The organism is Nocardioides sp. WJ219 (assembly GCF_058559815.1).
In genome coordinates this window covers 170,381-226,598 of record NZ_JBZUJV010000010.1, presented here as the reverse complement: position 1 = coordinate 226,598, position 56,218 = coordinate 170,381, and the positions used below count along the sequence as shown (strand labels likewise).

Annotated in this window: 52 protein-coding genes and 1 riboswitch (1 of these 53 only partly in view); of the genes, 24 read left to right on the top strand and 28 right to left on the bottom strand. The window is 73.1% G+C overall.

All coding sequences use genetic code 11. The features are described from left to right. Positions 1-186: 186 nt before the first annotated feature. Both panB and AC4MBH_RS20525 read right to left on the bottom strand, forming a co-directional pair. Complete coding sequence (gene panB / locus AC4MBH_RS20530; protein ID WP_491797259.1) at positions 187-1,041, bottom strand: 3-methyl-2-oxobutanoate hydroxymethyltransferase; 855 nt, start codon at positions 1,039-1,041, stop codon at positions 187-189. A gap of 63 nt (positions 1,042-1,104) precedes the next feature. Beyond that, positions 1,105-2,265 (bottom strand): MFS transporter, encoded by a 1,161-nt coding sequence (locus AC4MBH_RS20525; protein ID WP_491797258.1) that lies wholly within the window; start codon positions 2,263-2,265, stop codon positions 1,105-1,107. A 64-nt stretch (positions 2,266-2,329) separates the two neighbouring features. Here AC4MBH_RS20525 and AC4MBH_RS20520 point away from each other — a divergent pair, with 64 nt between their 5' ends. Further along, positions 2,330-3,034, top strand: coding sequence for an ArsR/SmtB family transcription factor (locus tag AC4MBH_RS20520; protein ID WP_491797257.1), 705 nt, complete (start codon positions 2,330-2,332; stop codon positions 3,032-3,034). Positions 3,035-3,040: 6 nt separating this feature from the next. Here the strand turns inward: AC4MBH_RS20520 and AC4MBH_RS20515 are convergent, their stop codons facing one another. Further along, positions 3,041-3,454, bottom strand: a complete 414-nt coding sequence (locus tag AC4MBH_RS20515) for a VOC family protein (RefSeq protein WP_491797256.1) — start codon at positions 3,452-3,454, stop codon at positions 3,041-3,043. A 41-nt stretch (positions 3,455-3,495) separates the two neighbouring features. Further along, on the bottom strand, positions 3,496-3,981 hold the full coding sequence (locus AC4MBH_RS20510; protein WP_491797255.1) for a VOC family protein: 486 nt from the start codon (positions 3,979-3,981) through the stop codon (positions 3,496-3,498). A gap of 97 nt (positions 3,982-4,078) precedes the next feature. On the opposite strand from AC4MBH_RS20510, the gene AC4MBH_RS20505 reads away from it, so the two are divergent. From AC4MBH_RS20505 to AC4MBH_RS20490, 4 genes are all read left to right on the top strand, one after another. Further along, positions 4,079-4,567, top strand: coding sequence for a SigE family RNA polymerase sigma factor (locus tag AC4MBH_RS20505; protein WP_491797254.1), 489 nt, complete (start codon positions 4,079-4,081; stop codon positions 4,565-4,567). Next, a complete protein-coding gene (locus AC4MBH_RS20500; protein ID WP_491797253.1) occupies positions 4,564-6,747 on the top strand; it encodes a hypothetical protein in 2,184 nt (727 codons plus the stop codon). The genes AC4MBH_RS20505 and AC4MBH_RS20500 overlap by 4 nt, the downstream gene beginning before the upstream one ends. A gap of 9 nt (positions 6,748-6,756) precedes the next feature. After that, the gene (locus tag AC4MBH_RS20495; protein ID WP_491797252.1) at positions 6,757-8,811 is read left to right on the top strand and encodes an NAD(+) synthase; all 2,055 of its coding nucleotides are present in this window, start codon (positions 6,757-6,759) and stop codon (positions 8,809-8,811) included. Positions 8,812-8,919: 108 nt separating this feature from the next. Continuing rightward, positions 8,920-9,300, top strand: coding sequence for a hypothetical protein (locus tag AC4MBH_RS20490; protein ID WP_491797251.1), 381 nt, complete (start codon positions 8,920-8,922; stop codon positions 9,298-9,300). Between the two features lie 3 nt (positions 9,301-9,303). Here the strand turns inward: AC4MBH_RS20490 and AC4MBH_RS20485 are convergent, their stop codons facing one another. Beyond that, complete coding sequence (locus AC4MBH_RS20485; protein WP_491797250.1) at positions 9,304-10,614, bottom strand: sensor histidine kinase; 1,311 nt, start codon at positions 10,612-10,614, stop codon at positions 9,304-9,306. Next, positions 10,614-11,312, bottom strand: coding sequence for a response regulator transcription factor (locus AC4MBH_RS20480; RefSeq protein ID WP_491797249.1), 699 nt, complete (start codon positions 11,310-11,312; stop codon positions 10,614-10,616). Before AC4MBH_RS20480 ends, AC4MBH_RS20485 begins: the two co-directional genes overlap by 1 nt. Positions 11,313-11,342: 30 nt before the next feature. Here AC4MBH_RS20480 and AC4MBH_RS20475 point away from each other — a divergent pair, with 30 nt between their 5' ends. From AC4MBH_RS20475 to AC4MBH_RS20455, 5 genes are all read left to right on the top strand, one after another. Further along, positions 11,343-11,792 (top strand): hypothetical protein, encoded by a 450-nt coding sequence (locus AC4MBH_RS20475; protein ID WP_491797248.1) that lies wholly within the window; start codon positions 11,343-11,345, stop codon positions 11,790-11,792. Positions 11,793-12,046: 254 nt separating this feature from the next. Next, a complete protein-coding gene (locus AC4MBH_RS20470; RefSeq protein WP_491797247.1) occupies positions 12,047-13,387 on the top strand; it encodes a glutamine synthetase family protein in 1,341 nt (446 codons plus the stop codon). 8 nt (positions 13,388-13,395) lie between these two features. Then, the gene (locus AC4MBH_RS20465; RefSeq protein WP_491797246.1) at positions 13,396-14,118 is read left to right on the top strand and encodes a type 1 glutamine amidotransferase; all 723 of its coding nucleotides are present in this window, start codon (positions 13,396-13,398) and stop codon (positions 14,116-14,118) included. After that, a complete protein-coding gene (locus AC4MBH_RS20460) occupies positions 14,115-17,102 on the top strand; it encodes a bifunctional [glutamine synthetase] adenylyltransferase/[glutamine synthetase]-adenylyl-L-tyrosine phosphorylase (RefSeq protein ID WP_491797245.1) in 2,988 nt (995 codons plus the stop codon). The genes AC4MBH_RS20465 and AC4MBH_RS20460 overlap by 4 nt, the downstream gene beginning before the upstream one ends. 282 nt (positions 17,103-17,384) lie before the next feature. Further along, on the top strand, positions 17,385-17,747 hold the full coding sequence (locus AC4MBH_RS20455; protein ID WP_491797244.1) for an Hpt domain-containing protein: 363 nt from the start codon (positions 17,385-17,387) through the stop codon (positions 17,745-17,747). Positions 17,748-17,762: 15 nt separating this feature from the next. On the opposite strand, the gene AC4MBH_RS20450 is transcribed toward AC4MBH_RS20455, so the two are convergent. Together AC4MBH_RS20450 and AC4MBH_RS20445 are read right to left on the bottom strand one after the other, a co-directional pair. Then, positions 17,763-18,518 carry a response regulator transcription factor gene (locus AC4MBH_RS20450; protein ID WP_491797243.1) on the bottom strand — a complete coding sequence of 252 codons (756 nt, stop codon included), beginning with the start codon at positions 18,516-18,518 and terminating at the stop codon, positions 17,763-17,765. Positions 18,519-18,582: 64 nt separating this feature from the next. Then, positions 18,583-19,272, bottom strand: coding sequence for an inositol monophosphatase family protein (locus AC4MBH_RS20445; protein WP_491797242.1), 690 nt, complete (start codon positions 19,270-19,272; stop codon positions 18,583-18,585). A gap of 192 nt (positions 19,273-19,464) precedes the next feature. On the opposite strand from AC4MBH_RS20445, the gene AC4MBH_RS20440 reads away from it, so the two are divergent. Then, positions 19,465-19,869, top strand: a complete 405-nt coding sequence (locus AC4MBH_RS20440; protein ID WP_491797241.1) for a hypothetical protein — start codon at positions 19,465-19,467, stop codon at positions 19,867-19,869. Between the two features lie 922 nt (positions 19,870-20,791). Beyond that, complete coding sequence (locus tag AC4MBH_RS20435) at positions 20,792-21,856, top strand: LLM class flavin-dependent oxidoreductase (RefSeq protein WP_491797240.1); 1,065 nt, start codon at positions 20,792-20,794, stop codon at positions 21,854-21,856. Positions 21,857-21,869: 13 nt separating this feature from the next. Here the strand turns inward: AC4MBH_RS20435 and AC4MBH_RS20430 are convergent, their stop codons facing one another. The 5 genes from AC4MBH_RS20430 to AC4MBH_RS20410 all read right to left on the bottom strand — a co-directional run bounded on the left by AC4MBH_RS20430 (position 21,870) and on the right by AC4MBH_RS20410 (position 26,387). Then, positions 21,870-22,850, bottom strand: coding sequence for a 5'-3' exonuclease (locus AC4MBH_RS20430; protein WP_491797239.1), 981 nt, complete (start codon positions 22,848-22,850; stop codon positions 21,870-21,872). Positions 22,851-22,899: 49 nt separating this feature from the next. Further along, on the bottom strand, positions 22,900-24,174 hold the full coding sequence (locus AC4MBH_RS20425) for a PKD domain-containing protein (RefSeq protein ID WP_491797238.1): 1,275 nt from the start codon (positions 24,172-24,174) through the stop codon (positions 22,900-22,902). A 120-nt stretch (positions 24,175-24,294) separates the two neighbouring features. After that, positions 24,295-24,534, bottom strand: coding sequence for a DUF6458 family protein (locus tag AC4MBH_RS20420; protein ID WP_491797237.1), 240 nt, complete (start codon positions 24,532-24,534; stop codon positions 24,295-24,297). A gap of 112 nt (positions 24,535-24,646) precedes the next feature. Continuing rightward, positions 24,647-25,657, bottom strand: a complete 1,011-nt coding sequence (locus AC4MBH_RS20415) for a 1-aminocyclopropane-1-carboxylate deaminase (protein WP_491797236.1) — start codon at positions 25,655-25,657, stop codon at positions 24,647-24,649. Positions 25,658-25,712: 55 nt separating this feature from the next. After that, positions 25,713-26,387, bottom strand: a complete 675-nt coding sequence (locus AC4MBH_RS20410; protein ID WP_491797235.1) for a GntR family transcriptional regulator — start codon at positions 26,385-26,387, stop codon at positions 25,713-25,715. Positions 26,388-26,525: 138 nt separating this feature from the next. Between AC4MBH_RS20410 and AC4MBH_RS20405 the strand changes: the two genes are divergently transcribed. The 5 genes from AC4MBH_RS20405 (at position 26,526) to AC4MBH_RS20385 (ending at position 30,260) form a co-directional block, all read left to right on the top strand. After that, positions 26,526-27,254 carry an alpha/beta fold hydrolase gene (locus AC4MBH_RS20405; RefSeq protein ID WP_491797234.1) on the top strand — a complete coding sequence of 243 codons (729 nt, stop codon included), beginning with the start codon at positions 26,526-26,528 and terminating at the stop codon, positions 27,252-27,254. A gap of 206 nt (positions 27,255-27,460) precedes the next feature. Further along, positions 27,461-28,198, top strand: coding sequence for an SDR family oxidoreductase (locus AC4MBH_RS20400; RefSeq protein ID WP_491797233.1), 738 nt, complete (start codon positions 27,461-27,463; stop codon positions 28,196-28,198). A gap of 48 nt (positions 28,199-28,246) precedes the next feature. Further along, positions 28,247-29,179, top strand: a complete 933-nt coding sequence (locus AC4MBH_RS20395; RefSeq protein WP_491797232.1) for an SDR family NAD(P)-dependent oxidoreductase — start codon at positions 28,247-28,249, stop codon at positions 29,177-29,179. Between the two features lie 76 nt (positions 29,180-29,255). Continuing rightward, on the top strand, positions 29,256-29,864 hold the full coding sequence (locus tag AC4MBH_RS20390; RefSeq protein ID WP_491797231.1) for a TetR/AcrR family transcriptional regulator: 609 nt from the start codon (positions 29,256-29,258) through the stop codon (positions 29,862-29,864). A gap of 51 nt (positions 29,865-29,915) precedes the next feature. Continuing rightward, positions 29,916-30,260, top strand: coding sequence for a cupin domain-containing protein (locus tag AC4MBH_RS20385; RefSeq protein WP_491797230.1), 345 nt, complete (start codon positions 29,916-29,918; stop codon positions 30,258-30,260). Positions 30,261-30,322: 62 nt separating this feature from the next. Here the strand turns inward: AC4MBH_RS20385 and AC4MBH_RS20380 are convergent, their stop codons facing one another. Together AC4MBH_RS20380 and AC4MBH_RS20375 are read right to left on the bottom strand one after the other, a co-directional pair. Continuing rightward, positions 30,323-30,925 (bottom strand): DUF6461 domain-containing protein, encoded by a 603-nt coding sequence (locus AC4MBH_RS20380; protein ID WP_491797229.1) that lies wholly within the window; start codon positions 30,923-30,925, stop codon positions 30,323-30,325. A 37-nt stretch (positions 30,926-30,962) separates the two neighbouring features. Next, positions 30,963-32,753, bottom strand: a complete 1,791-nt coding sequence (locus tag AC4MBH_RS20375; RefSeq protein ID WP_491797228.1) for an LVIVD repeat-containing protein — start codon at positions 32,751-32,753, stop codon at positions 30,963-30,965. Between the two features lie 149 nt (positions 32,754-32,902). Here AC4MBH_RS20375 and AC4MBH_RS20370 point away from each other — a divergent pair, with 149 nt between their 5' ends. Further along, positions 32,903-33,607, top strand: coding sequence for a DUF305 domain-containing protein (locus tag AC4MBH_RS20370; RefSeq protein WP_491797227.1), 705 nt, complete (start codon positions 32,903-32,905; stop codon positions 33,605-33,607). 155 nt (positions 33,608-33,762) lie between these two features. Here the strand turns inward: AC4MBH_RS20370 and AC4MBH_RS20365 are convergent, their stop codons facing one another. Both AC4MBH_RS20365 and AC4MBH_RS20360 read right to left on the bottom strand, forming a co-directional pair. Then, positions 33,763-34,308, bottom strand: a complete 546-nt coding sequence (locus tag AC4MBH_RS20365; protein WP_491797226.1) for a hypothetical protein — start codon at positions 34,306-34,308, stop codon at positions 33,763-33,765. A gap of 390 nt (positions 34,309-34,698) precedes the next feature. Continuing rightward, on the bottom strand, positions 34,699-35,856 hold the full coding sequence (locus AC4MBH_RS20360) for a ThuA domain-containing protein (RefSeq protein ID WP_491797225.1): 1,158 nt from the start codon (positions 35,854-35,856) through the stop codon (positions 34,699-34,701). A 163-nt stretch (positions 35,857-36,019) separates the two neighbouring features. Between AC4MBH_RS20360 and AC4MBH_RS20355 the strand changes: the two genes are divergently transcribed. Continuing rightward, positions 36,020-37,279, top strand: coding sequence for an ROK family protein (locus AC4MBH_RS20355; protein WP_491797224.1), 1,260 nt, complete (start codon positions 36,020-36,022; stop codon positions 37,277-37,279). A 382-nt stretch (positions 37,280-37,661) separates the two neighbouring features. On the opposite strand, the gene AC4MBH_RS20350 is transcribed toward AC4MBH_RS20355, so the two are convergent. Next, positions 37,662-39,875 (bottom strand): glycine-rich protein, encoded by a 2,214-nt coding sequence (locus AC4MBH_RS20350; RefSeq protein WP_491797223.1) that lies wholly within the window; start codon positions 39,873-39,875, stop codon positions 37,662-37,664. A 497-nt stretch (positions 39,876-40,372) separates the two neighbouring features. Beyond that, on the bottom strand, positions 40,373-41,791 hold the full coding sequence (gene glnA, locus AC4MBH_RS20345; RefSeq protein ID WP_491797222.1) for a type I glutamate--ammonia ligase: 1,419 nt from the start codon (positions 41,789-41,791) through the stop codon (positions 40,373-40,375). A 190-nt stretch (positions 41,792-41,981) separates the two neighbouring features. Here glnA and AC4MBH_RS20340 point away from each other — a divergent pair, with 190 nt between their 5' ends. After that, positions 41,982-42,413 (top strand): RDD family protein, encoded by a 432-nt coding sequence (locus AC4MBH_RS20340; RefSeq protein WP_491797221.1) that lies wholly within the window; start codon positions 41,982-41,984, stop codon positions 42,411-42,413. Between the two features lie 13 nt (positions 42,414-42,426). Here AC4MBH_RS20340 and AC4MBH_RS20335 read toward each other — a convergent pair whose 3' ends face one another. The 7 genes from AC4MBH_RS20335 to AC4MBH_RS20305 form a co-directional block, all read right to left on the bottom strand. After that, the gene (locus AC4MBH_RS20335; protein ID WP_491797220.1) at positions 42,427-43,188 is read right to left on the bottom strand and encodes a DUF4191 domain-containing protein; all 762 of its coding nucleotides are present in this window, start codon (positions 43,186-43,188) and stop codon (positions 42,427-42,429) included. Positions 43,189-43,236: 48 nt separating this feature from the next. After that, positions 43,237-44,187: a lipoyl synthase gene (gene lipA / locus AC4MBH_RS20330; RefSeq protein ID WP_491797219.1), complete on the bottom strand. Its 951-nt coding sequence runs from the start codon at positions 44,185-44,187 to the stop codon at positions 43,237-43,239. A gap of 20 nt (positions 44,188-44,207) precedes the next feature. Next, on the bottom strand, positions 44,208-45,203 hold the full coding sequence (locus AC4MBH_RS20325; RefSeq protein WP_491797218.1) for a hypothetical protein: 996 nt from the start codon (positions 45,201-45,203) through the stop codon (positions 44,208-44,210). Beyond that, positions 45,200-46,150 carry an ABC transporter ATP-binding protein gene (locus AC4MBH_RS20320; RefSeq protein WP_491797217.1) on the bottom strand — a complete coding sequence of 317 codons (951 nt, stop codon included), beginning with the start codon at positions 46,148-46,150 and terminating at the stop codon, positions 45,200-45,202. The genes AC4MBH_RS20325 and AC4MBH_RS20320 overlap by 4 nt, the downstream gene beginning before the upstream one ends. Positions 46,151-46,226: 76 nt before the next feature. After that, positions 46,227-46,964 (bottom strand): lipoyl(octanoyl) transferase LipB, encoded by a 738-nt coding sequence (gene lipB, locus AC4MBH_RS20315; RefSeq protein ID WP_491797216.1) that lies wholly within the window; start codon positions 46,962-46,964, stop codon positions 46,227-46,229. 10 nt (positions 46,965-46,974) lie between these two features. Next, the gene (locus AC4MBH_RS20310; RefSeq protein WP_491797215.1) at positions 46,975-47,871 is read right to left on the bottom strand and encodes an alpha/beta hydrolase; all 897 of its coding nucleotides are present in this window, start codon (positions 47,869-47,871) and stop codon (positions 46,975-46,977) included. Between the two features lie 30 nt (positions 47,872-47,901). Further along, complete coding sequence (locus AC4MBH_RS20305) at positions 47,902-48,759, bottom strand: alpha/beta hydrolase (RefSeq protein WP_491797214.1); 858 nt, start codon at positions 48,757-48,759, stop codon at positions 47,902-47,904. Between the two features lie 75 nt (positions 48,760-48,834). Here AC4MBH_RS20305 and AC4MBH_RS20300 point away from each other — a divergent pair, with 75 nt between their 5' ends. Further along, complete coding sequence (locus tag AC4MBH_RS20300) at positions 48,835-49,383, top strand: hypothetical protein (protein WP_491797213.1); 549 nt, start codon at positions 48,835-48,837, stop codon at positions 49,381-49,383. On the opposite strand, the gene AC4MBH_RS20295 is transcribed toward AC4MBH_RS20300, so the two are convergent. After that, positions 49,355-50,263, bottom strand: coding sequence for a TIGR01777 family oxidoreductase (locus AC4MBH_RS20295; protein WP_491797212.1), 909 nt, complete (start codon positions 50,261-50,263; stop codon positions 49,355-49,357). The two genes, AC4MBH_RS20300 and AC4MBH_RS20295, sit on opposite strands and share 29 nt — an antisense overlap. A 64-nt stretch (positions 50,264-50,327) precedes the next feature. After that, positions 50,328-50,548: riboswitch (cobalamin riboswitch) on the top strand. Positions 50,549-50,674: 126 nt separating this feature from the next. On the opposite strand from AC4MBH_RS20295, the gene AC4MBH_RS20290 reads away from it, so the two are divergent. The 3 genes from AC4MBH_RS20290 to AC4MBH_RS20280 all read left to right on the top strand — a co-directional run bounded on the left by AC4MBH_RS20290 (position 50,675) and on the right by AC4MBH_RS20280 (position 54,623). Next, positions 50,675-53,062 (top strand): ribonucleoside-diphosphate reductase subunit alpha, encoded by a 2,388-nt coding sequence (locus AC4MBH_RS20290; protein WP_491797211.1) that lies wholly within the window; start codon positions 50,675-50,677, stop codon positions 53,060-53,062. Next, complete coding sequence (locus AC4MBH_RS20285; protein ID WP_491797210.1) at positions 53,059-54,102, top strand: ribonucleotide-diphosphate reductase subunit beta; 1,044 nt, start codon at positions 53,059-53,061, stop codon at positions 54,100-54,102. Before AC4MBH_RS20290 ends, AC4MBH_RS20285 begins: the two co-directional genes overlap by 4 nt. A gap of 65 nt (positions 54,103-54,167) precedes the next feature. After that, the gene (locus AC4MBH_RS20280; RefSeq protein ID WP_491797209.1) at positions 54,168-54,623 is read left to right on the top strand and encodes a tellurite resistance TerB family protein; all 456 of its coding nucleotides are present in this window, start codon (positions 54,168-54,170) and stop codon (positions 54,621-54,623) included. Positions 54,624-55,023: 400 nt separating this feature from the next. Here AC4MBH_RS20280 and sucB read toward each other — a convergent pair whose 3' ends face one another. After that, positions 55,024-56,218, bottom strand: the 3' portion of a protein-coding gene (gene sucB / locus AC4MBH_RS20275) for a 2-oxoglutarate dehydrogenase, E2 component, dihydrolipoamide succinyltransferase (protein ID WP_491797208.1). Its footprint extends 761 nt past the window's final position; the window shows 1,195 of its 1,956 coding nt (coding positions 762-1,956); its start codon lies beyond the right edge, outside the window; its stop codon occupies positions 55,024-55,026.

Below are 56,218 nucleotides of genomic sequence, written 5' to 3'. Positions count from 1 at the left end.
GAAGTCTGAACTTCCCGGGCAATGCATTGCCCGGGAACTTCAGGTGTTGCCTGGGAGGTAGTGCGCTTGGGCTTGGTGTGACTTCTGGGACTGGTGGGACGACGAGGTGCGGGACTTCCCCGGTTCACCGGTGAAATCTCACCGCCGCCGCCGCCGACTCCCGCCGCCGACGCCGCCGACGCCGCCTCAGAACGTGTGCTCGCTCCCCGGGAACGTCCCGCCCTTGACGTCGGCGTCGTAGGCGCGGGCGGCGTCGAGGAGGACGCCGTGCAGGTCGGCGTACTGCTTGACGAAGCGCGCCATCTTGCCCTGGCGCAGGCCGAAGGCGTCCTGCCACACCAGCACCTGGCCGTCGCAGTCGGGGCCGGCGCCGATGCCGATGGTGGGGATCGCCAGCTCCTTGGTCACCTGGGCCGCGACGTCGCCGGGGACCATCTCCATCACGACACCGAACGCGCCGGCGTCCTCCATGGCGTGGGCGTCGGCCAGGATGCGCTCGGCGGCGTCGCCGCGGCCCTGGACCCGGTAGCCGCCGAGGGCGTGCTCGCTCTGCGGCGTGAAGCCGATGTGCGCCATCACCGGGATGCCGTTGGTCGCGAGCTTGTCGACCTGCGGGGCGACCTCGGCGCCGCCCTCGAGCTTGACGGCGTGCGCGCCGCCCTCCTTCATGAACCGCACCGCGGTGTGGAAGGCCTGCTCGGGGGAGGCCTGGTAGCTGCCGAACGGGAGGTCGGCGAGCACCAGTCCACGGCGGGCGGAGCGGGCGACGGCGCGCACCAGCGGGATCAGCTCGTCGACGGTGACCGGGATGGTGGTCTCGTAGCCGAGCACGTTGTTGGCCGCGGAGTCGCCGATGAACAGCACGTCGATGCCGGCCTCGTCGAAGACCTGGGCGGTGTACATGTCGTAGACCGTCAGCATCGAGATCTTCTCGCCATGCTCCTTCATCTCCCGCAGGTGGTGGGTGCGGACCCGACGGGTCGGGACGGCGGGCTGGGCGGGGCTGCCGCCGTACGGCGCGGTCTCTTCGGGCGTGCTCATCGTCGCGTCTCCGATCGTGTCGTCTCGCGGCTCCCCACTGGAGTCCACGGACCTCCGTCCAGGCTAGGCCCGGTCCGGCGCGCCCGCAGTGTGCGCTCCGTCACCGGCCCACGACACCGTCACCAGGCACAGCACGGCGGCGACGAGGGCGACGAGCAGCGCCGCGATGCCACCCCCGATCGCGCCGAGCAGGTACGGCGCGGCGAACCCGACGTAGGTGAGCGCCATGAACACCGCGACCGTCGCGCCGCGCTCGTCGGGGTGCGCGAGCCGCTCGGTCTCGCGCAGGCCGGAGACCAGCACGCAGCCGTAGCCGGCGCCGAGGAGCGGGGCCGCGGCCATCAGGAACCAGCGCACGTCGGTGGCGAGCGCGAGGACGCCAACTGCGCACCCGGCCACGGCGAGGACGAGCCCGACCTGGCCGGCCAGCAGCGGACGACGCTCGTCGAGCCGCCGCGCCGCGCCCTGCACCACCACCCCGCAGCCGAGGGTGACACCGGACAGCACGCCCACGAACGCCAGCGCGCCGTCCTGCGGGCCGGCGATCTCGCCGGGCAGGTAGGCGATCGAGATCGCGGCGCAGCCGAACACCCACGGCGCCGACGGGGCGACGACGAGCAGGAACCGGCGACCCCGGGTGACGGCCGGGAGGCGCAGCAGCGCCCGCGGCGTGAGGCCCGCGCGGCGGGGCCCGGGCACCCGCGCGAGCAGCGCCAGGGCGACGACGCCGAGCACGACGTGCGGGAGGTACGGCGTCTCGAGCGGACGCGGGACCCACTCGGCGACCAGCCCGGTGACGAGCGGGCCGGCACCGAACCCGGCCGAGAGGGCGACGGCTGCCCGCCGTGGTCCGGCGCCGGACTCCGAGAGCTCCACGACCCAGGCGGTGGCCGCGCTGAAGACCACGCCCGAGCACGCCCCGGCCAGCAACCGTCCGAGCGCGAGACCGGTGACCGACTCGTGCTCGACGACCAGCAGCACGGTGGCCAGCGGCGACAGCGCGACGAACGGCAGCACCACGGCGCGGCGCCCCCACCGGTCGGACGCGGCGCCCCCGACCAGCAGCGCCGGCACCAGCCCCGCGGCGTACACGCCGAACAGGAAGGCACGGGTCTGGACGGACATGTCGAGCTCGTCGCGGTAGGCGATGAGCAGCGGGGTGAACTGGTTGGCGCCCCAGCCGACCGCGAACATCGCCAGGGCGACCCGGTGCCACGACTTCATGGCTCGACCGTAGAGCCCCGACGCTTCAACCGGCGTTGAAAGGTCCGGCGACTAGCCTGCCGGGATGGACCTGGCCCAGATCGGCGCGCTGGTGGGCGATCGCGTGCGCGCGGCCCTCCTGCTGTGCCTCCTGGACGGCGGCGCCACCCGTGCCTCCGAGCTCGCCGCCGCGGTGGGCGCGTCGCCGTCCTTGACGAGCGCACACCTGAGGAGGCTGCTCGACGGCGGTCTCGTCGAGGTCGACGCGGTGGGCCGCACCCGCCACTACCGGCTCGCGTCGGTCGAGGTGGCCGAGATGATCGAGGCGATGCTGCTGCTCACCCCGGCGCCGGCGGTCACGTCCCTGCGCGGGGCGAGCAGCAAGCGGCGCCTGCGCCGGGCGCGGCTCTGCTACGACCACCTCGCGGGAGTCCTGGGCACCGGCGTCACCGACGCGCTCGTCGTACGGCGGGCGCTGGACGCGGCGGGCGACGCGCTCACCCTCGGGCCGGACGCCCAGGCGGTGCTGGCCGAGGTCGACGTCGACCTGGCCCCGGTGCGTGCCGCGGCCAGGCCGACCGTGCGGCAGTGCACCGACTGGACCGAGCGCCGGCCCCACCTCGCCGGAGGGCTCGGGGCCGCGGTGGCGGCCCGGCTGCTCGAGCGGCGGTGGGTCGTACGACGGCCGGGCTCGCGCGGCCTCGACCTCACCGTCGACGGGGCGAGCGGCCTCGAGGGGTGGCTCGGGGTGCGCATCGACGAGGCCGAGGCGTGGCGCGAGGGGGCGTGACCGGCGTCAGGCCGTGGTGCCGATGTTGAACATCCAGGAGACGCCGAACTTGTCGGTGACCTGGCCGTAGTGGTCACCCCACGGCGCTTCCTCGAGCGGGACGTCGACGGTGCCGCCCTGCGACAGCGCCTCGTACCAGCCGCGCATCGTGTCGAGCTCGTCGCCGTTGAGGCAGAGCACGCCGTTGTCGATCTCCATCGGCATCGTGCTGGGCACGTCGGCGCCCATCAGGACGAGGGTGTCGTTGACGGTGAGCTGGGAGTGCATGACCTGGCCCTGCTCGTCGTCGGGCACCCCCATGCCGCCGAACTCGGCGAAGGTGTTGACGTCGAGCTGCCCGCCGAGCACGGACTGGTAGTGGGCCATGGCCTCCCCGGCCTGGCCGCGGAAGTTGACGTAGGGGTTGAGGCGCGTGGACATGTGGTGCTCCGTTCGGTGGTGGGGTGTGGGGTCGATCCGGGTCAGCGGGCGGGGGCGGCGGCGTCTGCCGCGGCCTCGAGGTCGGCGACGACGATGCGGGTCATCCCGAGCATCGCCCGGGTGGCGGCGTCGGCGCGCGCGGGGTCGGGGTCGGAGACCAGCTCGTAGAGGCGGGTGGGCACGACCTGCCAGGACAGCCCGAACCGGTCCTTGATCCAGCCGCACACCGACTCCTCGCCACCGTCGGACAGCGAGTGCCAGTAGTAGTCGACCTCGGACTGGTCGCGGCAGTCGATGCTGAACGAGATCGCCTCGGTGAACCGGAAGGCCGGCCCACCGTTGATGCCGCGGAACGTCGTGCCGTCGATGGTGAACTCCCCGGCCATCACCGTGCCCTTCTCGCCCGGGCCGCCGTCGCCGTGCCGGGTCAGGTGACCGACGGAGGAGTTCGGGAAGATCGAGGTGTAGAAGGCCGCGGCCTCCTCGAGCTCGTCGTCGAACCACAAGCACGGGCTGATGCTGGTCATGGCCGTGCAGACCGCGGACGGGCGGCCGACTCATCGGCGCAACTCGCGCCAACCTGCCGCGAGCGTCCGAGCGTTACCCGGGTGAGAGGGGGTGGCCGTGGACGAGCAGGAGTTCACCGAGTGGGCGACCGGTTGCCAGCGCCAGCTGCTGCGCTCGGCCTCCCTGCTCACCGGCGACCTCCACCGCGCCCAGGACCTGGTGCAGGAGGCGTTGGTCAAGGTGGCCCTGCGCTGGACGCGGCTGCGCACCGGCAACCCCACGGCGTACGCCCGCACCGTGATCGTGCGCGACAACATCTCCTGGTGGCGCCGCCGCCGCGAGACCGCGGTCGCCGAGACCGACGACGTCGCCACCGTCAGCTCCGACCCCGAGGCCGCCCTCGTCGTACGCCGCGCGCTCGCCCGGCTCACGCCCGCGCAGCGCGCGGTGCTGGTGCTGCGCCACTTCGACGACCTGTCCGAGCGGGAGACCGCCGACGTGCTCGGCGTCAGCATCGGCACCGTCAAGAGCCAGAACGCCGCCGCCCTGGCCCGCCTGCGTGGCGGCGCACCGGAGCTGCTCGACCTCATCGGAGGAACACCGTGACTGACGCGCCCGACCTCCACGACCTGTTCGACCGCACCACCGACGGCATCGAGTCGCCGGGCCTGACCGCGGCCGTGCTGGTGACGGCTCGACGCCGACGCGCACGCCGACGCGGTGCGGCCGCCGCGGCCGTCGCCTCGGGGCTCGTGGTCGCGCTCGTCGTCGGCACGCACCACCTCGGCGGCACGGCATCCGGTCCGGGCCCGTCGGCGCCCACGTCGACGCCCTCGGTCCCGGCCCGCGTCGACGAGCAGCCGGCGTGGGATCCGCGTACGGTCGGCGACCTCCCGCCCGCGCCGTCGGCGATCGCCCCGGTGCTGCCCGACGTCATCGACCCGCCCGCCGAGACGCCCGCCCTGGCTGACCGTCCGTGGCCCTCGACGGTCGCGGCAGTCCTGGCGATCGGGCGGAACGGCCTCGTCGAGGTGCTCGGCACCGACGGTTCGTGGCGGCACCTGGCGGTGGCCGGTGACTTCCCGTCGTTCGACCTCAGTCCGGAGGGCACCCGGCTCGTCACCTGGGACGACGGCGCGGCGCGGCCGGCCGCGACAGTGCACGAGCTCACGACCGGCGAGTCGCGAGTGCTGCCCGTGCCCGACGACTTCCGCCCGCTCGACATCGCCAGGTGGCAATTCCGCGACGAGGACGTGGCGCTGCTCACCGGCGCCAGGACGCACGTCGTGGACCTCGCGGGCCGTGCTGAGCCGGCGGCCTACGAAGAGCCGTTCGTCGTCGCCGATCCCGCAGGTGAGGTCGTGGGGATGCCGCTGAGCGGCGAGTCGCTCGTCGACCACGCCGGTGGTCGGCGGCGCGTCGTCGCGACGACGCGCATCGGCACGGTCAGCACCTTCGCCGTTGACAGCACCACCGTGGCCGCGACGGCCGATCGGCCCGGCCCCTCGGTGGTCCTGGCCGATCGGCGGACGCTGACGCCGTCAGCGGTGCTGCCCATCCTCGACAGGCAGGGTGCCTTCGGCAGCGGGAAGGGACTGAGCGTCCTTTCGCTGCTCGACGACGGCACCGTCCTGCTCCGGGTCACCCAGGTCGACTTCGGCGGCAAGGGCTTCGACATCGTGGCGTGGCAGCCCTCGTCCGGCGCGCTGTCGTCGCTCGCCACGCAGCCCGAGTCCAGGATGGTCGCCTTTGCCGAGGGCGTGCTGCGCGAGACGGGTGGCGGAGACGGTGCCGGCGTCGCTGCAGACGACGGCACTGCGCCACCGATCGATCCCGCCGTCGTCCAACCCGTCTGGGACCCCGACGACGTCGACTCGTTGCCCTGGACGGATCTCGGCATCCCACGCGACCTCGCCCCGCTGGCCGGTGACGACTTCGCCACGACGCCCGTCGCGGCCGCCGTCGAGGACGACCAGGGGCTGCACCTGCTGCTCGTCGGTGGTGGGTGGGTGGATGCGGCGTACCCCGCACCGACGCCGGTCGGCGGCTGGGCGGCCACGCTGGCCGACGACGGCTCCCGCGTGGTCCTGAGCGACGGTTCGACGATCTGGTGGAAGGACGACGCGGAGCCGGGCTGGGCCGCCACCGCCAGCCCGACCGCCACGCCGGGCGATCCGGAGGCCGGGACCACGCTCGACGTCCTGACCGACGGCACCGTCCTGGTCTCCAGGTCCGGGGCGTCGTGGCTGGTCGAGCTCGACACCAGGGTCTCGACGCGGTTGCCGTTCGACGACCTCGACCAGGTGACCGCGGCGGGCGACGGTGTCGTGGCGGTGCGCTACGACGACGTCACCCGGCGCCGCGCCGTGGAGGTGCACCGGGACGGGGCGGGCACGACGACGATCGACTCGACGGCCCTGGAGAGCCTGCAACGGCCGGCGGCCGGCTCGACGTCGTTGGCCGCCACCAGGTCCGACCTGGTCGTCGAGGGCGAACGCACGAGCGCCGACGCCGACGGGCTCGTCGCTCTCGAGCTCGACGGGCTGCGCACCCGCGCCTTCCTCCCGGTCGCCGACACCGCCGCGCACTACTCGGACGGGGCACGTCTCACGGCACTCGGCTGGATCGACGAGGACGTGGTGCTCGCGGCCGTCACCCCGCGGACCGACCCGGGCACCACCTGGCTGGTCACCTGGGACGTCGAGACCGGCGCCCTGGCCCGCGCGGCGACGTACGAGAGCCGGCTGGGCGTCGCCGTCGCGATCGGCGCGCTGACCGATCCCTAGACTCCGGGCGTGGACTTCTACTCCGCCTACGCCCACGGCTTCGCCCGGATCGCCGCCTGCACGCTGCCGGTCGCGATCGCCGACCCGGCCGCCAACGCCGAGCGCACGCTGGAGCAGGTGCGGGGCTGCCACGAGGAGGGGGTCGCGGTCGCGCTGTTCCCCGAGCTCGGGCTGACCGGGTACGCCGTCGACGACCTGTTCCTGCAGGACGTGCTGCTCGAGGCGGTCGTCGTCGCGGTCGGGGAGATCGTGGCCGCGAGCGCCGACCTGCGGCCGGTGATCGTGGTGGGGGCGCCGGTGCGGCACGGCAGCCGGGTGCTCAACTGCGCGCTGGTGATCCAGGGCGGGCGGCTGCTGGGTGTCGCGCCGAAGTCGTACCTGCCGACGTACCGCGAGTTCTACGAGCGCCGGTGGTTCGCACCCGGCGACGACACGGCCGGCCAGACGATCGTGGTCGGCGACCACGTGGCGCCGTTCGGGCCCGACCTGATCTTCGCCGCGGCCGACGTGCCCGACCTGCGCTTCCACGTCGAGATCTGCGAGGACATGTGGGTGCCGGTGCCGCCGAGTGCCGAGGCTGCGCTCGCCGGGGCGCACGTGCTGCTCAACCTGTCCGGCAGCCCGATCACCATCGCCCGCGCCGAGGACCGCCGCCTGCTCATCAAGAGCGCGAGCGCGCGGTGCCAGGCGGCCTACGTCTACGCCGCCGCAGGCCAGGGGGAGTCGACGACCGACCTGTCGTGGGACGGCCAGACGATGGTCTACGAGTGCGGCGACCTGCTGGGGGAGAGCGAGCGGTTCCCCGACGGGCCGCGCCGCACGGTGGTCGACGTCGACCTCGACCGCGTGCGCCAGGAGCGGATGCGCGTCGGCACGTTCGACGACAACCGTCGCGGTACGGCGTCGATGGTGTTCCGCACCGTGCCGTTCGACCTCGACCCGCCGACCGGCGACATCGGGCTGCTGCGTCCGCTGCGACGCTTCCCCTTCGTGCCCGACGACCCGGCCCGGTTGGCCCAGGACTGCTACGAGGCCTACAACATCCAGGTCTCCGGGCTCGAGCAGCGGCTGCGGGCGATGGCGGAGGGGTCCGGCGGCACCTGGCAGCCGAAGGTCGTCATCGGTGTCAGCGGCGGCCTCGACTCGACGCAGGCGCTGATCGTCGCGGCCAAGGCGATGGACCGGCTGGGCCGGCCGCGCAGCGACATCCTCGGGTTCACGATGCCGGGCTTCGCGACGGGGGAGCAGACCAAGGGCTACGCCACCCGTCTCGCGGAGAGCCTCGGCGTCACCTTCGAGACGCTCGACATCAAGCCGGCGGCCGGCCAGATGCTCCAGGACCTCGGGCACCCGTACGCCGCGGGCGAGGAGGTCTACGACATCACCTTCGAGAACGTCCAGGCCGGCCTGCGCACCGACTACCTCTTCCGGCTCGCCAACCACCGGGGCGGCATCGTGCTCGGCACCGGTGACCTGTCCGAGCTCGCGCTGGGCTGGTGCACCTACGGCGTCGGCGACCAGATGTCGCACTACAACGTCAACGCCGGGGTGCCCAAGACCCTGGTGCAGCACCTGATCCGGTGGACGATCGAGAGCAGCCAGTTCGGCGAGGACACCGACGCCGTGCTCCGGGAGATCCTCGACCAGGAGATCACCCCCGAGCTCATCCCGCAGCGCGAGGACCAGCTGCCGCAGCGCACCGAGGACTCCGTCGGGCCCTACGCGCTGCAGGACTTCACGCTCTACCACGTGCTGCGCCGTGGTTACCGTCCCAGCAAGATCGCCTTCCTCGCCTGGCACGCCTGGCGCGACGTGGAGGCGGGGGAGTGGCCGGCGCAGCTCCCCGAGGACCGGCGCGGCGAGTTCGACCTCGCCACCGTGCGGCAGTGGCTCGAGGTGTTCTGCCGACGGTTCTTCGCCAGCCAGTTCAAGCGCTCCGCCCTGCCCAACGGCCCCAAGGTCACCCCGGGCGGCACCATGTCGCCCCGCGGCGACTGGCGGATGCCGTCCGACGCGTCGCCCGCGGCCTGGTTGGCCGAGCTCGACAACGTGCCGAGCGAGTAGCCGCCAGGTCTTATCCCGGGCTTAGCCGCGCACTGGCGCGGGGTTAGCGCCACGTCGGCGATCGTCGTCCTCGTCATCACGAGAGACCCGGACCCGAGGAGCACCACCATGAAGAAGAAGATCGTCGCCGCTGCCGCCGTCGGCACCCTGGCCGTCGCCGGCGTCGGAGCCGGCACCTGGATGGCCGTCGCCGACGAGGGTGAGACGAGCGAGCGCGGCGCGTGCGCCGGGACGGCGTACGAGCTGAGCGTCGAGGACGAGGACGGCGGGCTCGAGCTCGGCTTCGAGCTGCAGTCGGCCGCGCCCGGCGAGGTGTGGACGGTCGAGGTGCTGCAGGGCGACGCGGTCGTGCTCGAGGGCGAGCGGACCACCGACGACGACGGCGAGCTCGACCTCGACGCGCCGGTGGACCAGGACGGCGTCCAGGACTACGAGGTCACCGCCACCCCCGCGCAGGGCGAGCCCTGCGTCGCGACGCTCAGCCGCTGAGCCTCAGCCGGCGCCGAGCGCGACCTCGACCCGGGCACCGCCCAGGCCCGCCGACGTCCCGAGCCTGAGCGCGCCGCCCGACTCCGTCGCGGTGCGTTCGGCGATCGAGAGGCCGAGCCCGGTCGAGCCACCGCCGGAGGAGCCGCGCCCCACCACGTCGACGTCGTCGGGCAGGCCGGGGCCGGCGTCCTCGACGACGAGCAGGACGCCGCCGGCGCCGGTGGCCGCGACCGTCACGCAGACGGCGGCGTCGTCGGGCGTGTGGGAGAAGGCGTTGTCGAGCAGCACGTCGACCAGGGCGACCAGGTCGTCGGGACCGGAGCGCACCACGACCGGGCCCTCGACCTCGACGCGCAGCTCGAACGGGCGGCCCTGGTCCTCCGCGAGGGGCGCCCACCAGCGGGCGCGGTCGCCGAGCACCGCGACGGCGTCGGCGACCCCGGTGAGCCCCTCGCGCTCGGACCGCCGCGCCTCGCGCACCACCGCGTCGACGGTGGCCTGCAGGTGGTCGAGCTCCTCGCCGAGCCTTGCCCGGTCGTCGGGGTCGCCGACCGCGTCGACCCGCAGCCGCAACGCCGTGACCGGGGTGCGCAGCCGGTGGGAGAGGTCGGCCATGCCGGCCCGCTCCCGCTCCAGCAGCACCTCGACCCGGTCGACCAGGCGGTGCAGCGCGACGCCGAGCTCGCGGACCTCCGCGGGCCCCTCGGGCGGCGGCTGCTCGGGGTGGCCGTCGACGCGCAGCCGGGCGGCGTACGACGCCAGGTCACGGATGGGCGTGACGAACGACCGGCCGAGCCGGTCGGCCAGCACCAGGGCGCCGACGAGCAGCGCGACGCCGAGCGCGAGCAGGATGGCCCAGCTGCGCACCAGGTCGGGCTCCCAACCGGGCTCCGGCACGAAGACCCGGATCACCGGGCGGTCCTCGGCGGGCGCCGTGCTCTGCCCCAGCGACACGGGGATCAGGATCACCGACCCGCCCCGGACGTCGTCGACCCGCGCGGTGCCGGTGACGCGGGCCTCGGCGATGCGCACCGCCTCCTCCGGGTCGGGGCCCGGCCCGATGGCGCGCCCGTTGGGCATCATGACGGTCGTGGTGGTCGTGCCGTCGTCGTCGTTGACGGCGTCGACGTAGAACGAGATCCGGCCGACGTCCCCGGTGGAGACGACGGTCTCGGTGGCCTGCACCTCCAGGGCCGCCTGCGCGAGCCGGTCCTCCAGGACGTAGCTGCGCAGCAGCACCGCCATCGGCACCAGCATCGCCAGCAGCACCATCGTGGTCGCCGCCGCGACGGTGAGGATCAGGCTCCGGCGCATCAGGCCGTGGCGTCGGGGTCGCTGAGCCGGACGCCGACGCCGCGCACGGTGTGCAGCCAGCGGGGCTGCGACGCCGACTCGCCGAGCTTGCGGCGCAGCCACGAGAGGTGGACGTCGACGGTCTTGTCGGAGCCGCCCCACGGCTGCTGCCAGACCTCCACGAGCAGGTCGCGCTTGGTCACGACCTCGCCGGGGTGCTCGGCCAGGTAGCGCAGCAGGTCGAACTCCTTGGGGCTCAGGTCGAGCGGGACGCCGGCCAGCGTGGCCTGACGGGCGGGGACGTCGATGGTGAGCGCGCCGAGGGTGAGCGAGCGCCGGGTCGACGCGGTCGCGCCGCCGGCGCTGCGGCGCATCACCGCGCGGATCCGGGCCTCGAGCTGCGCGGTCGTGTAGGGCTTGACGACGTAGTCGTCGGCGCCGGCGTCGAGACAGCCCACCAGCGACGGGTCGTCGTCGCGGGCGCTGGCCACGATCACGGGGACGTCGCTGACCGCGCGCAGCATGGTGAGCACCTGCGTGCCGTCGACGTCGGGCAGGCCGAGGTCGAGGATGACCAGGTCGGGCGAGGTGTCGACCGCGAGCTGGAGTCCTTGCATCCCGGTCGAGGCCGAGGCGACGGCGTACCCCCGCTCGTCGAGGGAGCGCATCAGCAGCGGCCGGATCCGCGCGTCGTCCTCGATGATCAGCACCTGCACCACGCCGGAAACCTACTAGGGAAGGATGGTCGCGTGCCCCGACCGTCCCCGCGCACCCTCGGCTACGTCGCCGCGTGGCTGGTCGCGGCCACCGTGGCCGTGGCGGTCGGCCTGGTCGCCGTGACCGGCGTCGGGGCGAGCGTGCGCGACCGCGGCCCGCTGACCGGCGAGGCGCAGGCGCAGCGCGAGGCCCGTGAGGACGGCGACATCACCGCCGCCCCCGACCCCGGCGCGGCCCGGGTCACCGACAGCTTCGACGGCGAGTTCGGCGCCTTCGAGGTCACCTGCCAGGGCGCTTTCGCCTTCGGCGACGCCGCCCTCCCCGCCGAGGGCTGGCGCGCCGTCAGCTACGAGCAGGGCCCCAACGACGACGTCGAGGCCGTCTTCTCCTCCGGCGCCCGGGCCTTCGAGATCGAGGTCTACTGCAACGACGGCCGCCCGACGCTGGCCGACCTGGAGGAGCAGACGCTCCCGGAGGACTGAGGGTCGGTTCTGCCGGCACCCGGGTCGGGTGATCGCTTGTGCGGTGGATCGCGTCAACGTGGTTGATGCGATCTACCGCGGAACCGGGTCCGGGTGGGGGCGGGGCCGAGATTTCACCGGTGGACCGGGGAAGTCTGAACTTCCCGGGCAATGCATCGCCTGGGAAGTTCAGGGTTTGCCTGGGAGGTGGTGCCAGCGCGCGACCGCCTGGACCCCGGTCCCACCAGTCCACCGCCACCCCTAGGCTCACCACCATGGGCAAGCAGGAAGACTTCGTTCTCCGCGCTCTCGAGGAGCGTGACGTCCGGTTCGTCCGGTTGTGGTTCACCGACGTGCTCGGGTTCCTCAAGTCGGTGGCGGTGGCGCCGGCCGAGCTGGAGGGGGCCTTCGACGAGGGCATCGGGTTCGACGGGTCGGCGATCGAGGGGTTCGCGCGGGTCTACGAGGCCGACATGCTGCTGATGCCCGACCCGTCGACCTTCCAGATCCTGCCCTGGCGCGGCGAGGAGGGGCCGGCGACGGCGCGGATGTTCTGCGACGTCGTGATGCCCGACGGGTCGCCGTCGTACTCCGACCCCCGCTACGTGCTCAAGCGCACGCTGGCGCACGCGGCGGAGAAGGGCTTCACCTTCTACACCCACCCCGAGATCGAGTTCTACCTGTTCAAGGACACCCCGCAGGCCGGGGTCGACCCGGTGCCGGTCGACCGCAGCGGGTTCTTCGACCACACCGCGCAGTCGCACGGGTCTGACTTCCGCCGCGAGGCGATCACGATGCTCGAGGCCATGGGCATCTCGGTCGAGTTCAGCCACCACGAGGGCGGGCCGGGCCAGCAGGAGATCGACCTGCGCTACGCCGACGCGCTGTCGACGGCCGACAACATCATGACGTTCCGCACCGTCATCCGGGAGGTGGCGCTGAGCCAGGGGGTCTGGGCGAGCTTCATGCCCAAGCCGTTCACCAGCCACCCCGGCTCCGGCATGCACACCCACGTCAGCCTCTTCGAGAGCGACCAGAACGCCTTCTACGAGGCCGGCGCGGAGTACCAGCTGAGCCAGACCGGTCGTCGCTTCATCGCCGGGGTGCTGCGCCACGCGCCCGAGATCAGCGTGATCACCAACCAGTGGGTCAACTCCTACAAGCGGATGATGACCGGCGGCGAGGCGCCGTCGTACGTCTGCTGGGGCCACAACAACCGCTCGGCGATGGTCCGGGTGCCGATGTACAAGCCCAACAAGGGCGCCTCGACCCGCGTGGAGGTGCGCACCCTCGACCCCGCGTGCAACCCCTACCTCGCCTTCGCGGCGGTGCTCGCGGCCGGGATGAAGGGCATCGAGCAGGCCTACGAGCTGCCGCGCGAGGCCGAGGACGACGTGTGGACGCTGACCGAGCGTGAGCGCACCAGCCTCGGCATCGACCCGCTGCCCAAGAACCTCAACGAGGCGATCCGGATCGCCGAGCAGTCCGAGCTGCTCGCCGAGACGCTGGGGGAGCACGTCTTCGAGTACTTCCTGCGCAACAAGCGCGCCGAGTGGGACGACTACCGCGGCCAGGTGTCGGCCTACGAGCGCGACCAGATGCTGCCCGTGATCTGAGGCCTCCCGTGTCGCAGCCAGACGGCCCGCGCGTGCTCGTGGTCGAGCACCAGGACACCTGCCCCCCGGCGCTGCTCGGGGGGTGGCTGGCCGAGGCCGGCTGCGCGCTCGAGGTGGTCCGGCCCTACGTCGGCGACGACCTGCCGGGCTCGCTGCGCGCCGAGGGGTACGACGCCCTGGTGGTGCTGGGCGGGTCGATGGACGCCTTCGACGCCGGGGTGTCGTGGCTGGCGCCGACGCGGGCCCTGGTGCTCGACGCCGCCGAGCACGACGTCCCCGTGCTCGGGGTGTGCCTGGGCCACCAGCTCGCCGCGCTGGCGCTCGGCGGCACCGTCGAGCGCAACCCGCGCGGCCGGGCCGCCGGCCTGGTCGGGCTCGGCCACACCCCCGACGGCCGGGAGGACCCGCTCGTCGGGGCCCTGACCGGGCCCGGCATCTTCTCCAACCAGGACGTCGTCGCCGCGCTGCCGCCGGGCACGGTCGAGCTCGCGCGTGCCGCCACCGGCGAGCTGCAGGCGGCCCGCTTGGCGCCCCGGGTCTGGGGCCTGCAGTGGCACCCCGAGGCCGACGCCGAGGTGTTCGGCACCTGGGCCCGCATGGACGCGGAGCGCCACCCCGGGGAGGGGCCCGACCTCGAGGCCATGGTCGCCGACGTCGACGCGGCCCGCCCCGCACTCGACGCCGACGGCCGCGCCCTCGCCGCGGCGTTCGCGGGGGAGGCCCGCCGGTGAACCGGGTCGTCACCACCAAGGGCAACCTGGTGCGTCTCGGGTTCCGCGACACCGACCGCGCGCTCGCCGACCTCGCCCTGCTCGCCGACGCCGCCGAGCCGCTGGTCGCGCTGCTCGGCCGCACGGCCGACCCCGACGTCGCCCTGTCGTGCCTGGTGCGCCTGGCCGAGGCGGCCGAGTCCGTCGACCCCGACGAGCGGGTGGCCCTGATGCACGCCGTCGCCGACGACGAGGGCACCGCGATGCGGCTGCTGTGCGTCCTCGGGGCGAGCGAGGCGCTGGCCGACCACCTGGTCCGCCACCCCGAGCACTGGCGCGAGCTGACCGACCCGACGCTCGGCTCGACCCGCCCCGCGGCGTACGCCGTCCGCGCGGGGCTGCTGCGCGCCGTCGGCGCCGACCCCGACGACCCCGCCCCCATCGCGACGCTCGGCGACACCGAGGCGGTCGACGCGCTGCGCGTGGAGTACCGCCGGGTGCTGCTCCGGCTCGCCGCCCGCGACCTCGCCCACGACCTGGGCCTGGACGACGCCGCCGCCGAGCTGTCCGACCTCGCCGCCGGCACCCTCGAGGCCGCCCTCGCGATCGCCCGCCAGCGGCTGGGGGAGGAGGCGACCGACGCCCGGCTCGCCGTGGTCGCGATGGGCAAGTGCGGCGGCCACGAGCTCAACTACGTCTCCGACGTCGACGTGATCTTCGCCCACGAGGCGGCCGACGGCGTCCCCGACGACCGCGCGCTGCGGGTCGCGACCCGGCTGGCCAGCCACCTGATCCGGATCTGCTCGGAGAACACCGGCGAGGGCACGATCTGGGAGGTCGACGCCAACCTGCGCCCCGAGGGCCGCAACGGCCCGCTCACCCGCACCCTCGCCAGCCACGAGGGCTACTACGAGCGCTGGGCCCAGCCGTGGGAGTTCCAGGCGCTGCTCAAGCGGCGTCCCGTCGCCGGCGACCTCGAGCTCGGACGGGCGTTCTGCACGATGGTCGAGCCGATGGTGTGGAGCGTGGCCGACCGCGACGGGTTCGTCGGCCAGGTGCAGGGCATGCGCCGCCGGGTGCTCGAGCACATCCCGGCCAAGGAGGCCGACCGCGAGCTCAAGCTCGGCTCGGGCGGGCTGCGCGACGTCGAGTTCGCCGTCCAGCTGCTGCAGCTGGTGCACGGCCGGGCCGACGAGGGCATCCGGGCGCCGGCCACCCTCAGCGCGCTGGCCGACCTGACCGACCGCGGCTACGTCGGGCGCGAGGACGGGACGGCGCTGCACGAGGCCTACGCGTTCCTGCGCACGCTCGAGCACCGGATCCAGCTGCACAAGCTGCGCCGCACGCACGTCGTCCCCGACGACCCCGACACGCTGCGCCTGCTCGGCCGCAGCCTCGGCCACTACAAGGACCCCGCCGCCACCCTGGTCAAGGTCTGGGACCACCACCGCCGCGAGGTCCGCCGGCTCCACGAGAAGCTCTTCTACCGCCCGCTGCTCACCGCCGTCGCCCGCGTGCACAGCGGCGAGGTGCGGCTCTCCTCCGAGGCCGCGGGGGCCCGCCTTGCCGCCCTGGGGTACGCCGACCCGAAGGCCGCGCTGCGCAACCTCGAGGCGCTGACGGCCGGGGTCTCCCGCACGGCGCTGCTGCAGAAGGCGCTGCTGCCGGCGATGCTCGGCTGGTTCGCCGAGGGCGCCGACCCCGACGCGGGCCTGTTCGGCTTCCGCCGCCTCAGCGAGGCCCTCGGTCGGAGCCCGTGGTACCTCGCCACCCTGCGCGACGAGGGTGAGGTCGCCCAGCGGCTCGCCCACCTGCTGTCCACCTCCCGCTACGTCACCGGGCTGCTCGAGCGCGAGCCGCAGGGGGTGCGGATGCTCGCCGACGACCTGGCCCCGCTGACCGCGGAGGCGATGCTGGAGGAGATGCGGTCGACCTCGGTCCGCCAGGACGACGTCGACAAGGCGGTGCGCGCGGCCCGCGCCGTACGCCGCCGCGAGCTGCTGCGGGTGGCCGCCGGCGACGTCCTGGGGCTCATCGACGTCGCCGACGTCGGTGCGGCGCTCACCCGGATCACCGACGCCACCCTCGAGGCCGCCCTGGAGGCCGCCGGTCGTGAGGTGCTGCGCGCCCGTGGCCTCGACGAGGCGCCGACCCGGATCGCCGTCGTCGCGATGGGTCGCTACGGCGGCTTCGAGCTGTCCTACGGCAGCGACGCCGACGTCCTCTTCGTGCACGTCCCCGTCACGGGCGCCGAGCCGCAGGTGGCGTCGTCGTACGCCACCGCGGTGGCCAACGAGCTGCGTCGCCTGCTCGCCCTCCCGGGCGCCGACCCGGCCCTGACCGTCGACGCCGACCTGCGCCCCGAGGGCCGGCAGGGCGCGCTGGTGCGCACCCTCGACTCCTACGCCGCCTACTACGCCAAGTGGTCCCACGTCTGGGAGGCGCAGGCGCTGCTGCGGGCCGACGCCGTCGTCGGCGACCCGGGGGTGCGCGAGGCGTTCACCGAGCTCATCGACCCGCTGCGCTACCCCGCCGGGGGGCTCTCCGACGACGACGTGCTCGAGGTGCGCCGGATCAAGGCCCGCGTCGACAAGGAGCGGCTGCCGCGCGGCGCCGACCCGACGCTGCACCTCAAGCTGGGCCGCGGCGGGCTCGCCGACATCGAGTGGACCGTGCAGCTGCTCCAGATGCGCCACGCCGGCGAGGTCCCGTCGCTGCGCACCCCGCGCACCCTCCCGGCCCTGGAGGCCGCCCGCGAGGCCGGCATCGTCGCCGACGCCGACGCCGAGCAGCTCGCCCACGCGTGGCGCACCGTCAGCCGCTACCGCAACGCCGTCACCCTGGCCCGCGGCAAGGCCGCCGACGAGCTGCCGCGCGACACCCGCGAGCGCGCCGCGGTCTCGAGCATCCTGGGCTACGAGCCTGGCCACACCGACGAGATGGTCAACGACTACCTCCGGGTCACCCGCCTCGCCCGGGGGGTCGTCGACCGCGTGTTCTGGTGAGTCCGGAGATGCCCGGCCGGGAGCCGATGTGCCACAATGGACCACGCGCGGACCGCGACCGATCCCCCCAGAGGTCGCGGTCCGCGCTCCCAGTTTTCCGGCCTCCGAGCCGGGCCGGTCGGGCCGGCGAGATGGCGGTCACACGACAATCCACCAGGGTGCCCCGCCCCGGCGGAGCCCCGTGGAGTATTGCCGGGGGTTTGCGGGTTCCTTGAGGTTTTCCAGACCGCCCACTGATGCTGGGCAGCGACGATGGTCGGACCAACCGAGGGAGCCCGATCGATGACGGTGTTCGACCCGAGCACGCTGCACCAGCTTGCCGACGACGTCCAGGCCCGGACGTTCGTCCTCGAGCTGGCAGGCACGTTCCGGCGGATGCTCGAGCCGCGCACGATGCGGGTGGTCCACGCGGTCGGCGCCAGCGACGTCGACGAGGCGATGGACGCCGTCCTCAGCCTCAAGGTCTCCGCCACCATGACCGGCGCGCGCGAGCTCGCCGAGCTGGCGTCCTGCCTCGAGACCGACCTGCGCTGCGGTGACCTGCCGGCGTGCCGGTCGCAGGTGACGCACCTGCCGGCGGCGTCCGAGCGCGCCGGCCAGGCGATCGACGACTACCTCGCGCGCGTCGCAGGCCTGCCGGCCTGACCCGACGGGCCGACGTCAGTCGATCGACTCCATGCGGTAGCCGACGCCCCGCACGGTCTTGATGAACTTCGGCTTGCCCTGGCCCTCGCCGAGCTTGCGGCGCAGGTTGCCGATGTGGACCTCGACCAGGTGGGTGTCGCTCGCCCAGTCGGTGCCCCACACCGAGCGCAGCAACGCCTCGCGGGTCCAGACCCGGGCCGGCGTGCGCATCAGCTCGGCGAGCAGGTCGAACTCGGTGCGGGTCAGCGGCAGCTCGTCGGCCACCTTGAACGCACGCCGTCCCTCGACGTCGACGCGGAGCGGCCCGTGCTCGAGGACCTCGTGGTCCGGTACGGCGGGGGCCGGCGCGGGCTCGGTCGCCGGCGCGGGTCCGGCGGTGCCGACCCCGTGGCGCGGCCGCCGGAACAGTGCGTTGACGCGGGCCTTGAGCTCACGGACGCTGAACGGCTTGGACAGGAAGTCGTCGGCGCCGGTCTCCAGGCCGAGCAGCCGGTCGATCTCGTCGTCGCGGGCGGTGATCATCACGACGTAGGCGTCGGTGATCTCGCGGATCCGGCGGCAGGTCTCGATCCCGTCGATGCCCGGCAGCCCCAGGTCGAGCGTGACCAGGTCGGGGTCGAAGTCGCGGACCTGCTCGACCCCCTCCAACCCGGTCTCGGCCGAGCGGACCACGAAGCCCTGGGTGGTCAGGGTGAACTCGATGAGCGAGCGGATGTCCTCGTCGTCCTCGACGACCACCGCACGACGTTCGCCCTGAGAACCCTGTGACACGGGGGGAAGTCTGCCAGAGTCCCGGCCCGGGTCGGGGACCTCCGCGCCGCGGGGCGCCGGCGACCTACGCGGTACGGCGTCCGCGGGCGCTGGCGACCAGCACCCGCGGCGGGGAGCTCGGCCGGTACGCCGCCCCGCGCAGCGACCCCACCCGGCCGCCGGCCTCGGTGAGCAGCAGGGAGCCGGGGGCGTGGTCCCACGGCTTGGTCTTGGGCCACACGGCGCGGTCGGCGGCACCGCTCGCCAGCCGCGGGTAGTCGATGCCGCAGCAGGTGCCGGTCAGGCGCGGCACCCGCCTGCCGGTGCCCCCCGCACTCAGGCGGACCCCGTCACGCCACGCGCCCGCGCCGCGCTCGGCGACGTACGCCGCACGGTGCTGGGGCTGCCAGATCCAGCTGCGCACCACCTGGCCGCCGCGCAGCTCGGCCACCATCACGGCGTGGTCGGGCGAGCCGTGGACGAAGTTCCGGGTGCCGTCGACGGGGTCGACGGTGAAGACGTGCTCGGCCGCCGTCCAGGCCTGCAGCAGGGACGGGTCGGCGGCGACGGCCTCCTCGCCGAGCACCACGGCGCCGGGATGGGCCCGGAGCAGGGCGGCGGTGATCAGGGCCTCGGCCTCGCGGTCGGCGACGGTGACCAGGTCGAACGGCCGGCCCTTGGTCTCCACCTCGCCGCGCTGCAACGCCCCGAACCGCGGGTCGACCACCTCGGCGGCGACCTCCTGCAACAGCACCAGGACGTCGTCGGTCTCCACGCGGGCAACCTAGCGGGGGACCGGACGGGGGTCACCTGCGCGGGTGGAGATCGGAGCCCCCGCGCGCGGGACCGTGGCCAGATGACCACCACCCCCGACCAGCACCCGGACGTCGTGCCGAGCCTCGACCCCGACCAACCCACCGCCGACCCGCAGACCACACCCGCGCCCGAGCCCGAGGGGAGCTGAACCATGGAGACCGAAGACATCGTCTGGATCGTCGTCGCCGTCCTCGTCCTGCTGGCGCTGGCCGCGCTGGTGATGTGGCTGCTGCGCCGACGCGCCGCGAAGCAGCGCGAGGAGCGGCTCCGGCACGCCGAGCACCTGCGCACCGAGGCCGCGTCGCGCAGCACCGAGGTGGAGTCCGCCGCCGTCCGCGCCCAGCAGGCCGCGGTCGAGGCCGAGCGCGCCCGCGTCCGCGCCGAGCGCGCCGAGCACGAGGCCGCCACCGCCCACCAGGGCCTGGCCCAGGAGCAGGCCGCCCAGGAGGACGTCGTCCGCCGCGCCGACGAGACCGACCCGCGGGTCGACACCACGGCCGAGGACTACCGCCCGATCACCGGCCCCGACCTGAAGGGCGGCGGCCCCACCACCTGACCGTCCGCCGGGTCGGGTCCTCCTGTCGCTGGTCGAGAGTCGTACGACGGCAAGTGACGCTGGTCGAGCCGGGCGAGCGCCAGCGAGCCCGAGTCGAGACCCGGCGAGGCAAGGCACCCTGTGGGGGTCTCGACTCGCGGAGACTTCGTCCCCGCGGCTCGACCACCGTCGGTGACCGGTCGTCGTACGACGGCCCATGACGCTGGTCGAGCCGGGGGAGCGCCGGCGAGCCCGAGTCGAGACCCCGCGAGGTGCGCATCCTGTGGGGGTCTCGACTCGCGGAGACTTCGTCCCCGCGGCTCGACCACCGTCAGTGGTCGGCGTCGTACGACGGCCCATGACGCTGGTCGAGCCGGGCGAGCGCCGGCGAGCCCGAGTCGAGACCCGGTGAGGTGCGCTTCCTGCGGGGGTCTCGACTCGCAGAGACTTCGTCCCCGCGGCTCGACCACCGTCGGTGACCCACGCTGGTCGAGCCGGGCGAGCGCCAGCGAGCCCGAGTCGAGACTCGGTGAGGTGCGCATCCTGCGGGGGTCTCGACTCGCGGAGACTTCGCCCCCGCGGCTCGACCACCGTCGGTGACCGGTCGTCGTACGACGGCCCATGACGCTGGTCGAGCCGGGCGAGCGCCAGCGAGCCCGAGTCGAGACCCGGCGAGGTGCGCATCCTGCGGGGGTCTCGACTCGCGGAGACTTCGTCCCCGCGGCTCGACCACCGTCGGTGACCCACGCTGGTCGAGCCGGGCGAGCGCCAGCGAGCCCGAGTCGAGACCCGGCGAGGCGCGCTTCCTGCGGGGGTCTCGACTCGCGGTGACTTCGTCCCCGCGGCTCGACCACCGTGTGCTCGAGCCCGATCTCTCCACGCCGTCATTATCTATGGTCTTGCTAGACTTACCGTAGTTAATGACCGTGCGACAGGAGGACCGATGAGCGCCGAGCACCTCTGGTACATCCCCAACCAGGTCGAGCCGGGCCACCGCGGCGACGACACCGTCGAGGACCACAACAGCCTCGACACCCTGACCACCCACGCGCGGGCGCTGGAGGAGCACGGCTGGACCGGCGCGCTGCTCGGGACCAGCTGGGGCCGTCCCGACACGTTCACGGTGGCCACGGCGCTCGCGGCCCGCACCACGACGTTCGAGCCGCTGGTCGCGATCCGGCCCGGCTACTGGCGCCCGGCCCACTTCGCCTCTGCGGCCGCCACCCTCGACCACCTCACCGGCGGGCGGGTCCGCGTCAACATCGTCTCGGGGCAGGACGACCTCGCGGCGTACGGCGACGCCGAGGGCGACCAGGCCCACCGCTACGCCCGCACCCGGGAGTTCATGCAGCTCGTCCGCCGGCTGTGGACCGAGGAGGACGTCACCTTCGACGGCGAGCACTTCGGGGTCACCGGGTCGACCGTGCTGCCCCGGGTGCGGCCGCGCCCCGGTCGTCCGCACCCGCGGCTCTACTTCGGCGGCGCCTCCGAGGCGGCCGAGCGGGTGGCGGCCACCGAGGCGGACGTCCAGCTGTTCTGGGGCGAGCCGCTCGACGGCGTCCGCGAGCGCATCGACCGGCTCCGCACCCTCAGCGCCGAGCTCGGGCGCGAGCACGCGCCGCTCGAGTTCGGCCTGCGGATCACCACCCTCGTGCGCGACACGACCGAGCAGGCCTGGGCCGACGCCGAGGCCAAGGTCGCCGAGATGGCCCGACGCCAGGACGGGCCGAGCCAGCGACCCCACCGCGGCCCGGCGCAGGGGCAGCAGCGGCTGCTCGACCTGGCCGCGCGCGGCGACGTGCTCGACGACAACCTCTACACCGCGCCCGGACGGTACGGCGGGGGTGGCGCCGGCACCACCTGGCTGGTGGGCTCGGCCGACGACGTCGCCAAGTCGCTGCGCAAGTACCAGGACCTCGGCATCACCACGTTCGTGCTCTCCGACACGCCCTACCTGCGCGAGATCGAGCGACAGGGCCGTCACCTGCTGCCGCTGCTGCGCGACTGACCGCCCGGGGAGGTCAGGCGGGGCCGAGCACCCGCGCCGCCAGGTCGGCGGTGTCGGGCACCCCGAGGTGGCCGACCACCCGGGCGACGGTGGCGGCGTCGACCGGCAGCCGGCCGGGACCGGTGCCGTCGGTCGCGAGAGCGAGGTCGAGGTCGGTCCGGCTGGTCATCATGGTGCGGTTGAACTCGAACTGCTCGCGGGCGCCCTCGGCGGTGAGCCTGCGCAGCACGCCCGCGCCGGTGCGGCGTACGCCGGTCTCCTCGGCGAGGGAGTCGAGCGTGGCGACCAGGTTGACCCCCGCGGCGTGGTCGACGTCGGCCCACACCGCCTGCATCGAGCCCATCAGCTCGAGCAGCTGCGCCGCGGTCTTCTCCCCGATGCCGGCGACGCCCGGCAGGTTGTCGCTGGCGTCGCCCCGCAGGGCGGCGTAGTCGAGGTAGTGCGCGGCGTCGACGCCGTACATGGTGCGCAGCCGGACGGGGTCGAGCAGCGGCGAGCCGTGGATGCCGCCGTCGATCAGCCGCAGCACCCGGGTGGTCGCGCTGAGGTGGGCGAAGGTGTCGCGGTCGGAGGTGACGATGACGCACGACCAGCCCTCGCGCTCGGCCCAGGTCGCCGCCGACGCGCTCACGTCGTCGGCCTCCAGCCCCGCCGGGGTCACCGTGTGCAGCCCCATCGCCGCCAGCATCGGCGCCGCGCGGTCGAGCTGCTCGACGAGCTCGGGCTGCTTCTCCGCCCGCCCACCCTTGTACGCCGGGTAGCGGGCGGCGCGCTCGGACGACGTCCGGTCGTCGAAGCCGAAGACCAGCAGGTCGGGTGCGAACCGGTCGACCGCCTCGAGGATCTGGCGCAGCATCCCGTGCAGCGCCCAGGCCGGCCGGCCGCCGCGGTCGCGCAGGTCGGACCCCTTGCGGGCGTGGTGGTTGCGGTGCAGCAGCGACGGGGCGTCGACGACGAGGAGGAGCCGCTGGTCGTGGGTGTCGGTGTCAGGCATGGCGGTGGGTCAGCCTACGGGCGACCGCTCCCGCGCCGGGGCCGTCGGCTCACCGGACGACGCGCCACCGCCAGGTGCGGGTGGTGCGGTTGCCGACGGCGTCGACCACCAGCAGCCTGACGGTGTGGCGTCCGGGGGAGAGGGCGCGTCGCGGCGTCGCGGTCAGCAGCCCGCGGCGGGCGTCGTACCGGACCGGGACGGCGCGGCCGTCGACCCGCACCTCCAGCGCCGTCCGGGGCACGGTCGAGTGGCGGTCGGAGACGACGGCCCGCACGGTCGGGGTGCGGTCGCGGGTGGCGCCCGTCGGGGCGGTCACCCGGATCGTGGGACCGACGGTGTCGACGGTCCAGCCGCGCGCCGCCGGGGTGGGATCGGTGTTGCCGGCGGCGTCGGTGGCCCGCGCGTGGGCTGTGTGGTCGCCGTCGGTCAGGCCCGCGTGGGTGACCTCCGACGCGCACGGTGACCAGGGGCGGTCGTCGAGGCGGCACGCGAACGTGCTGCCGGGCTCGTCGCTGCCGAGCCGCAGGGTCGCGCGGCCCGACCTCACCGTGCCGGAAGGTCCGGCGGCGATCCGGGTCTGCGGCGCCACGTCGTCGTCGAGGTCGTCGACGACGACCTCGACCGAGTCGGAGCCGACCTCGCCCCCGGCGTCGGAGACGGTGAGGGTGGCGACGTACGTGCCCGGCGCGTCGTAGGTGTAGCCCGCGACGGCAGTGTCGGCGACGTCGGTGGTCGAGCCCGGGTCGCCGAGGTCCCAGGCCCAGGTCAGGTCGCCGGACGCACCGGTGACCTCGCCCGCGAGGACGACGTCCAGGGGCGCGACGCCGCGGCTCGGCGTCGCCCGGGCCGTCACGACCGGCGCCTGGTCCTCGACCACGGTGACGCTGCCGCGCATCGTCACGCCGTGCATCGAGCAGAGGTAGTAGTAGGTGCCGGGCCGGGTGAAGGTGTAGCGGAACGGCGGCCCGTCCGGCGCTCGGTACTCGGCGACGCCTGGCTGCCACGACTCGCGGACGTCCTCGGAGGTGAGGTCGTGGTTCTGCGTCGCGCGGTCGAACTGCCACTCGACCGTGTCGCCGACGGCGACCGTCACCTCGGACGTGCCGGTGTCGACCGACTCCCACCGGTTGCCCCGGGCGTCGTCGACGGCGTCGACCACCCACGTCCGCGCGGCTGCCGTGGGTGCCGTGGGTGCCGTGGGTGCTGTACCGGGCGACGCCTCCCCGGCACCGACGAGCCCCACGAGGGCGCTCGACAGCAGCACGGCCACCAGGACGCACGCCAGGACGGGTCGGACCGGGAGTGGTCCGGACGGTGCGGGCATGGTCGGACCTCGAGATCAGCGTGCGACGGGGAGAACCATGTTCGCACTTCTGAACTCACGTGACAACGGTGCCGTCCCTAGAGCGGCTCCGCGCCGGGTGCGCGGGGCCGTCGGGCCGGTTCAGATGTCGGTGCGGCTCTCGTGCACCGTCTGCGTGCCGTCCGCGTGCACCGTGGTCGCCACGCTGCGCCGACGGCGGCCGCTGTTGAGCGTCACCGCGGTGAGGAGGAGGGCGAGCAGCCCCACCCCGGCCATGATCCAGCCGACCATCGTCAGGTCGACGGCGTCGACGGTGTCGCGGACGGCCAGCGCGAGGACGAGTCCGGCGACCAGCAGGAAGGCTCCGACTCCGTAACCCATGACGTGCTCCTTCGGTAGGCGATCCGAGACCGTCGGTACATCTGCCCGCCGGCGGTGCTCGGTAAACCCGTGGGCCCGCCCCGCTCGGACGGCCGTCGGGAGCCGGCGCGGGTCAGTCGGTGAACAGCGCGCTGTAGGCGTTGAGCGCGGGTTGGCCCCCGAGGTGGGCGTAGAGCACGTTGGACCCCGGCGCGATGTCGCCCTGCCGCACCAGGTCGACGAGGCCGGCCATCGACTTCCCCTCGTAGACCGGGTCGATGATCATCCCCTCCAGGGAGCCGCTGAGCCGGATCGCGTCGAGGGTCGACTGCACCGGGACGCCGTAGCGCTCGCCCGCCCAGCCCTCGAGGACGGTGATCTCCTCGTCCTCGAGGTCACGTCCCAGCCCGATCAGGCCTGCGGTGTGCCGGGCGATGCGGGCGACCTGGTCGCGGGTGTCGTCGATGGTGGCCGAGGCGTCGATGCCGATGACGCGACGCGGCCGGTCCTGCAGCGCGAAGCCGGCGATCATCCCGGCGTGCGTCGACCCGGTCACCGTGCACACGACGACGGTGTCGAAGAAGACCCCGAGCTCGCGCTCCTGCTGCTCCACCTCGGCGGCCCAGCCCGCGAAGCCGAGGCCGCCGAGCGGGTGGTCGGAGGCGCCGGCCGGGATGCCGTACGGCGTGCCGCCGCGGCGGCGTACGTCCTCGAGGGCGTCGTCCCAGCTGCTCTTGAACCCGATGCCGAAGCCGGACGGGTCGAGCCGCACCTCGGCGCCCATGATCCGCGACAGCATGATGTTGCCGACCCGGTCGTTGAGGGGGTCGGGCCAGTCCACCCAGCGCTCCTGCACCAGGACGGCGCTCAGGCCGAGCCGAGCGGCGAGCGCCGCGACCTGGCGGGTGTGGTTGGACTGGTAGCCGCCGATCGAGACGAGGGTGTCCGCGCCCTGCTGCAGGATGTCGGGCACCAGGTACTCCAGCTTGCGGGTCTTGTTGCCCCCGTAGGCCAGCCCGGAGTTGCAGTCCTCGCGCTTGGCCCAGATCCGGGGGCCGCCGAGGTGCTGGCTGAGCCGGTCGAGCGGGTGCACCGGGCTCGGGCCGAAGAGCAGCGGGTAGCGGGGGAAGTCCTGCAGGGACATGGCTCTCCTCGGGGTGGTGACCGGACGACCACACCAATATATCGCATACCGGAGGTCAGTGCCCGGGCGTCTCCTCCGGCTGCTCGGCCGCGGTGGCCAGGCTGTGCCAGGTGCCGAAGGCGACCGCGGCCGCGCCGGCGACGTCGGCGTCCCGGCAGAGTCGGATCAGCTCGTCGTGGCGGGCGACGGACTCGCGGCCGGCGACGGTGGCGAAGCGGAGCCGCTCGGCGCGCCGCACCATGGGCGTGAACTGGTCGAGCACCTTGGCGAGCGAGCGGTTGCCGCACACGGCGACAGGCACGGCGTGCAGGTCGTCGTCGGCCTGCAGTGCGCTGTCGACGTCACCGTCCTCGACGGCGGCGCGGAACCTGCGGTTGGCCTCGACCATCGCCTCGAGGTCGGCGGCCGTCAGGGCGGGCACGGCCTGCCGGACGGCGAGCTCGTGCATCGCCGCGACGACGTCGCGCGCGTCCGTGGTGGCGCGCACGTCGAGCGTGCTCACGGTGGTGGAGCGGCCCGGCAGCGCGACCACCAGCCCGCCCTCGGCCAGCCGCATCAGCGCCTCGCGGACGGGCGTGCGGCTGACGCCGAGCCACTCGGCCAGGGCCAGGTCCTTGAGCTGCTCGCCCGGCGCGAACGTCCCGTCGACCACGGCGTCGCGCAGCCGCCGGTAGACGTCGTCGCGCAGGAGGGTGCGGTCGACGGCGGGGGAGTTCTGGGGGATGGGCACGCAATATATTGCGCGCGCCTCGGCGGGCGGGTCAAACCGCCGCGTGGTCGGCGGCGCCCTTGCGTCACCTCCCAGTACGCAATATATTGCATTTCGAGGACGCCGTCCGGTGTCCCGAATTCCCGAGAGGAACGCCCCATGAGCACGAACCCCGCGAAGCAGACCATCGTCCTGGTCCACGGCGCCTACGCCGACTCCTCGAGCTGGAACGGCTCGATCGCGGCCCTGCAGCAGGCCGGCCACCGCGTGGTCGCCGTCGCCAACCCCCTGCGGGGGCTGGAGAGCGACGGCGAGTACCTCCGCAGCGTCCTGGAGAGCATCGAGGGACCGATCGTCGTCGTGGGGCACTCCTACGGCGGGTCCGTGATGAGCCAGGGCGCCGACGGCAACCCGAACGTGACGGCCCTCGTGTACGTCGCCAGCTTCCTGGCCGAGCCGGGGGAGACCCTCCTCGAGCTCGTCGAGAAGTTCCCCGGCGCCCAGCTCGGCGGCGCCGCCCGCCCCACGCCGTACCCGACCCCGGGCGGTGGCACCGGCTCCGACCTCTCCATCGACCCGGAGCAGTTCCACGCGCTGTTCGCCGCCGACGTCGACGCCGAGGTGGCGCAGCGGATGGCCGTGACCCAGCGTCCCCTCGCGCTGGAGGCGTTCACGGCCCCCGCCACCCGAGCGGCCTGGCGGTCCATCGAGTCCTGGGCGCTGCTCGCGGAGCAGGACCTCGCCGTCCCTGCCGAACTGGTGCGGTTCATGTCCGAGCGCGCCGGCGCCCACCTCGTCGAGGTCGACGGGTCCCACGCCATCACGGTGTCGCGGCCCGACGTCGTCACCGACGTCATCCTCGAGGCCGCCGGCAAGACCGCGCGCTGAGCCGTGGCTGCGGCGCCACGTCCGTCGCCCACCAGCCCCGACTTCCCAGGCAACACCTGAACTTCCCGGGCATTGCATTGCCCGGGAAGTTCAGATCTCCCCGGTCCACCGGTGAGATCTCGCGCCCGCCGCCCGAAAGTTATGGACACTCCGTCCACATCGTGCTTATATGGACACACAGTCCATTACGAGTGAAGGAGCGTCCCATGAACGACCACACCTCCCGCGTCGCCCTGGTGACCGGCGGTTCCGGCGGCATCGGCAGCAACGTCGTGCGCCGCCTGGCCGCCGACGGCCTCGCGGTCGCCGTCCACTACGCCGGCAACCCCGACCGGGCCGAGGAGCTCGTCTCGGAGATCGTCGACGGGGGCGGCCGGGCGATCGCCGTCTCGGGCGACGTCGCCGACGAGACCGCGATGGCGGCGGCGTTCGACGCGACCGCCGCGGCCTTCGGCGGCATCGACGTCGTGGTCAACACCGCGGGCATCATGATCCTCTCGCCGCTGGCGACCCTCGACCTCGCCGACTTCGACCGGATGCACCGCACCAACGTCCGCGGCGCCGTCGTGGTCTCCCAGCTCGCGGCCAACCGGGTGCGCGACGGTGGGGCGATCATCAACTTCTCCACGACCCAGACCCGCGCGCAGCACCCCACCTACGGCGCGTACGTCGCCACCAAGGCGGCGGTCGAGGGGATCACCCTGATCCTGGCCCGGGAGCTGCGCGGGCGGGACGTGACGGTCAACGCCGTGGCGCCCGGACCGGTCGCGACGCCGTTGTTCCTCGACGGCAAGGACGAGGAGACGATCGACCGGATCGCCCAGCTCGTGCCTCTCGAGCGCATCGGGGTGCCGGACGACGTCGTCGAGACCGTGGCCCACCTCGCCGGCCCGGCCCGGTGGGTCAACGGCCAGACCGTCTTCGTCAACGGCGGGCTCGCCTGACCGGCACCCCTCCACGACCACCACGCCAGAGCGAGAGCGAGCACAGCCATGACCGAGAAGACCGAGAAGACCGAGAAGACCGAGAACATCGTCCTGATCACCGGCGCCTCCAGCGGCTTCGGTGCCCTCACGGCCCGGGCCCTGTCCGACACCCGAGGCGGCGCCACCACCACCGTCTACGCCGGCATGAGGGACACGACCGGCCGCAACGCCCCCCAGGTGCGGGCCGTCGAGGAGCACGCCGCCGAGCACGGGGTCGACCTGCGCGCCGTCGAGCTCGACGTCAGCGACCAGGACTCCGTCGACGCCGCGGTGCGGCAGGTCCTCGGCGAGCACGGCCGGATCGACGTCCTGATCCACAACGCCGGCCACATGGTCGTCGGCCCCGCGGAGGCGTTCACGCCCGACCAGCTCGCCGAGCTGTACGACGTCAACGTGCTCTCGACCCAGCGGGTCAACCGCGCGGTGCTGCCGGGCATGCGCGAGCGGGGCGCCGGCCTGGTGGTGTGGGTCTCCAGCTCGAGCGTCAAGGGCGGCACCCCGCCGTACCTCGCGCCGTACTTCGCCGCCAAGGCCGGCATGGACTCCCTGGCGGTCAGCTACGCCGCTGAGCTGGCCCGCTGGGGCGTGGAGACCACCATCGTGGTCCCCGGGTCCTTCGCCACCGGCACCAACCACTTCGCCCGCTCCGGCCGCGCGGACGACGGCGCGGTGGAGGCCGCCTACGAGACGCGGTACGCCGGCCTGATGGACCAGGTCGCGTCCAAGCTCGCCGCCCTCGCACCCCCGGACGCCGACGCGAGCATGGTCTCCGACGAGATCGCCCGGGTCGTGGACCTGCCGGCCGGCCGGCGGCCCTACCGCGTGCACATCGATCCTGCCGGCGACGGCTCCGAGCAGGTCTCGGAGGTCGCCGACCGGGCGCGGCGCGAGTTCCTGGACCGGGTCGGGCTCGGCGACCTGCTCACGGTGACGACGTGACGCACCGGCGCGCCGCGTCGGCCCGGTCGCCGGTCCCTAGACTTCCGCGGGTCGGGCGAGACGGAGGAGGCCGGTGGTGACCCAGGAGAGCGCGACGCCGACGACCCGCCGCGGTCGGGGCCGGCGCCCGGCCGACGAGGTCCGGGCCGACGTCCTCGAGGCGGTCGGGGAGATCCTCCTGACCGAGGGCAGCGCCCACCTGACCTTCGACCGGGTCGCGCGCCTGGCCGGCGTCAGCAGGACGACGCTGCACAGCTGGTGGCCGTCACGGGGCGCGCTCGCGCTGGAGGGCTACTTCCACGCCGTCCAGGACACCTTGGCCTTCCCCGACACCGGCGACGTCCGCGCCGACCTGGTCAGCCAGCTGCGGGCGTTCACCGAGGTGATGACGCAGACACCCGGCGGGCGGGTCCTGGCCGAGCTGATCGGGCAGTCGCAGACCGACGCCGACCTGGCCCGGTCCTACCGCGCCCTGTACTCCAGCGAACGTCGCCGCCTCGCCGGCGAGCGGCTGGCGCGCGCGCAGGAGGTCGGGCAGGTCCGCTCCGACGTCGACGTCCAGGTCCTGGTCGACCAGCTCTGGGGCGCGGTCTACCACCGGCTCCTGATCCCCGACGAGCCGTGCACCGACGAGTTCGTCGTCGCCCTCGTGACCAACCTGCTCGACGGCGTCGCGCCCCGCTGACGGCGGGCTATGGTGCTGGTCCGACCGGCCGCGAGCAGCAGGAGGCACCTCATGCAGGCAGAGTCCTTGACCGACCTGGTCCAGGAGCACCTCGACCTCGCTCGTAGCGGGTCGAGCAGCCGCAGCGCCCACACCGTGTACGGCGGCCACGAGCACCGCCTGCGCCAGACGCTGATCGCGCTGGCCGCGGGCCACCAGCTCGACGAGCACGAGAGCCCCGGCGAGGCCACGCTCCAGGTCCTGGCCGGCGCGGTGACCCTGGTCTCCGCCGACGAGCGCCACGACGGCGCCGTCGGCGACCTGATCATCATCCCCGACGCCCGGCACTCCCTCGAGGCCGTGGAGGACTCCGTGGTGCTGCTGACCGTCGCCCTGGAGGCCGCGGGTCACGCCTGACAGGACCACCCGACGTGCGGGTGTCCCCGCGCGGGCGGGCCGGTCGAGCCGGCCCAGCCCGGTCAGTCGAGGTAGGTCAGCGTCGGCACGCGGTGGTAGCCCTGCGCGACCGCGCGCCTCAGGTCGTCGCTGGTGACGACGATGCCGGTGTACGCCGCCGCCATCGCCAGTCCCACGAAGCCGGTGGCGGCGTCCTCGGCGGTGTCCTCGGCGGTGGGGTCGACCCAGGCCGCGTCGAACAGCGGGCGGAGGTCGGCGGGGACGGCCTCCCTCTCCTCCTCCGTGACGAACATGAACTCGGCGGCGTCGAAGACCAGCACGCCGTCGCGGGCACACCCGAACCGCTCGTGCGCCGCGACGTTGGAGCGGGTCACCGCCGCGGCGCCACCGCCCGTCGACAGGGCGGCCAGCACCCGCGGGCTGGGGTCGGCGTACCCCGTGTGCTCGATGGCCACCGCGCCGCCCGGCACCTCGGTGGCGGCGTAGGCGGAGTGGCCCCCGCGGTCGAGGTCGGGGTGGGGATCCGCACCGCTCTCGGGCTCAGCGCCGAGCAGCCGGAGCACCTCGACCCGCGACCGTCCCGCGACCAGCAGCACCGTCAGCGACTCGCCGTCGATGCCGGCATCCTCGAGGAGCGCGTCGTACGCCGTCGGGTCGTGGTCCACGGCTCCCAGCCTAGGAGGGGCACGCCAACGAGCTGCGTCAGCGCAACGTCCGGGCCAGGTCGGTCAGCGCCTGCTTCAGCTCGCCCTGGTCGCCGGTGGCGCTGAGCTGACGAACAGCGTTCTCGAGCTGGGCGACCGACGCGCGACCGCGGCCCTCGAGCTCCTCGGCCTTCTCGAGGTGCTTGGCGACCTTGTCGAGCGTCTTGCCCGACAGCGCACCCGACCGCACCGCCTGGTCGAAGTAGGCGCCGGCGACGTTGAAGCTGGGCTCCCACTCGATCTTCGGCTGGTGCTGGGCGTTGAACTGGTCGAGCACGACCTCGCGGGCGGCGTCGATCTCGTTCTCCGACAGCTGGTCGCTGGGCAGCAGGCCGAACGTGTCGAAGCCGCGGGCGATCTCGGTGCCGTAGACCTGGCCGTTGTACCAGTAGGTCGACCAGAACCCGGCGAGGTTGATCCCGGCGGGGTTCGGGGTGTTGACCGGGCCGCGGTCGAAGTAGGCGATCTCGACGGGGTTGGCGGTGTCGCTGAAGTCGATGACGGACAGGCCACCCTGGTACCAGGCCTGGACGAGGATGTCGCGGCCGGGCACGGGGACGAGCGAGGAGTTGTGGGCGACGCAGTTCTCCTGGGCCGTCTGCACGGCCGGCATCTTGAAGTAGCTGCGGAACTCCATCTGGTCGCCGACGAGGTCGAACCACGCGTCCGCGCCCCACTCGGGCCGGTCGGTGACCCGGCACCGGGCCGACGTGCCGCCGCCCCACTCGTCGGTGAACATCACCTTGGTGCCGTCGTTGTTGAAGCTCGCCGAGTGCCAGTAGGAGAAGTTCGGGTCGGACACGGCGTCGATGCGCCGCGGGTTCACCGGGTCCTCGACGTCGAGCAGGATCCCGTTGCCCTGGCAGGCCCCGGCGACGAGCTCGCGGGCCGCGAACGACGTCATGTCGTGGCAGGTGTTGGTGTTCGGCACCGGCGAGTACGACGTCCCGGACGGGTGCTGCGTGCCGCTCGGGGTGTTCTGCAGCCCGTTGTAGGCACCGGTCGCGGGGTCGGTGAAGATGCGGGGCTGGCTGACGATCGCGGCCTTGGCCGGGTCGGCCAGCGGGACCTTGATGACGTCGATGCGCCACGGGGTCGGGTTGCCGGTGGTCACCGGGACCTGGGAGTTGGTGTTGGCGTTCTCGCAGCCGGGCAGCTCGGTCGCCGACCGGACGCCGGACGTGCCGGAGTTGTAGATGTAGATGTTCGCCGGGTCGTCGGGGTCGGTGACGATCGTGTGCGTGTGCGACCCGCGGCAGGTCTGCACGCCGGGCAGCTGCACCGGGTTGTCGATGTCGCTGATGTCGAAGATGCGGACGCCGCGGAACCGGTCGGCGGCGCTGGTGGCTCCCTGCGTGCCGCAGTCCTTGCGGGCCCGGGTCTCCTCGACGGAGATGAAGAGGAGGTCGCCGTACACCGACGGGTCACCCTGGCCGCCGGGGCAGACGAAGGACCCGCGCAGCGTGGGGTCGGTCTGGTCGGAGAGGTCGTAGACCTGGAACCCGTTGAAGTTGCCGACGATCGCGTGGTCGCCGGTGAAGGCGAGGTCGGAGTTCACGAAGCCGAAGTTGCCGGGGGCTCCGTCGAAGGCGCCCACGCGCGGGTCGTTGTCGAGCAGCTCGATGTTGCTGCTGGCCTCCGACCAGGGGAAGTAGCCCGGCGCGAGTCCGACCCGCGGGTCGTCCTCGGCCGAGGACGCCACCGGGGCCAGGGTCAGGGCGAGCAGTGCCGCCCCCGCCACGCCGACCGCGCGTCGGCCGTTCCCGCTGAGCTTGCGCAGGGGTGACATGGGACTACCTCCTCGAGAAGGGCCAGATCTGCCGAGCGACATGGGGGGCGGCCCTGAACTACGATCAACCTAGTGTGAGGTTCGCCTCCACCGCCAGACCCTCGTCCGGAGCCGGTCCAGGCTTGCCGTCCACCTCGGGAGACCGCCCCATGACGACGTCCCGCCGCCTGCTGGCGGTCGCCGCCTGTGCCGTCTGCGCCGTCCTGGCGCTCGGTGCCTGCTCGTCCGAGGGGGAGGACTCCCCGTCCACGTCGTCCGGCTCGTCCGGTGCGTCGGAGACGCCCGAGGCCCCGGTCGTGCAGCTGGGCGCGCCCGGGGAGGACAACCGGACGCTGTCGCCGGACGAGCTCGAGGACCTCGACGAGCCGGGCCACACCGAGTCCGACGTGGCGTTCGTGCAGGGCATGGTCCCGCACCACCAGCAGGCCCTCGAGATGGTCGAGATGGTCGCGGAGCGGTCGGCCTCGTCGCAGGTGCCGCTGCTCGCCGAGCGGATCGCGGCGTCGCAGACCGACGAGATCGCGCAGCTCGAGGACTGGCTCACCCAGCGTGGGGAGTCCACGTCGGGCGCGCACGCCCACCACGGGGGTCACGGCGACGGCGACCTGATGCCCGGGATGCTCACCGAGGCCGAGCTGGCGCAGCTGCGCGCCGCCGACGGGCCGCGCTTCGACCGGTTGTTCCTGCGCCTGATGATCCGTCACCACGAGGGTGCGATCGCGATGGTCGACGACCTGCTGGCCGGCGACGGCGGCCAGGAGTCCCAGGTCTTCCAGCTGGCCAGCCACATCGAGTCCGACCAGGCCGTCGAGATCGCCCGGATGAAGCAGGTGCTGGTCGACGGCGCGTCCTGAGACCGGGCCCGTCGCGTTGGTCGGGCGGCCGTCCCGGTGCTCTGGTCAGCCGCGGTCGGACACCAGTGTGGACACCAGTACGGACACCAGTGCGGACACGGAGAACCGCGCCGGTCCGAGTGGGCCGGAGCGGTCCTGCGCTGGTGTGGGAGGCGTCAGCCGACCGCGTCACCGATGCGGGAAGCGATGACCTGGGCACCGGCATGTCCGGCGCTGCCGCCCCGGATGGAGCCGACCACGGTCAGGGTGGTGTCGTCCTCGGGGATCACGAGGTAGGTCGTGGCGTTGGTCTGGGCGCCGTTCTGCCCGTCCTCGGGGATGTCGGAGGTGAACGAGGTGCCGCGGTCGTTCGAGCCCTCGACCAGCAGCGAGATGACGCCGTAGTCCACCGACGCCGGGGTGCCCCCGAAGTGGAAGAACTGTGCCGTGCCGTCGATCAGGTAGCGACCGGAGTCCAGCTCGAAGGTGAGGAGCGGGGTGTCGCTGTTGCCGTTCGCCGGGCTGCCGGGAACCGGGACCACGTTCAGCTGGAACCCGCCGCCGAGGTCGGTGAGCGGGGTGAGGTGGGTGGTGACGTCGGTCGTGCCGGAGGGGCCCCGAGGACCAGCGGGACCGGCGGGACCGCGCGACGTGGAGTTCACGCGCGAGCGGAGCTGTGCACTCAGGTCCTTGCCCTGGATCCCGTTGTCGCGGACGTCCACGCTGCGGATGGAGCCGTCCCGGATGTCTCCGCTCCCGATCTGACCTGCGGCAACGGCGCCACCGACCCCGGACAGGGCAGCGATGGCCAACCCGCCCACGGCAACTGCGGCAACGCGACTCTGGAAGAACTTCATGGAACGGCCTCTCGATGGAGCCACCCGGTCGCAGGCGGCTCGGGGTGGCACGCGCCACACTAGGCTGGCGACCTGCTGCGCGATGCGTTTCTGCGCAGATTCCTCGGGGCCCGCCGTGCCGGGTGAGCAGGCGCCGACGAGTCCCCCGGACCGCCGCCGATGACGAAGGTCCGCCGACGCTCGTCGGCGGACCCTCGTCATCGATCTTCTCGCGCCCCGCCCGCCTCACGGCGGGGTCGAGCCGCGGCGTGGAGGTCAGTAGCCGACGAGCCCGCTCTGCCACTCCTGGAGGTCGGCGAGCTTCTCGACCAGCACCGGGTCCTTGACGCCGTGCGCCTTGCCCTTCGCCTTCTTGATCAGGTGGGCTGCACGCGCGTGGTCACCGGCGTCGGCGGCGGCCTCGGCCTGCTCGAGGGAGCGGGCGAGGGACTCGGCGTGCTTCGGCCCGTTGCCGTGACCGTGGCCGTGGCCGGGGCCCTCGACCGCTGCGACGAGGCGCTCGACCTCGGGGAAGGTGACGCAGTCGCCGCCGCCCTCGACGACGCCGGCGGTCCACTCGATGCCACCCAGGAGGTGGGCCAGGAAGAGCGAGTCGCTGTAGGAGGAGTCGACGTGGCCGGCACCCTCGTACCACGAGCGGCCGCCCTCGAAGTTGTGGCACCAGGCGATCGGGTGGTCGGCGCCCATCGTGCCGCCGGTGTACGTCGACTCGTCGAGGGTGAGCAGCACGTGCACGTCCTCGCGGGGGTTGGCCGTGTAGTTGTACCACTCGTCGAACCGCGACCACTCCTTCGGCAGCATCGTGGTGGACGGGTGGTTCGGGCTCTCCACGACCATCGTGGCCTGCTGCTGCGCGGGGTGGTTGCGGAAGCGGGCCGACCCTCCGGTCAGCCTGCTGAACCACGGCACGGCGTGCATCTCGTCGGTGGCCGCGTGCAGCCCGACGAACCCGCCGCCGCCGCGGATGTAGCCCTGCAGGGCGGCGAGCTCGGTGTCGTCGAGCGTGCGCGGCCGGGCCGGGTCCTGGTTGTTGGTGCCGTCGACCGGCGAGGCGAACAGCACGGTCGCGTACTGCGAGAGCGCCTCGGCGCTGGTGAACGGCGTCGTCGTCATGCTGAGCGCGGGCTGACCGGGGGAGCGGCCGACCGGCGGGTCCCACACGTCGACGGTGAAGCCGTGCTCCTGGCCCAGCGCGATCACGGCGTTGGTGGTCTCGTCGATGTGGGAGTGGCGGAACCCGAGGGTCTTGCCGACCACGAGCACCTTGTACGGCGCCGCGTCGGCAACGTCGGGACGGTCGTCGCGCGGAGCGGCGTCAGCGGGCGCGAGGGTGGAGACGGTGAGCGCGAGGGCGGCCGCACCGAGGGCGGCAGCGGCGGTCCGGAGAGCCCGGCGCGGGTGGTGGGGGGTCATGGGGGGTTCCCCTGTCTGCCGCGGGAGCGGCATTTGTCGGAGTGCAGGACAAAGTGCTGTCCACGACGCTAGTGACCGCCGTCACGGACGTCAACGGGCTCGGAGGAACGTCGGCGAGGCCGCGAGCCGCTCCCCGGGCGCGCCGATCTGCCACCATCGCCCCGTGAGGCGCGAGGTGTCCGACGACCAGCCGGTGGTCCCCAGCAGGCTGGGCACGACGCCGTCCCAGGTACGCCGCCACAACCTCGGCGTGCTGCTGGAGCGGTTGCACCTGGACGGGCCGTCCTCGCGGTCCCAGCTCGGCGCGGCCACCGGCCTGACCCGCTCGACCATCGCCGACCTCGCGCAGGACCTCGTGGCCTGCGGGATGGCCACCGACTCCGGGCGCGTGCTGTCCTCCGGGCTGGGGCGCCCCTCGTCGGTGGTCGAGGTACGGCCGGAGGGTGCGGTCGTGCTGGCGGTCGAGCTCGCGGTGGAGTCGGTCGCGGTGGCGACGGTCGGCCTGGGCGGCGCCGTGCTGGCCACCGACCGGGTCGGTCTGCCGCGCGGCACCCTGACGGCGCCGGACGCCGTGGCGCGGGTGCACGCGCTCGCCGCGCCGCTGCTGGCCGGGCACGAGGAACGGCTGGTCGGCGTGGGCGTCGCCGTCCCCGGCCTGGTCCGTCGCACCGACGGCTTTGTGCACGTGGCGCCCAACCTCGGCTGGCGCGACGTACCGCTGGGCCTGATGCTCGGTGCCGCGCTCGGCCGCCCGACCCGGGTCGAGGTGGCCAACGAGGCCGACCTCGGGGCCCTCGGCGAGCACCGCCGGGGTGCGGGGCGCGGGGCCGAGACCATGGTCTTCGTCTCCGGCGACGTCGGTATCGGTGCCGGCCTGGTGGTGGGCGGGCGGGCGATGCTCGGGGCCGCCGGGTACGCCGGCGAGGCCGGGCACATGCTGGTCAACCCGGACGGACGACCCTGCACCTGCGGTGCGCGCGGCTGCTGGGAGACCGAGGCCGGCGAGGTCGCCCTGCTGCGGGCGGCGGGCCTCGACAGCACCCACGGCCATGCGGCGCTCGACCGTCTCCTGGGCCGCCTCGACGCCGGCGACCAACGGGCCGCGCTGGCGTCGGCCGAGATCGCGCGCTGGGTCGGCCTCGGCATCGGCAACCTGGTCAACCTGCTCAACCCCGAGGTCGTGGTGCTCGGCGGCTTCCTGCAGCAGTTCCACCGCCACCTGCGCCCCGCCCTCGAGAGCGCCCTCGCCTCCCGCGCGCTCGCCCAGCCCCGGGCGGTCGTGCGCGTCGTCCCCGGCACGCTCGGCCGCGCGGCCCAGCTGCACGGCGCCGCCGAGCTCGTGCTCGCCGAGGTGCTCACCGACCCGTGGTCGACCTGTCGCCCCGGGAGCACGGCCGTGGACCGGGCGGTCTCGCCGGGCTGACGCGCGGTGCCTGCCTGCACCAGTACTGGTGAAAGGCGGTCAACGCGCCCCGACCCGCGCTCAGCAGCCTGCTCGACCGAGGCCTCTCCCCGGGTCGACAGGAGTGCGTCCGGGACACGTGGCGATCGTTGGCGGGGCCGAGGATGACGACCAGCGGCACGCCGTAGCGGGTGGGCGGTGGTGATCCCCCGCAAGGGCTGCCTGGTGCGCCCCGTCGAGCTCAGCGACGTCCGCGAGTGGACGCGATGCGCGCCCGCGACGCCGACGCCGTGCGCGAGAGCTGATGCAGCGCCCCCTCGGCGAGGTCGCGCACACGCTCATCCGCGGCTTCGCCGGCGTCGGAGCGGTCCCGACCTCGGCGTCCCCCAGGAGGTCGCGCGGCTCAACCGGGCTTCAGGACGATCGTGCGTCGAGCCGTTGCCCCTCCGGCGACGGTCGCGGTCGCCTGGGTGGTGAGGCCCGCCTTCTTCGCCTTGCTCAACAGCCTCTTGCCGGCCGTGGTCAGCTTGAGCTTGACGGTGGCGTTGGCACGCCCGGCGATCGCATAGCTGGCGGTGGCGACGACGGTCTTCTTCTGCACGAGCTTGAGCGTGCCGCGGCACACCATCGCGCCGGCGCAGCTCACGTCGACCTTCGTCCTCCCGCCCGAGACCGTTGCCCGCCCTGTCCCGATCGCGACCGTCGCCGGGGTGACCCGGTAGGAGATCGAGGCCGTGCTCCTGAGCCCGTTCGCGGAGGTGGAGGTCACCGTGTAGGTGTGGGCGCCGGCGCGCGAGGTGTCGAGGCTGCCGGTGCCGCCGGACGTCGAGGTCGCACCGCGGCTGTCGTTGCACGACGCGAGACCCGGCCCGCCGGCTCCTTCGGCGCACGCGAACCTCGTCTTCACGACCTGGCCGAGCTGATACGTGGCGCCGCGTGCTGGTGCGGAGATCGTCGCTGTCGGCGCCCCAGCCACCGTGTACGAGATCGTCCTGGTGCCCGTCTGGCCGTTGGCGGAGGTCGCGGTCACGGTGTAGTCGTGGGTGCCGACCGACGACGTGTCGAGGGTGCCTGCACCCCCCGACGTCGACGTCGTGCCGGCGCTGTCGTCGCACGACGCCAAGCCCGGCCCGCCGGCTCCTTCGGCGCACGTGAACGCCGTGGGCACGACCTGGCCGATCCGATAGGTGCCACCGGTCGCCGGCGAGGAGATCTCCGCGGTCGGCGGCGGCGGGGCCACCACCGTGTACGAGATCGTCAACGGGACTCGCATCTGCCCCGCGTTCGGGTCGTCGGCGTTCTCGCCCCATTCGGTCCACGCGTTCACGGTGTAGTCGTGGGTGCCGAGGGTGGAGGTGTCGAGGGTGCTCGTGCCTTCCGGCGAGCCAGACCCGCCAAGGCTGTCGAAGCAGGCGGACAGCCAGGTGCCGGCTCCCGCGGCACACGAGAACGCCGTCGTGACCACTTGCCCGAGCACGTAGGTCTCACCGGGTGCCGGCGCGGAGATCACCACGGTCGGCGTTCCGGGCTCGACCGTGTAAGAGATCGTCTCGACGTCCGTCAGTCCGCTGGCGGAGGTCGCGGTGACGGCATAGGTGTGGGTGCCGACGACCGACGTGTCGAGGGTGTTGGTGCCGCCCGCCGCCGTGTCCGAGCCCTGGTTGTCGTTGCACGACTCCAGGCCGGGTCCGTCGACCGCTTCCGCGCACGTGAACGCCGTCGGGACGACCTGGCCGAAGGCGTAGCTGCCGCCGGTCGTGGGCGACGAGATCACCGCGGACGGCGGCAGTGCGGCTGGGTAGGTGATCGAGACGGACGCCGGGGCCTGCGACGCGGCCGCCGGCGAGGTCCCGTACGCGTGGGAGACCACGAAGCTGGAGCCTCCGCCGCCGGAGCCGCCATAGGAGCCGTTGGAGCCGCCTCCACCCCCGCCACCGTAGTAGCCGCCTCCGCCGCCACCCCCACCGCTGCCTTGGCCGACGCCGACGCCTCCAGCGCCACCGGTGAACGCCGTACCGGCGCCGCCGGGGCCTGAGGCCCCGCCACCAGGGGCTCCGCCGGCACCGCCGGCTGTCTGGGTCCCGGCGCCTCCTCCGCCCCCGCCGTTGCCCCGGGAGTCGGCGTCGCCGCCGGCAATGCCGTACGAGGCGCCGCCACCGCCACCGGCCACGACGAGCGCGTTCGCCACCGTCGGGCTCCCGTCTCCGGAGATGACCCACGAGGCGCCCCCGCCGCCGGCGCCTCCCACGGCGTTGGCGCCCAAGGACGGTCCCGCACCGCCGGCGCCCCCGCCGCCCGTGCCGCCGGCGGTGCCGGGGTAGGGGCAGTAGGAAACGACGGGACCGGCTCCACCGACACCGATGGTGAGCTGCGCTCCAGGGGTGACGAGAAGACTCGTGGTGACGACAGCTCCGGCGCCGCCGCTTCCGCCGTAGCAGTTGCCACCGCGGGCGCCGACTGCAGTCACCTTGATCGCCGTGACCCCGGCGGGGACCGTGAACAGGGACTTCCCGGCCGTGTCGAACACCTCCGTGGTGGGCGCGACCGCGCTGTGTGCGTCAGGTGCCGCTACGACGCCCACGGCGGCCACACCGGCCAGCGTCATCGCCGTCGCCATGGCAAGGCTGAGGGGTGTTCGGGTCCATGCCCGGAAGCCAGACGTCATCGATCACTGCTCTCTCGGTCTCGACCTGCCGGGTTCGCGCGGGTTGCGAGAGCAGATCACGGGCACGCTAGCAGTGCCCGCCGCTGTGAGGCGCCGATTGCAGCACGTCGATCGGTGAGGGCCACCGGGCTCCGGTCAGTCCTCCGTCAGGTCGGCGAAGGCCGCCTTGGCGTCTCGTACCTCGTCGGCTCCTTCTTGCTCCAGGTGGGGTGGCGGCGTCCGCCGCCGATGAGGAGCACGCGTAGCCGCTAGTGGTGGTCGTTGCGGAACCCGCGGGCCACGCGTCGGGCCAGCTCGATGAGGCCGCTGATGGCCTCTGTCCCGGGCTGGGCGAGCAGAGACGCGAAACGCCGCCGAGCGACCTTCTGGTCGCGCGGCGGCGTTCCTGCAGTCAGAGGCGGTTTCCCTCGATCATTCGGCGTTCATCGAAGAGCCTTCCGAACCCCAGATCAGATGTCGTAGTACAGCTCGAACTCGTGCGGGTGCGGGCGCAGCTGGACCGGGGCGATCTCGTGCTCGCGCTTGTAGGCGATCCACGTGTCGATCAGGTCGGGCGTGAAGACGTTGCCGGCCGTCAGGTACTCGTGGTCGTCCTCGAGGGCGTCGAGGACGGCGCCGAGGGAGGTCGGCACCTGGTCGATCTCGGCCATCTCGTCCGGCGGGAGCTCGTAGATGTCCTTGTCGATCGGGGCGGCGGGCTCGATCTTGTTCTTGATCCCGTCGATGCCGGCCAGCAGCAGCGCGGCGAAGGCCAGGTAGGGGTTGGCCGACGGGTCGGGGAACCGGGTCTCGATGCGCTTGGCCTTGGGGTTGGAGCCGGTGATCGGGATCCGGACCGAGGCGGAGCGGTTGCGCGAGGAGTAGACCAGCGAGATCGGGGCCTCGAAGCCAGGCACCAGGCGGTGGTAGGAGTTCACCGTCGGGTTGGTGAACGCCAGCAGCGACGGGGCGTGCTTGAGGATGCCGCCGATGTACCAGCGGGCCATGTCGGACAGGCCGCCGTAGCCGGTCTCGTCGTAGAACAGCGGGGTGCCGTCGTTCCACAGCGACTGGTGCACGTGCATGCCGGAGCCGTTGTCACCGAAGATCGGCTTGGGCATGAACGTGACGGACTTCTGGTTGGCCCACGCCGTGTTCTTGATGATGTACTTGAACTTCATCACGTCGTCGGCGGCCTTGAGCAGCGTGTCGAAGCGGTAGTTGATCTCCGCCTGTCCGGCGGTGCCGACCTCGTGGTGGGCCCGCTCGACCGTGAGGCCGGAGGCCTCGAGGTTCTTGACCATCTCGTCGCGCAGGTCGGTGTAGTGGTCGTACGGCGCCACCGGGAAGTAGCCGCCCTTGAGGCGCGTCTTGTAGCCGAGGTTGTCGCCCTCGGCGCCGGAGTTCCACCAGCCCTCGACGGAGTCGATGTGGTAGTAGCTCTCGTTGACACCGGTGGAGTAGCGCACCTTGTCGAAGATGTAGAACTCGGCCTCGGGCGCGAAGAACGCCGTGTCGGCGATGCCGGTGGTCGAGAGGTAGGCCAGCGCCTTGCGGGCGATGTTGCGCGGGTCGCGCGAGTACGGCTCACCGGTGATCGGGTCGTGGATGAAGAAGTTGATGACCAGCGTCTTCGCGGTGCGGAACGGGTCGAGGTAGGCCGTCGTCGGGTCCGGGAACAGCGACATGTCGGACTCGTTGATGGCCTGGAAGCCGCGGATCGACGAGCCGTCGAAGCCGAGGCCGTCGTCGAACACGCTCTGGTCGAAGGACGACACCGGGACGGTGAAGTGCTGCATGATGCCGGGCAGGTCGCAGAAGCGGACGTCGACCATCTCGACGCCCTCGTCCTTGATGTAGGCGAGCAGCTCGTCGCTGTTGTTGAACAAATCGTCCTCCTTGGCTGCGAGCCCTCCCAGGGGCAGCCGACAAACGCGGGTGAGAGCCGGCGCGACACTGCGCCGACCGGTACCCGCAACGTACCGGGCAAGCAGTTTCTCGACCGTATCGGACTTGTTTCGCCCGTGTAACAGGTGTCCGGCGCACGTGACGTTCGTCGTGCTGCCTACCCTGGACCTCGTGAACCAGGCCGTCCCGACCGCCTCGTGGGGACGTCGGGTCCTCGCGCTCCTCGTCGACTGGATCGCCTCGACGCTCGTCGCGGTGGTGCTCGTCGGCGGGGGAGACGCCTACTTCGAGCCCGGCAGCCCGGGCGGCTTCGTCACCCTGGCGGTGTACGTCGTGGAGGCCGCGGTCTTCACCTGGCTGATCGGCGGCTCGTTCGGCAAGGTCGCGACCGGGCTGCGCGTCGTCCCGGTCGACGGCGTGCTGGGACCCCTCAACCCGCTGCGCCTGCTGCTGCGGCAGGTCCTCGTCGCGGTCGTGATCCCGCCGCTGGTCTTCAAGCCCGACGGCCGCGGCCTGCACGACGTCGTCGCCGGCACGTCGACGGTCACCGCCGACACCTTCCGGGCGCTGGTCGCCGCGCAGTCGGGCCGGTCGGCCCGCTAGAGGTCGCCGAGGGTCAGCGGCCGCGCATGTTGCCGCGCATGCCCTTCATCGACGTCGGCACCGGCCCGCGCGGGAGCGGGACCTTCGGGCGCTGGGCGTCGAGCGCCTTGAGCCGGTTGAGCACGTCGGTGATCTCGGCCGGCTTCACCTGGCGGCCGAGCTTCTGGACGTGGCGCACCAGCTTGGGCAGCGGCACCTGGCCCTCGCCGTTGCCGACGATGACCTCGTGGATCGGGGTCTCGAACGCGACCCGCTCGTGCTTCTTGCGCTCCGAGGCCAGCAGCTGGCGCAGCCGGTTGGCGTTGCCCTCACCGACCAGCACGATGCCCGGAGGGCCCACGACGCGGTGCACCATGTCGGGGCTGGTGCGGTTGCCGCCGAAGGCGACCATCTGGTCGGTCTTCCAGCCGCGGCGCAGCATCGTCAGCGCCTGCGCGCCGCCGCCGGGACGCCCGTCGAGGCGGGTGTACGCCGCGTTCTGGGCGCGGCGGCTGAAGACGATCATCATCGCCAGGAAGCCGAACAGGAACCCGCCGACGCCGGCCATGATCCAGTGCAGGACGCCGTCGCGCGGCGGCAGCAGGTAGAACAGGCCGAAGCCGACCAGCGCGAAGAGGACGAACGTGCCGAGCAGCCACAGGCCGAGCCGGGGGTCGACCTCCTTGGACATCCGGTAGGTCTCGACCACCTGGCGGCGGCGGCTCATCTTGGTCGGGTCGGTCTCCGCGACCTCGGGGGTCTTCGGGGACTTGGGGGCCTTGGGCTCCTTGGCCATCTGCGCTGCTGCCTCGCTGTTCGTGCGGTCCGGGGTGACGGGGTGCCGTCAGACGGACGCGCGCGCGTCCATCGCCTGACGGTACAGGCGACCGGCGCGGTAGGACGAACGCACGAGCGGGCCGGAGAGCACACCGGAGAACCCGATCTCCTCGGCCTCGGCGGCCAGCTCGACGAACTCCTCGGGCTTGACCCACCGCTCGACCGGGTGGTGGCGCACCGAGGGGCGCAGGTACTGGGTGATGGTGATCAGCTCGCACCCGGCCGCGTGCAGGTCGCGCAGCGCCTGCGAGACCTCCTCGCGGGTCTCGCCCATGCCCAGGATCAGGTTGGACTTGGTGACCAGGCCGAAGTCGCGGGCCTGGGTGAGCACGTCGAGGGAGCGCTCGTAGCGGAACGCGGGCCGGATGCGCTTGAAGATCCGCGGCACCGTCTCGACGTTGTGCGCCAGCACCTCCGGACGCGACTCGAAGACCTCGGTGAGCAGCTCGGGGCGGCCGTTGAAGTCGGGGATCAGGTTCTCGACGCCCGTGTCGGGGTTGAGCTCGTGGATGGCGCGCACGGTCTCGGCGTACAGCCACGCGCCGCCGTCGGGCAGGTCGTCACGGGCGACGCCGGTGATGGTGGCGTAGCGCAGCTGCATCTTCTGCACCGACTCCGCGACCCGGCGGGGCTCGTCGCGGTCGAGGGGCTGCGGCTTGCCGGTGTCGATCTGGCAGAAGTCGCAGCGACGGGTGCACTGGTCACCGCCGATGAGGAAGGTCGCCTCTCGGTCCTCCCAGCACTCGAAGATGTTGGGGCACCCGGCCTCCTGGCACACCGTGTGCAGACCTTCGGACTTCACCAGCGACTGCAGGGCCTTGTACTCCGGGCCCATCTTGGCGCGGGTCTTGATCCACTCCGGTTTGCGCTCGATCGGGGTCTCGGCGTTGCGTACCTCGAGACGGAGCAGCTTGCGGCCCTCGGGAGCAGTGCTGGACGGTGTGGGAGTGGTCGTCACTCCTCCGATGGTACGTCGCCTCAGGGCACGTCGCGGCGCCGGTACGACGCCGCGCTGGCCCCGCCGAGGACCAGCAGCAGGACGCCGTAGTAGGCGCTGCCCTGGCGGACGCTGATCTCCTCGGTGCCGTCGCACTCGCCCGTCTCGGAGTACTTAGGTCCCTCGTAGCAGGACGGCGGCACGTCGACGTAGTACTCGGCGCGGCCGTTGACGACGGCGACGGCGTTGGTGGCGGGTTCCCACCGCAGCGCGCCGCTGCCGAGGAGCCCGAACAGCAGCCCGCCGGCCACGGCCACCACGGCGAGCGTGCCGACCGTGAACACGGTGCTGCGGGTCCAGGCGGTGAGGGCGTAGCCGGCCAGGGCGCCGGCGACCACCATGGCCGTGCCCCGCACCGCGTGCTGGACCACGTCGGTGACGACCTGGCCCGACGGGTCGAGGTCGCGGGACTGCGCCAGCGCCAGGAGTCCGCCCCAGTACAGGGTGAGCACCACCACGCTGAGCACGGCTGCCAGGAGGCCGACCGCGATGGCCTTGGAGGCCCAGACCCGCAGCCGCCGCGGCTCGAACAGCAGCTGGTTGCTCATCGAGCCCGAGCTCCAGTCGTGCCCGACGTACGTCGTGCCGACCAGCAGCATCAGCACCGCCATCACGGCCACCACACCCAGGCCGCTGGTGCCGCGCTCGCCGGCGACGTCGAGCGGCTCGCGGTAGAGGAACTGGTCGATGGTCGGCTCGTAGTCGAAGTACTCGTCGCAGCGGTCGCCGCCGTTCTTGCGCGCCGCACCGAACGCCTGCGGGTTCTCGCGGCAGTCGGCGAGCTGCTCGGCGATGGACCCACGCTCCGCCTCGAGCTGCTGCTCGGCGGCGACCCGGTCGTCCTCGCTGACGGGCCGGGTGTCGTGGGCCCGCAGCGCCAGCAGCACGAGCGGGATGAGGACCGCCGCGCCGACCAGCAGCACCACCGCCCGGCGCCACCGCAGCCGGGTGAGCTCGACCAGGACCAGGCGGATCACCGGGCACCGTCCTTCGTGTCCCGCTCGGGCCCCTGGCCCAGCGAATCGGCGGCGGTGAGCTCGAGGAACACCGACTCGAGGTCGCGGCGCAGCGGGGTCAGCGCGGTGAGCCACACCCCGGCCTCGCCGAGGGTCCGGGTGATCCGGGCGGGGTCGTCGGTCTCGACGCGCAGGCCGTCGGGCGTGGCCGTCGCCGGCAGCCCGGCCGCCGCGAGCGCCTGGGCCGCCGGCGCCGCGTCGGGCACCTCGACGGCGTACGCCGACGCGTCCGTGTCGAGCAGGTCGGCCACGCGGCCGGTGGCGAGCAGCCGGCCGTTGCCGATGATGGTGGCCGAGTCGCACACCTGCTGGACCTCGGCGAGGATGTGCGAGCTGAGCAGCACGGTGACGCCCTGCTCGCCCAGCGAGCGGATGGTGTCCCGGATCTCGCGGATGCCGGCCGGGTCGAGGCCGTTGGTGGGCTCGTCGAGGATCAGCAGCCGGGGCAGCTTGATCAGGGTCGCGGCGATCGCGAGCCGCTGCTTCATGCCCAGCGAGTAGGCCCGGTAGCGGTCGCGGTCGCGGCCGGTCAGCCCGACCCGCTCCAGGGCCTGGTCGACCTGGCTGTCGGGGGCCCCGATGCTGCGGGCGAGCAGCACGAGGTTCTGGCGGCCGGTGAAGTGGGGCGAGAACTTCGGTGACTCCACGACGGCGCCGACGCGGTCGATGACGTCGGGCAGGTGTGCGGGCACCTCCTGGCCGAAGAGCCGCATCCGTCCCTGGGTGGCGCGGGCGAGGCCGAGCAGCATCCGGATGGTGGTGGTCTTGCCCGAACCGTTGGGGCCGAGGAACCCGTGCACCCCGCCGGCGGGGACGGCGAGGTCGAGGTCGTGCACCGCCACCCGCAGCACCCCGCGGCTGCGGAACTCCTTGCGGAGCCCGGAGGCCTCGATGACCAGCTCGCTCAAGTGTCGCTCCTCCGCCCGGGACAGGAGCGTCATCAGACCACGGCGCCCGCCGCGATCCGGGGACCGGCGCGCCGGGTCAGCCGCCCGGCCGCACCAGCTCGATGCGGGGCGCCCGGCCGGGCTCGGGCCGGGGCTCGTAGTCGGGCGTGGCGTCGTACGGCGTCCAGGCGAGGTAGTGACGCAGGTGCTGCTCGACCGAGGGCAGCACGTCGGTCACCGTGACCGTCCGGCCGGTCTCGACCGAGAGCGTGGTGACGCCGGCGTCGGCGATGCCGCACGGCACGAACCGGTCGTACCAGCCCAGGTCGACGTCGCAGTTGAGAGAGAAGCCGTGCATCGTGACGCCGCGGCTGACCCGGATCCCGATCGCGGCGACCTTGCGCTCCGGGCGCCCGGTCGCGGGGTCGGCGCGCAGCCACACGCCCGAGCGGCCCGGGACGCGCGCGGTCTCGACGCCGAGGTCGCGGCACACCGCGATCAGTGCCTCCTCGACCCGGCGCACGTAGTCGACGACCTTGACGTGGTCGGGCAGCGCGACGATCGGGTAGCCGACCAGCTGGCCCGGCCCGTGGAAGGTGATCTTGCCGCCGCGGTCGACGTCGATGACCTGCGCACCGCCGGGGTCGAGCGGGCGCTCGTGCGGGTCGGTGCGCTTGCCGGCGGTGTAGACGGGCGGGTGCTCGAGCAGCAGCACGGTCGGCGGCCGGGACGCCGCGACGACGCCGGCGTGGACGTCGCGCTGGAGGTCCCAGGCGGCCAGGTAGTCGACCGCGTCGGCACCGAGGCCGGCGACCTCGAAGGTCAGGTCACTCACGGTGTCGAGCCTAACGCGGCGTCCACGCGTCGCCGAGCAGCCGCAGCTGGTCGGGCAGCACCCGGCGCCAGAAGCCGCGGTCGTGGGCGCCGGGCTCGAACGACGCCCGGAGGTCGACGTCGTCGGGGAAGCCGTCGACGTAGTCCTCGACCGAGCGGTAGAAGGGGTCGCCGGTGCCGCAGTCGATGCTCACCCGGATCCCGGACAGGTCGTCCTGGCGGCCGAAGACGGTGGACGCGCGGTACTCCGCGGCGTCCTCGAAGCCGCTGGCGCTGGCGTCGTCGGGGTCCGACCACAGCGCCGGTCCGGCCACCGCGACCGCCGCGACCCGCTCCGGGCCGAGCAGGCCGGCCAGCCGGAGCGCGCCGTACCCGCCCATCGACCACCCGAGCAGCCCGATCCGGTCGATCGGCGCCGCCTGCAGGCCGCGCTCGGCCATCAGCGGCAGCAGCTCGTCGACGACCATGGCGCCGGCGTCCTCGCCCGAGGGGCGCTCGTGCCAGTAGGTGTCGCCGCCCTCGGGCACCACGATCGCGAACGGCGTCGTGCCGTCGGCCACCGCGGCGGCCAGGTGCTCGGCGACGCCGAGGTCGCCGGGCAGGAAGGCGTCGATCTCCCAGCCCAGGCCGTGCAGCGCCACCACCAGGGGCAGGTCGTACGACGCGCTGCCCGGCGGCCGCAGCAGGTGCCAGCGCACGGTGGCGCCCTGGCGCGCCCGCGACACGAACGACCCGGAGTCGACGGGCCCGGCCGCGACGTCGGGGACGGTGCCGTCCTCGCCGTTGAGGCCGAGCGCCGCCTGGATCGCCACCCGACCCGGCAGCACGCCCTGGTGCACGCCGACGCCGGCCGCGCCGGCCCCGACGGCGGCGACCGCACCACCGGTCAGGACGGTCCGGCGGGTCACGAACCGCGTCATCACTGCGTGATCACCGCCTCACAGCCGGGTGGCGACGAACGCCAGGTCGTCGGGCAGGGACCGCCGGGTGAACGCCAGCTCGTGACCGCCCTCGCCGAAGTCGACCTCGAGGTCGGCGTCGTCGGGGAAGCCGGCGACGTAGGCCCGGGTGGCGTCGTAGAAGTAGTCGCTGGTGCCGCAGGCGATGCGTACCGGGATGTCCGCGAGGTCGGTCTGCCGGTCGAGCACCGAGAAGCGCTCGTACTCCGTCGCGTCGGCGAACCCGTCGGGGTGCGCGGCGGCCGGGTCGTCGTACAGGCCGGGGCTCGAGGCGCACACCGCCGCCACCCGCTCGCGGCCGAGCAGCGGCGCGAGGTGGAGGACGCCGTAGCCACCCATCGACCAGCCGAGCAGGCCGATCCGCTCGACGTCGACGTCGACGTCGCGGCGCCGGGCAAGCAGCGGCAGGAGCTCCTCGACGACCATCGCGCCGGCGTCCTCACCCGTGGGGCGCTCGTGCCAGAAGCCGTTGCCGCCGTTGACGACGGCCACCGCGAACGGCGCCACGCCGTCGGCCACCGCGGCGGCGACGTGGCGCGGCAGGTCGATCTCGGGACCGAGGAGCTTGGCGACGCCGCCCCCGTGGCCGTGCAGCGCGACCACGAGCGGGAGCGGGCCGGTGACGCCGGGCGGCCGGGTCACCGCCCATCGGGTGGGGGCGCCGAGGCGTCGCCGCGAGCGGAACTCGCCGAGCACCACCGGGCCCGGCGCGACGTCGGGGAGGGGCGGAGGCGACGGCGGTGTGCTCGCCCCGGGTGCGTGGTCGGTGCCGCAAGCGGTGAGTCCCGTGCCGATCGCCCCGAGTGCTCCCGCCAGCGCGGTCCGTCGGGTCAGCACGCGCCCAGGATGCCACCGACGCACGCCTGTGGATGACGCCGGCGGCCGACGGCGCGGGCCGGTGTACTGGGTGCCATGTCGTCCCGGGTGCTCACGCGCGTGCTGCTCAGCGTGCTGGCCGGCGCCCTGTGCGGGGTGACGGTGGCCTGCCTGGTCGTGCTGCTCGACCGTCCCGGGCGCCCCCCGGAGGCGGGGTCGGCGCCCGCGGCCGGTGCCGCCGGGCCCGCGGCGGTCGGGGCCGGCCGGGCGCGGGAGGTGCTCCGAGGCTGGGACGCGGCACGGGCCCGGGCGTGGACCACCGCCGACACCGCGGCCCTGGCGCGGCTCTACGTCCCGGGCTCGGTGGCCGGGCGGCGCGACGTCGCGATGCTGCGGGCCTGGTCCGAGCGCGGGGCCCGGGTGACGCGGCTGACCACCCAGGTGCTGCGGCTGCAGGTGCTGGTCGAGCGCGACCGGCGGCTGGTGCTCGTGGTGACCGACCGGGTGGCGCGTGTGCAGGCCGCTGGCGTCACGCTGCCGCAGGACCGGCCGACGACCCGCCGGATCACGCTGCTCCGCGCCGCGGCGGCCGGCGCGCGGTGGCAGGTCGCCGCCGTCAGTCGCGAGCCGCCAGCGCGGTCGTGACCAGGGCCTCGACGTCGGGGTCGGCGAAGGTGTAGCCCGACGCGAGCAGGGTGGCCGGGCGCACGTTGAGCGACCCGAGCAGCTCGGGCGCCATCCGACCGGCGGCGACCCTGATCACCGGCGCGGGTGCGGGCACCACCGCGGGACGGCGGAGGGCGGCGGCGAGGGCGCGGGTGAACTCGGCGTTGGTCGGGGCCTGCGGCAGGCAGAGGTTGACCGGGCCCGAGACGTCGGGGTGCTCGGCGAGGTGGACGACCGCGCCGACCCAGTCGCGCAGCGAGATCATCGGCATGTGCTGGCGACCGGAGCCGATCCGGCCGCCGAGCCCGGCCAGGAACTGCAGCCGCTGCTGCTTGAGCGGGGCGGCGCGGCGGTCCATCACGGGGGAGGTGCGCAGGACGCAGACCCGCGCGCCGGCCTCGACGGCCGGCTCGGCCGCCGCCTGCCAGGTCCGGGCCACCTCGGTGAGCAGCGAGTGCCCGCGGGTGTCGGAGGCCTCGGTGAGCACGGCCGGGCCGTGGTCGCCGTAGTAGGAGATGCCGTTGCCGGCCAGGTAGACCGGCGGCGCGCCGGCCCCGGCGATCGTCTCGGCCAGCAGTCGCGTCGTGGCCACCCGGCTGCCCTTGAGCTCGGCCGCCCACTTCCCCGAGTGCGGGTTGCCGAGGGTGGGGGAGCCGGCCAGGTTGATCACCACGTCGGCGGTGCGCACCAGGGTGCGGTCGACCTCACCGGCGTAGGGGTCCCACGTCGACTCGTCGGGGCCGCCCGCGCCACGGCGTACCAGCGAGGTGACGGCGTGGCCACGCCCGCGCAGGGCAGTGCGCAGGTGGGAGCCGAGGAAGCCGGAGCCGCCGGCGAGGACGACGGAGAGCGGGGTCATGGGTCCACCCTCCCAGATCCCGGGACACCCACATGTAGGTAATGACAACCGTGTGATTCCCACATATGGTGATCGATGCAGCTGGTCCGACCCGTCAGCCAGACGGGTCGGGGCAAGAGGGAACCCGGTGAGACCCCGGGACTGCCCCGCAGCGGTGAGTGGGAACGAACGCCGTCAACAGCACTGGGTCGAGACCGTCCGTGGTCGAGGCCTGGGAAGCGACGGTCAGTAGGTCGGTGCGTCATGCCCACGAGTCCGAAGACCTGCCAGCGCACCACGCCCGCCGGGCGTGGTGGTCCGAGGCCCCGAGGGAGGGCCGACGGCTCGTCCGACGCGTGCCCGCGGGTGCCGTCGTACCGCTGTCTCCTCCCCGTGCCCGGACCCCAGGACCGAGTCTCGCGAGGAGAGAGCATGACGGTCACAGAAGTCCGCACCCGTACGACGATGGTGGTGCGCAAGCGCAACGGGGACGCCGAGCCCGTCGACGTCGGCAAGATCGTGCGCGCGGTCGACCGCGTCGCCGGCGACCTGGCCGACGTCGACCCGATGCGGGTCGCCACCCGCACCATCAGCGGCCTGTACAACGGCGCCACCACCGCCGAGCTCGACCGGTTGTCGATCCAGACGGCCGCCGAGATGATCGGCGAGGAGCCGCAGTACTCCCGGCTCGCCGCCCGGCTATTGGCCGGCTACGTCGAGAAGGAGGTGCGCAACCAGGGCGTCGCGTCGTTCAGCCAGTCGGTCGCGCTGGGCCACGCCGAGGGGCTGATCGGCGACGACACCGCGCGGTTCGTCAAGGACAACGCGCGCAAGCTCGACTTCGCCGTCGACCCCGACGGCGACCGCCGCTTCGAGTACTTCGGGCTGCGCACGGTCTACGACCGCTACCTGCTGCGGCACCCGACGACCCGGCAGGTGGTGGAGACCCCGCAGTACTTCCTGCTCCGGGTGGCCTGCGGGCTGGCGCACTCGCCGTCGGAGGCGATCGAGTTCTACCGGCTGATGTCGAGCCTGGCCTACCTGCCGAGCAGCCCGACGCTGTTCAACTCCGGCACCCGGCACACGCAGATGTCGTCGTGCTACCTGATCGACTCACCCGTCGACGACCTCGACTCGATCTACAGCCGCTACGCCCAGGTCGCCAAGCTGTCGAAGTACGCCGGCGGCATCGGCATCGCGTTCTCCCGGGTGCGCTCGCGGGGCGCGCTGATCCGGGGCACCAACGGCCAGTCCAACGGCATCGTGCCGTTCCTGCGCACCCTCGACTCCTCCGTCGCCGCGGTCAACCAGGGCGGCCGCCGCAAGGGCGCGGCCTGCGTCTACCTCGAGCCGTGGCACCCCGACGTGGAGGAGTTCCTCGAGCTGCGCGACAACACCGGCGAGGACGCGCGGCGTACCCACAACCTCAACCTCGCCCACTGGGTGCCCGACGAGTTCATGCGCCGCGTCGAGGCCGACGAGCCGTGGTCGCTGATCGACCCCGACCAGGCGCCCGAGCTGGTGGACCTGTGGGGCGAGGCGTTCGACCGGGCCTACCGGCGGGCCGAGGAGGAGGGGCGCGTCGTGCGCCAGGTCGCCGCGCGCGACCTCTACGCCCGGATGATGCGGACGCTGGCGCAGACCGGCAACGGCTGGATGACCTTCAAGGACGCCGCCAACCGCACCTGCAACCAGACCTCCGACGAGCCCGGCGGTCCCGTGGTGCACCTGTCCAACCTGTGCACCGAGATCATCGAGGTCTCCTCCGACACCGAGACCGCGGTGTGCAACCTCGGCTCGATCAACCTCGCCCAGCACCTGCGCCCCGACGGCGTCGACTGGGACAAGCTGCGCGCGACCGTGCGCACCGCCGTGCCGCTGCTCGACCGGGTGATCGACGTCAACTACTACCCCTCGGCCGAGTCCGCGCGGTCCAACCCTCGCTGGCGCCCGGTCGGGCTGGGCCTGATGGGCCTGCAGGACGTCCTCTTCGCCCTGGGTCTCCCGTTCGACTCACCCGAGGCGCGTGAGCTGTCGACCCGGGTCTCGGAGGAGATCTACCTGACGGCGCTGGAGGTCTCCTGCGCGCTGGCCCGCGAGCACGGCGCCCACCCGGCGTACGACGGGACGCGCGCGGCGCGCGGGGTCCTGCAGCCCGACCACTGGCCGGTCGCCGTCACGCAGACCGCGCGGTGGGACGCCGTACGCGCGGACATCGCGGAGCACGGCCTGCGCAACTCCCTGCTCATCGCGATCGCGCCCACGGCCACCATCGCCAGCATCGCCGGCTGCTACGAGTGCATCGAGCCGCAGGTCTCCAACCTGTTCAAGCGCGAGACGCTGTCGGGGGAGTTCCTGCAGGTCAACACCGCCCTGGTGCGCGAGCTCAAGGCGCGGGGCATGTGGACCGCCGAGGTCCGCGACGCGATCAAGCGGGCCGAGGGCTCGGTGCAGGGCATCGAGGAGCTGCCCGACGACGTGCGCCGCCTCTTCCGCACCGCGTGGGAGCTGCCGCAGCGGGCGCTGATCGACATGGCCGCCGAGCGCCAGGCGTTCGTCGACCAGAGCCAGTCGCTCAACCTGTTCATCGCCGGGCCCTCGATCGGGAAGCTCTCGTCGATGTACCTGCACGCCTGGAAGGCCGGGCTGAAGACGACGTACTACCTGCGCTCACGCCCGGCCACCCGGATCGCCCAGACCACCGTCCCCAGGCTGGTCGAGGAGACCACCCTGCCCCTCACCGACATCACCGACACCACCGACCAGGAGGCGCTCGCGTGCTCCCTGGAGAACCCCGAGAGCTGCGAGGCCTGCCAGTGACCACCACGACCACCGCCACCACGACCACGGACGCCCAGCCCCGGATGCTCCTCGACCCCGGGATGGACCTCACCCTGCGGCCGATGCGCTACCCGCACTTCTACGACCGCTACCGCGACGCCATCAAGAACACCTGGACCGTCGAGGAGGTCGACCTGCACTCCGACCTGAAGGACCTGCAGCGCCTCAGCGACGCCGAGCGGCACCTCGTCTCGCGGCTGGTCGCCTTCTTCGCCACCGGCGACACGATCGTGGCCAACAACCTGGTGCTCAACCTCTACCAGCACGTCAACTCACCCGAGGGCCGGCTCTACCTGTCGCGGCAGCTGTTCGAGGAGGCCGTGCACGTGCAGTTCTACCTGACCCTGCTCGACACCTACGTGCCCGACGACAAGGAGCGGCACGAGGCCTTCGCGGCGGTCGACAACATCCCCTCGATCAAGGCCAAGGCCGACTTCTGCTTCCGCTGGATCGACTCGGTCTTCGACCTCCAGGAGCTGGAGACGCGCGAGCACCGCCGCGCCTTCCTGCTCAACCTGATCTGCTTCGCGGCAGTCATCGAGGGGCTGTTCTTCTACGGCGCCTTCGCCTACGTCTACTTCCTGCGCTCGCGCGGGTTCCTCAACGGCCTGGCGTCGGGCACCAACTGGGTCTTCCGCGACGAGTCGATGCACATGGCGTTCGCGTTCGACGTCGTCGACACCGTGCGCGCCGAGGAGCCCGACCTGTTCGACGACGAGATGGCCGCCCAGGTGCGGCAGATGCTCGTCGACGGTGTGGACGCCGAGGCGCAGTTCGCCGAGGACCTGCTCGGCGGCGGCATCGCCGGGCTCTCGACCACCGACATGCGCTCCTACCTCGAGTACGTCGCCGACCAGCGCATGCAGCGCCTCGGGCTGCCGGCGATCTACGGCTCGGCCAACCCGCTGGCGTTCATGGAGCTCCAGGACGTGCAGGAGCTCTCGAACTTCTTCGAGCGCAAGGTCTCGGCGTACCAGGTCGGCGTCTCGGGCTCGGTCGGGTTCGACGAGGACTTCTGAGCCGGTTGGCGCCGTCGGACACCCTGGGGGGTGTCCATCCCCGACGAACAGCGAGGACACCCTCCATGCCCATCTGGAACCGGCTCCGGGCAGCCACCCAGGACATGCAGTCACAGCTGCTGTCGAAGAAGAACGAGCTGCAGAGCGGTGCCTTCCGCGACGCGAGCATGGCAATGTGCGCGCTCGTGGCCGCGGCCGACGGCCACATCGACGACGCCGAGCGGCAGAAGGTCTCGGGTCTGATCACCACCAACCAGGCGCTCGGGAACTTCCCGCCCGAGACCCTGCGCACGACCTTCGAGAACTACTGCGCCAAGCTGACCGACGACTACCAGCTCGCAAAGGTCGAGCTCGTCCAGCTGATCGGCAAGACCAGCAAGAAGCCGGCCGAGGCCCGCGCGGTGATCCAGATCGGCATCATCGTCGGCGGCGCCGACGGCGACTTCGACGACCAGGAGAAGGCCGTGGTCCGCGAGTGCTGCCACGCCGTCGGCATCGCCCCCTCCGAGTTCGAGCTCTGATCCGACGCTGACCCGTCGTACATGCACGACGGGTCAGCGTGGGATCTGCGGTGACCCGTCGCCACGATGCGACGGGTCAGCGTGGGATCTGCGGTGACCCGTCGCCACGATGCGACGGGTCAGCGTGGGATCTGCGGTGACCCGTCGCCACGATGCGACGGGTCACCGCGCCTTCTTGCTGGGGTCACTCCGCGGCCCGGGGGTTTCGAGACGCCTCCGGTCAGTCCGTCGCTTCGCTCCGGCCTGGCCGTCGGCTCCTCAACCTCTTCGCACCCACGCAGGAAGCGCCTGACGAGCAAGCTCGCCGGGCGCTTCCTGCTGTGCTCAGACCTCAACCTCTTCGCCCTCACGCACCAGCGCCCCCGACGAGCGAGCTCGTCGGGGGCGCTTGGTGCTGGACTCAGACCTCGAAGGCGCCGGACTCGAGGCGCTTCTTGACCTCCTGGAGGAACCGGCCGGCGTCGGCGCCGTCGACCAGGCGGTGGTCGTAGGTCAGGGCCAGGTAGACCATGTGGCGGACGGCGATCGTCTCGCCGAGGTTGGCGTCGTCGATGACGACCGGACGCTTGACCACCGCGCCCGGCCCGAGGATCGCGACCTGCGGCTTGTTGATGATCGGGGTGTCCCACAGGGCCCCGACGCTGCCGAGGTTGGTGATCGTGAAGGTGCCGCCGCTGAGCTCGTCGGGGCTGATCTTGTTGGTGCGGGTGCGCTGGGCGACGTCGGCGATCTTCTTGGCCAGCCCGGCGATCGACAGGTCGCCGGCGTCCTTGACCACCGGGGTGATCAGGCCCTTCTCGGTGTCGACGGCGAACGCGAGGTTCTCGCGGTCGTAGTAGGTGATCGTGCCCGCGTCGGTGTCGATCGTCGCGTTGAGCTTGGGGTGCTGCTTGAGCGCGTCGATCGCGGCCTTGGCGAAGAAGGGCAGGTAGGACAGCTTCACGCCCTCGCGGGCGAGGAACTCGGCCTTCTTGGCCTCGCGCAGCCGGGCGACGTTGGTGACGTCGACCTCGATCACCTGCGTGAGCTGGGCGCCCGACTGCAGCGAGTCGACCATCCGCTCGGCGATGATCTTGCGCAGCCGGCTGATCTTCTCCGTCGTACCGCGCAACGGGGACGGGTCGACCGGCGCGGCCGACGCCGCAGGCGCGGCGGACGACGCCGCGGGGGCAGCGGGGGCAGCGGCAGCCGGGGCGGCCGCCTGCTCCTTGGCCTTGGCGGCGGCGTCGAGCACGTCCTGCTTGCGGATGCGACCGCCGACGCCCGACCCGCTCAGCGAGGCCAGGTCGACGCCGTGCTGGGCGGCGAGCTTGCGCACCAGGGGAGTGACGTAGCCGGCGCCGTCGGTGGCCGAGCCACCCGAGCCACCAGAGCCACCCGCCGGCTCGCCGGTGGACGGCGACTGCGCGCTGGGGGCCGGGGCCTTCTCGGCCGCGGGCTCGGCCTCGTGCGAAGGCTCCTTGACCGGGTCGGCGACCGGGGCGGACTCCTCGGCCGGCTGGGCCTCGGGCTCGGGCTCCTTGTCCTTCTCCGGGGTCTCGTCGCCCTCGGGGAGGTCGCCCTTCTCCTCGGCGATCTGCTCCTCCTGCTCGGCC

What these genes read in the sequence shown, in the direction of transcription:
- AC4MBH_RS20295 (WP_491797212.1), bottom strand. Translation starts at nt 50,263, where the DNA reads ATGACCCCGCTCTCCGTCGTCCTCGCCGGCGGCTCCGGCTTCCTCGGC.
- AC4MBH_RS20395 (WP_491797232.1), top strand. Translation starts at nt 28,247, where the DNA reads ATGACCGAGAAGACCGAGAAGACCGAGAAGACCGAGAACATCGTCCTG.
- AC4MBH_RS20515 (WP_491797256.1), bottom strand. Translation starts at nt 3,454, where the DNA reads ATGTCCACGCGCCTCAACCCCTACGTCAACTTCCGCGGCCAGGCCGGG.
- AC4MBH_RS20290 (WP_491797211.1), top strand. Translation starts at nt 50,675, where the DNA reads ATGACGGTCACAGAAGTCCGCACCCGTACGACGATGGTGGTGCGCAAG.
- AC4MBH_RS20420 (WP_491797237.1), bottom strand. Translation starts at nt 24,534, where the DNA reads ATGGGTTACGGAGTCGGAGCCTTCCTGCTGGTCGCCGGACTCGTCCTC.
- AC4MBH_RS20525 (WP_491797258.1), bottom strand. Translation starts at nt 2,265, where the DNA reads ATGAAGTCGTGGCACCGGGTCGCCCTGGCGATGTTCGCGGTCGGCTGG.
- AC4MBH_RS20435 (WP_491797240.1), top strand. Translation starts at nt 20,792, where the DNA reads ATGAGCGCCGAGCACCTCTGGTACATCCCCAACCAGGTCGAGCCGGGC.
- AC4MBH_RS20510 (WP_491797255.1), bottom strand. Translation starts at nt 3,981, where the DNA reads ATGACCAGCATCAGCCCGTGCTTGTGGTTCGACGACGAGCTCGAGGAG.
- AC4MBH_RS20470 (WP_491797247.1), top strand. Translation starts at nt 12,047, where the DNA reads ATGGGCAAGCAGGAAGACTTCGTTCTCCGCGCTCTCGAGGAGCGTGAC.
- AC4MBH_RS20485 (WP_491797250.1), bottom strand. Translation starts at nt 10,614, where the DNA reads ATGCGCCGGAGCCTGATCCTCACCGTCGCGGCGGCGACCACGATGGTG.
- AC4MBH_RS20405 (WP_491797234.1), top strand. Translation starts at nt 26,526, where the DNA reads ATGAGCACGAACCCCGCGAAGCAGACCATCGTCCTGGTCCACGGCGCC.
- AC4MBH_RS20300 (WP_491797213.1), top strand. Translation starts at nt 48,835, where the DNA reads ATGTCGTCCCGGGTGCTCACGCGCGTGCTGCTCAGCGTGCTGGCCGGC.
- AC4MBH_RS20385 (WP_491797230.1), top strand. Translation starts at nt 29,916, where the DNA reads ATGCAGGCAGAGTCCTTGACCGACCTGGTCCAGGAGCACCTCGACCTC.
- AC4MBH_RS20335 (WP_491797220.1), bottom strand. Translation starts at nt 43,188, where the DNA reads ATGGCCAAGGAGCCCAAGGCCCCCAAGTCCCCGAAGACCCCCGAGGTC.
- panB (WP_491797259.1), bottom strand. Translation starts at nt 1,041, where the DNA reads ATGAGCACGCCCGAAGAGACCGCGCCGTACGGCGGCAGCCCCGCCCAG.
- AC4MBH_RS20370 (WP_491797227.1), top strand. Translation starts at nt 32,903, where the DNA reads ATGACGACGTCCCGCCGCCTGCTGGCGGTCGCCGCCTGTGCCGTCTGC.
- AC4MBH_RS20350 (WP_491797223.1), bottom strand. Translation starts at nt 39,875, where the DNA reads ATGGCGACGGCGATGACGCTGGCCGGTGTGGCCGCCGTGGGCGTCGTA.
- AC4MBH_RS20455 (WP_491797244.1), top strand. Translation starts at nt 17,385, where the DNA reads ATGACGGTGTTCGACCCGAGCACGCTGCACCAGCTTGCCGACGACGTC.
- AC4MBH_RS20430 (WP_491797239.1), bottom strand. Translation starts at nt 22,850, where the DNA reads ATGCCTGACACCGACACCCACGACCAGCGGCTCCTCCTCGTCGTCGAC.
- AC4MBH_RS20490 (WP_491797251.1), top strand. Translation starts at nt 8,920, where the DNA reads ATGAAGAAGAAGATCGTCGCCGCTGCCGCCGTCGGCACCCTGGCCGTC.
- AC4MBH_RS20400 (WP_491797233.1), top strand. Translation starts at nt 27,461, where the DNA reads ATGAACGACCACACCTCCCGCGTCGCCCTGGTGACCGGCGGTTCCGGC.
- AC4MBH_RS20360 (WP_491797225.1), bottom strand. Translation starts at nt 35,856, where the DNA reads ATGACCCCCCACCACCCGCGCCGGGCTCTCCGGACCGCCGCTGCCGCC.
- AC4MBH_RS20440 (WP_491797241.1), top strand. Translation starts at nt 19,465, where the DNA reads ATGGAGACCGAAGACATCGTCTGGATCGTCGTCGCCGTCCTCGTCCTG.
- AC4MBH_RS20280 (WP_491797209.1), top strand. Translation starts at nt 54,168, where the DNA reads ATGCCCATCTGGAACCGGCTCCGGGCAGCCACCCAGGACATGCAGTCA.
- AC4MBH_RS20375 (WP_491797228.1), bottom strand. Translation starts at nt 32,753, where the DNA reads ATGTCACCCCTGCGCAAGCTCAGCGGGAACGGCCGACGCGCGGTCGGC.
- AC4MBH_RS20520 (WP_491797257.1), top strand. Translation starts at nt 2,330, where the DNA reads ATGGACCTGGCCCAGATCGGCGCGCTGGTGGGCGATCGCGTGCGCGCG.
- AC4MBH_RS20425 (WP_491797238.1), bottom strand. Translation starts at nt 24,174, where the DNA reads ATGCCCGCACCGTCCGGACCACTCCCGGTCCGACCCGTCCTGGCGTGC.
- AC4MBH_RS20415 (WP_491797236.1), bottom strand. Translation starts at nt 25,657, where the DNA reads ATGTCCCTGCAGGACTTCCCCCGCTACCCGCTGCTCTTCGGCCCGAGC.